The 56,740-nt window shown below is 57.4% G+C and carries 53 protein-coding genes, 1 tRNA gene and 3 pseudogenes (1 of these 57 running past the window's edge); 31 read left to right on the top strand and 26 right to left on the bottom strand.

The window, feature by feature from the left end; genetic code table 11:
* Window positions 1-90 precede the first annotated feature (90 nt).
* The 4 genes from ACTJK9_RS22265 to ACTJK9_RS22280 form a co-directional block, all read right to left on the bottom strand.
* Window positions 91-1,278: a pyridoxal phosphate-dependent aminotransferase gene (locus ACTJK9_RS22265; protein ID WP_085610400.1), complete on the bottom strand. Its 1,188-nt coding sequence runs from the start codon at window positions 1,276-1,278 to the stop codon at window positions 91-93.
* Window positions 1,279-1,319: 41 nt separating this feature from the next.
* A complete protein-coding gene (locus ACTJK9_RS22270) occupies window positions 1,320-2,945 on the bottom strand; it encodes a methyl-accepting chemotaxis protein (protein WP_064596901.1) in 1,626 nt (541 codons plus the stop codon).
* A gap of 222 nt (window positions 2,946-3,167) precedes the next feature.
* Window positions 3,168-4,307, bottom strand: coding sequence for a glycerate kinase (locus tag ACTJK9_RS22275; RefSeq protein WP_440816270.1), 1,140 nt, complete (start codon window positions 4,305-4,307; stop codon window positions 3,168-3,170).
* A 91-nt stretch (window positions 4,308-4,398) separates the two neighbouring features.
* The gene (locus ACTJK9_RS22280) at window positions 4,399-5,523 is read right to left on the bottom strand and encodes a sugar diacid recognition domain-containing protein (protein ID WP_039768706.1); all 1,125 of its coding nucleotides are present in this window, start codon (window positions 5,521-5,523) and stop codon (window positions 4,399-4,401) included.
* A 171-nt stretch (window positions 5,524-5,694) separates the two neighbouring features.
* Between ACTJK9_RS22280 and ACTJK9_RS22285 the strand changes: the two genes are divergently transcribed.
* The gene (locus ACTJK9_RS22285; protein WP_440816272.1) at window positions 5,695-7,005 is read left to right on the top strand and encodes an MFS transporter; all 1,311 of its coding nucleotides are present in this window, start codon (window positions 5,695-5,697) and stop codon (window positions 7,003-7,005) included.
* Window positions 7,006-7,114: 109 nt separating this feature from the next.
* On the opposite strand, the gene ACTJK9_RS22290 is transcribed toward ACTJK9_RS22285, so the two are convergent.
* The 3 genes from ACTJK9_RS22290 to ACTJK9_RS22300 all read right to left on the bottom strand — a co-directional run bounded on the left by ACTJK9_RS22290 (window position 7,115) and on the right by ACTJK9_RS22300 (window position 9,435).
* On the bottom strand, window positions 7,115-7,984 hold the full coding sequence (locus tag ACTJK9_RS22290; protein WP_440816274.1) for a hypothetical protein: 870 nt from the start codon (window positions 7,982-7,984) through the stop codon (window positions 7,115-7,117).
* Between the two features lie 171 nt (window positions 7,985-8,155).
* Entirely contained in the window at window positions 8,156-8,527 is a 372-nt protein-coding gene (locus ACTJK9_RS22295; RefSeq protein ID WP_440816276.1) for a DUF6124 family protein, read from the bottom strand.
* 545 nt (window positions 8,528-9,072) lie between these two features.
* The gene (locus ACTJK9_RS22300) at window positions 9,073-9,435 is read right to left on the bottom strand and encodes a hypothetical protein (RefSeq protein WP_085610406.1); all 363 of its coding nucleotides are present in this window, start codon (window positions 9,433-9,435) and stop codon (window positions 9,073-9,075) included.
* A gap of 97 nt (window positions 9,436-9,532) precedes the next feature.
* Between ACTJK9_RS22300 and ACTJK9_RS22305 the strand changes: the two genes are divergently transcribed.
* The 4 genes from ACTJK9_RS22305 to rarD all read left to right on the top strand — a co-directional run bounded on the left by ACTJK9_RS22305 (window position 9,533) and on the right by rarD (window position 14,789).
* Entirely contained in the window at window positions 9,533-10,432 is a 900-nt protein-coding gene (locus ACTJK9_RS22305; protein ID WP_440816280.1) for a LysR family transcriptional regulator, read from the top strand.
* Window positions 10,433-10,501: 69 nt separating this feature from the next.
* Window positions 10,502-11,515, top strand: a complete 1,014-nt coding sequence (locus tag ACTJK9_RS22310) for an aldo/keto reductase (protein ID WP_440816283.1) — start codon at window positions 10,502-10,504, stop codon at window positions 11,513-11,515.
* A gap of 106 nt (window positions 11,516-11,621) precedes the next feature.
* Window positions 11,622-13,739, top strand: a complete 2,118-nt coding sequence (locus ACTJK9_RS22315; RefSeq protein WP_440816285.1) for an acyltransferase family protein — start codon at window positions 11,622-11,624, stop codon at window positions 13,737-13,739.
* A gap of 168 nt (window positions 13,740-13,907) precedes the next feature.
* Window positions 13,908-14,789 (top strand): EamA family transporter RarD, encoded by an 882-nt coding sequence (rarD, locus tag ACTJK9_RS22320; RefSeq protein WP_440816288.1) that lies wholly within the window; start codon window positions 13,908-13,910, stop codon window positions 14,787-14,789.
* Window positions 14,790-14,852: 63 nt separating this feature from the next.
* On the opposite strand, the gene hppD is transcribed toward rarD, so the two are convergent.
* Together hppD and ACTJK9_RS22330 are read right to left on the bottom strand one after the other, a co-directional pair.
* Entirely contained in the window at window positions 14,853-15,929 is a 1,077-nt protein-coding gene (gene hppD / locus ACTJK9_RS22325; RefSeq protein WP_007958955.1) for a 4-hydroxyphenylpyruvate dioxygenase, read from the bottom strand.
* Window positions 15,930-16,175: 246 nt separating this feature from the next.
* On the bottom strand, window positions 16,176-17,123 hold the full coding sequence (locus ACTJK9_RS22330) for a DMT family transporter (protein WP_085610411.1): 948 nt from the start codon (window positions 17,121-17,123) through the stop codon (window positions 16,176-16,178).
* A gap of 77 nt (window positions 17,124-17,200) precedes the next feature.
* Between ACTJK9_RS22330 and ACTJK9_RS22335 the strand changes: the two genes are divergently transcribed.
* From ACTJK9_RS22335 to ACTJK9_RS22345, 3 genes are all read left to right on the top strand, one after another.
* A complete protein-coding gene (locus ACTJK9_RS22335; RefSeq protein WP_085610412.1) occupies window positions 17,201-18,073 on the top strand; it encodes a LysR family transcriptional regulator in 873 nt (290 codons plus the stop codon).
* A 106-nt stretch (window positions 18,074-18,179) separates the two neighbouring features.
* Window positions 18,180-19,715, top strand: a complete 1,536-nt coding sequence (locus ACTJK9_RS22340) for an EAL domain-containing protein (protein WP_440816292.1) — start codon at window positions 18,180-18,182, stop codon at window positions 19,713-19,715.
* Between the two features lie 234 nt (window positions 19,716-19,949).
* Window positions 19,950-20,315 carry a histone-like nucleoid-structuring protein, MvaT/MvaU family gene (locus ACTJK9_RS22345; protein WP_011334329.1) on the top strand — a complete coding sequence of 122 codons (366 nt, stop codon included), beginning with the start codon at window positions 19,950-19,952 and terminating at the stop codon, window positions 20,313-20,315.
* 206 nt (window positions 20,316-20,521) lie between these two features.
* On the opposite strand, the gene ACTJK9_RS22350 is transcribed toward ACTJK9_RS22345, so the two are convergent.
* On the bottom strand, window positions 20,522-21,040 hold the full coding sequence (locus ACTJK9_RS22350; RefSeq protein WP_039768724.1) for a DUF4946 domain-containing protein: 519 nt from the start codon (window positions 21,038-21,040) through the stop codon (window positions 20,522-20,524).
* Window positions 21,041-21,182: 142 nt separating this feature from the next.
* Between ACTJK9_RS22350 and gloA the strand changes: the two genes are divergently transcribed.
* Complete coding sequence (gloA, locus tag ACTJK9_RS22355) at window positions 21,183-21,704, top strand: lactoylglutathione lyase (protein ID WP_065260490.1); 522 nt, start codon at window positions 21,183-21,185, stop codon at window positions 21,702-21,704.
* A gap of 81 nt (window positions 21,705-21,785) precedes the next feature.
* Here gloA and ahpF read toward each other — a convergent pair whose 3' ends face one another.
* The 3 genes from ahpF to ACTJK9_RS22370 form a co-directional block, all read right to left on the bottom strand.
* Window positions 21,786-23,348, bottom strand: a complete 1,563-nt coding sequence (gene ahpF, locus ACTJK9_RS22360) for an alkyl hydroperoxide reductase subunit F (protein ID WP_007958943.1) — start codon at window positions 23,346-23,348, stop codon at window positions 21,786-21,788.
* Window positions 23,349-23,478: 130 nt separating this feature from the next.
* Window positions 23,479-24,042, bottom strand: a complete 564-nt coding sequence (ahpC, locus tag ACTJK9_RS22365) for an alkyl hydroperoxide reductase subunit C (RefSeq protein ID WP_007958941.1) — start codon at window positions 24,040-24,042, stop codon at window positions 23,479-23,481.
* Between the two features lie 136 nt (window positions 24,043-24,178).
* Window positions 24,179-25,117 carry a site-specific integrase gene (locus tag ACTJK9_RS22370; protein WP_085610415.1) on the bottom strand — a complete coding sequence of 313 codons (939 nt, stop codon included), beginning with the start codon at window positions 25,115-25,117 and terminating at the stop codon, window positions 24,179-24,181.
* Window positions 25,118-25,293: 176 nt separating this feature from the next.
* On the opposite strand from ACTJK9_RS22370, the gene ACTJK9_RS22375 reads away from it, so the two are divergent.
* Window positions 25,294-26,298, top strand: a complete 1,005-nt coding sequence (locus tag ACTJK9_RS22375) for a DNA-binding protein (protein WP_064596934.1) — start codon at window positions 25,294-25,296, stop codon at window positions 26,296-26,298.
* On the opposite strand, the gene gorA is transcribed toward ACTJK9_RS22375, so the two are convergent.
* Together gorA and galU are read right to left on the bottom strand one after the other, a co-directional pair.
* Window positions 26,295-27,653, bottom strand: a complete 1,359-nt coding sequence (gene gorA, locus ACTJK9_RS22380) for a glutathione-disulfide reductase (protein ID WP_085610417.1) — start codon at window positions 27,651-27,653, stop codon at window positions 26,295-26,297. The two genes, ACTJK9_RS22375 and gorA, sit on opposite strands and share 4 nt — an antisense overlap.
* A 129-nt stretch (window positions 27,654-27,782) precedes the next feature.
* Window positions 27,783-28,622: a UTP--glucose-1-phosphate uridylyltransferase GalU gene (galU, locus tag ACTJK9_RS22385; RefSeq protein ID WP_039768735.1), complete on the bottom strand. Its 840-nt coding sequence runs from the start codon at window positions 28,620-28,622 to the stop codon at window positions 27,783-27,785.
* A gap of 247 nt (window positions 28,623-28,869) precedes the next feature.
* Here galU and ACTJK9_RS22390 point away from each other — a divergent pair, with 247 nt between their 5' ends.
* Both ACTJK9_RS22390 and ACTJK9_RS22395 read left to right on the top strand, forming a co-directional pair.
* Entirely contained in the window at window positions 28,870-29,058 is a 189-nt protein-coding gene (locus ACTJK9_RS22390) for a hypothetical protein (protein ID WP_064596939.1), read from the top strand.
* A gap of 139 nt (window positions 29,059-29,197) precedes the next feature.
* Window positions 29,198-29,494 carry a hypothetical protein gene (locus ACTJK9_RS22395; RefSeq protein WP_064596941.1) on the top strand — a complete coding sequence of 99 codons (297 nt, stop codon included), beginning with the start codon at window positions 29,198-29,200 and terminating at the stop codon, window positions 29,492-29,494.
* A 2-nt stretch (window positions 29,495-29,496) separates the two neighbouring features.
* On the opposite strand, the gene ACTJK9_RS22400 is transcribed toward ACTJK9_RS22395, so the two are convergent.
* A complete protein-coding gene (locus ACTJK9_RS22400) occupies window positions 29,497-29,727 on the bottom strand; it encodes a hypothetical protein (RefSeq protein WP_011334337.1) in 231 nt (76 codons plus the stop codon).
* Window positions 29,728-29,799: 72 nt separating this feature from the next.
* Window positions 29,800-30,156 (bottom strand): hypothetical protein, encoded by a 357-nt coding sequence (locus ACTJK9_RS22405; RefSeq protein ID WP_085610682.1) that lies wholly within the window; start codon window positions 30,154-30,156, stop codon window positions 29,800-29,802.
* Window positions 30,157-30,366: 210 nt separating this feature from the next.
* Here ACTJK9_RS22405 and ACTJK9_RS22410 point away from each other — a divergent pair, with 210 nt between their 5' ends.
* From ACTJK9_RS22410 to ada, 5 genes are all read left to right on the top strand, one after another.
* Window positions 30,367-30,669 (top strand): DUF1883 domain-containing protein, encoded by a 303-nt coding sequence (locus ACTJK9_RS22410; protein ID WP_007958929.1) that lies wholly within the window; start codon window positions 30,367-30,369, stop codon window positions 30,667-30,669.
* A 34-nt stretch (window positions 30,670-30,703) separates the two neighbouring features.
* Complete coding sequence (locus ACTJK9_RS22415; protein ID WP_178076440.1) at window positions 30,704-30,874, top strand: hypothetical protein; 171 nt, start codon at window positions 30,704-30,706, stop codon at window positions 30,872-30,874.
* Between the two features lie 91 nt (window positions 30,875-30,965).
* Complete coding sequence (locus tag ACTJK9_RS22420) at window positions 30,966-31,679, top strand: 2OG-Fe(II) oxygenase (RefSeq protein ID WP_409348353.1); 714 nt, start codon at window positions 30,966-30,968, stop codon at window positions 31,677-31,679.
* Between the two features lie 5 nt (window positions 31,680-31,684).
* A complete protein-coding gene (alkB, locus tag ACTJK9_RS22425) occupies window positions 31,685-32,347 on the top strand; it encodes a DNA oxidative demethylase AlkB (RefSeq protein ID WP_440816301.1) in 663 nt (220 codons plus the stop codon).
* Between the two features lie 88 nt (window positions 32,348-32,435).
* Window positions 32,436-33,509 carry a bifunctional DNA-binding transcriptional regulator/O6-methylguanine-DNA methyltransferase Ada gene (gene ada, locus ACTJK9_RS22430; RefSeq protein ID WP_085610420.1) on the top strand — a complete coding sequence of 358 codons (1,074 nt, stop codon included), beginning with the start codon at window positions 32,436-32,438 and terminating at the stop codon, window positions 33,507-33,509.
* On the opposite strand, the gene acuI is transcribed toward ada, so the two are convergent.
* The gene (gene acuI, locus ACTJK9_RS22435; RefSeq protein ID WP_085610421.1) at window positions 33,510-34,493 is read right to left on the bottom strand and encodes an acrylyl-CoA reductase (NADPH); all 984 of its coding nucleotides are present in this window, start codon (window positions 34,491-34,493) and stop codon (window positions 33,510-33,512) included.
* Window positions 34,494-34,706: 213 nt separating this feature from the next.
* Between acuI and ACTJK9_RS22440 the strand changes: the two genes are divergently transcribed.
* The 9 genes from ACTJK9_RS22440 (at window position 34,707) to ACTJK9_RS22480 (ending at window position 42,361) form a co-directional block, all read left to right on the top strand.
* On the top strand, window positions 34,707-35,768 hold the full coding sequence (locus ACTJK9_RS22440; protein WP_440816303.1) for an NAD(P)H-dependent flavin oxidoreductase: 1,062 nt from the start codon (window positions 34,707-34,709) through the stop codon (window positions 35,766-35,768).
* Window positions 35,769-35,941: 173 nt separating this feature from the next.
* Window positions 35,942-36,697, top strand: a complete 756-nt coding sequence (gene modA / locus ACTJK9_RS22445) for a molybdate ABC transporter substrate-binding protein (RefSeq protein WP_440816306.1) — start codon at window positions 35,942-35,944, stop codon at window positions 36,695-36,697.
* Window positions 36,698-37,378: a molybdate ABC transporter permease subunit gene (gene modB, locus ACTJK9_RS22450; RefSeq protein ID WP_085646699.1), complete on the top strand. Its 681-nt coding sequence runs from the start codon at window positions 36,698-36,700 to the stop codon at window positions 37,376-37,378.
* A gap of 3 nt (window positions 37,379-37,381) precedes the next feature.
* Window positions 37,382-38,461, top strand: a complete 1,080-nt coding sequence (modC, locus tag ACTJK9_RS22455) for a molybdenum ABC transporter ATP-binding protein (RefSeq protein WP_440816310.1) — start codon at window positions 37,382-37,384, stop codon at window positions 38,459-38,461.
* Window positions 38,462-38,534: 73 nt separating this feature from the next.
* Window positions 38,535-39,572: a DNA topoisomerase IB gene (locus ACTJK9_RS22460; protein ID WP_440816313.1), complete on the top strand. Its 1,038-nt coding sequence runs from the start codon at window positions 38,535-38,537 to the stop codon at window positions 39,570-39,572.
* Between the two features lie 143 nt (window positions 39,573-39,715).
* The gene (locus ACTJK9_RS22465; RefSeq protein WP_085610427.1) at window positions 39,716-41,341 is read left to right on the top strand and encodes an ABC-F family ATP-binding cassette domain-containing protein; all 1,626 of its coding nucleotides are present in this window, start codon (window positions 39,716-39,718) and stop codon (window positions 41,339-41,341) included.
* A gap of 71 nt (window positions 41,342-41,412) precedes the next feature.
* Entirely contained in the window at window positions 41,413-41,643 is a 231-nt protein-coding gene (locus ACTJK9_RS22470) for a hypothetical protein (RefSeq protein WP_440816315.1), read from the top strand.
* Between the two features lie 120 nt (window positions 41,644-41,763).
* Window positions 41,764-41,994 carry a hypothetical protein gene (locus ACTJK9_RS22475; RefSeq protein ID WP_039768768.1) on the top strand — a complete coding sequence of 77 codons (231 nt, stop codon included), beginning with the start codon at window positions 41,764-41,766 and terminating at the stop codon, window positions 41,992-41,994.
* Between the two features lie 82 nt (window positions 41,995-42,076).
* Window positions 42,077-42,361, top strand: a complete 285-nt coding sequence (locus ACTJK9_RS22480; RefSeq protein WP_085610429.1) for a hypothetical protein — start codon at window positions 42,077-42,079, stop codon at window positions 42,359-42,361.
* A gap of 125 nt (window positions 42,362-42,486) precedes the next feature.
* Here ACTJK9_RS22480 and ACTJK9_RS22485 read toward each other — a convergent pair whose 3' ends face one another.
* The 3 genes and pseudogenes from ACTJK9_RS22485 to ACTJK9_RS22495 all read right to left on the bottom strand — a co-directional run bounded on the left by ACTJK9_RS22485 (window position 42,487) and on the right by ACTJK9_RS22495 (window position 44,426).
* Window positions 42,487-43,533 (bottom strand): acyltransferase family protein, encoded by a 1,047-nt coding sequence (locus tag ACTJK9_RS22485; RefSeq protein WP_440816318.1) that lies wholly within the window; start codon window positions 43,531-43,533, stop codon window positions 42,487-42,489.
* A gap of 67 nt (window positions 43,534-43,600) precedes the next feature.
* Window positions 43,601-44,002, bottom strand: coding sequence for a hypothetical protein (locus ACTJK9_RS22490; protein ID WP_085610431.1), 402 nt, complete (start codon window positions 44,000-44,002; stop codon window positions 43,601-43,603).
* Window positions 44,002-44,426: pseudogene (locus ACTJK9_RS22495) on the bottom strand (cell wall hydrolase). The gene ACTJK9_RS22490 and the pseudogene ACTJK9_RS22495 overlap by 1 nt, the downstream one beginning before the upstream one ends.
* A 215-nt stretch (window positions 44,427-44,641) precedes the next feature.
* On the opposite strand from ACTJK9_RS22495, the gene ACTJK9_RS22500 reads away from it, so the two are divergent.
* Window positions 44,642-45,592 carry an acyltransferase family protein gene (locus tag ACTJK9_RS22500; protein ID WP_158090082.1) on the top strand — a complete coding sequence of 317 codons (951 nt, stop codon included), beginning with the start codon at window positions 44,642-44,644 and terminating at the stop codon, window positions 45,590-45,592.
* Window positions 45,593-45,673: 81 nt separating this feature from the next.
* On the opposite strand, the gene ACTJK9_RS22505 is transcribed toward ACTJK9_RS22500, so the two are convergent.
* Complete coding sequence (locus ACTJK9_RS22505) at window positions 45,674-45,811, bottom strand: tail fiber assembly protein (protein ID WP_143492853.1); 138 nt, start codon at window positions 45,809-45,811, stop codon at window positions 45,674-45,676.
* Between the two features lie 663 nt (window positions 45,812-46,474).
* On the opposite strand from ACTJK9_RS22505, the pseudogene ACTJK9_RS22510 reads away from it, so the two are divergent.
* Window positions 46,475-46,567, top strand: a pseudogene (locus ACTJK9_RS22510) (tyrosine-type recombinase/integrase); the annotation flags it as partial.
* Between the two features lie 85 nt (window positions 46,568-46,652).
* On the opposite strand, the gene ACTJK9_RS22515 reads toward ACTJK9_RS22510, so the two are convergent.
* Window positions 46,653-46,739 (bottom strand) — tRNA-Leu (locus ACTJK9_RS22515).
* A 413-nt stretch (window positions 46,740-47,152) separates the two neighbouring features.
* The gene (locus tag ACTJK9_RS22520) at window positions 47,153-48,175 is read right to left on the bottom strand and encodes a DUF4238 domain-containing protein (RefSeq protein ID WP_440816323.1); all 1,023 of its coding nucleotides are present in this window, start codon (window positions 48,173-48,175) and stop codon (window positions 47,153-47,155) included.
* 1,028 nt (window positions 48,176-49,203) lie between these two features.
* On the opposite strand from ACTJK9_RS22520, the gene ACTJK9_RS22525 reads away from it, so the two are divergent.
* Window positions 49,204-52,176, top strand: coding sequence for a TrlF family AAA-like ATPase (locus ACTJK9_RS22525; protein ID WP_440816326.1), 2,973 nt, complete (start codon window positions 49,204-49,206; stop codon window positions 52,174-52,176).
* Window positions 52,177-52,267: 91 nt separating this feature from the next.
* On the opposite strand, the gene ACTJK9_RS22530 is transcribed toward ACTJK9_RS22525, so the two are convergent.
* Together ACTJK9_RS22530 and ACTJK9_RS22535 are read right to left on the bottom strand one after the other, a co-directional pair.
* The gene (locus tag ACTJK9_RS22530; protein ID WP_440816329.1) at window positions 52,268-53,290 is read right to left on the bottom strand and encodes a phage portal protein; all 1,023 of its coding nucleotides are present in this window, start codon (window positions 53,288-53,290) and stop codon (window positions 52,268-52,270) included.
* Window positions 53,290-55,046 (bottom strand): annotated as a pseudogene (locus ACTJK9_RS22535) (terminase ATPase subunit family protein). The gene ACTJK9_RS22530 and the pseudogene ACTJK9_RS22535 overlap by 1 nt, the downstream one beginning before the upstream one ends.
* 169 nt (window positions 55,047-55,215) lie before the next feature.
* On the opposite strand from ACTJK9_RS22535, the gene ACTJK9_RS22540 reads away from it, so the two are divergent.
* Complete coding sequence (locus ACTJK9_RS22540; RefSeq protein WP_440816332.1) at window positions 55,216-56,046, top strand: GPO family capsid scaffolding protein; 831 nt, start codon at window positions 55,216-55,218, stop codon at window positions 56,044-56,046.
* 42 nt (window positions 56,047-56,088) lie between these two features.
* Window positions 56,089-56,740 carry the 5' portion of a phage major capsid protein, P2 family gene (locus ACTJK9_RS22545; RefSeq protein WP_440816335.1) on the top strand. The gene runs 356 nt beyond the window's last position, so the window shows 652 of its 1,008 coding nt (coding positions 1-652); its start codon is at window positions 56,089-56,091; its stop codon lies off the right edge, out of view.

Consider the following 56,740-nt stretch of genomic DNA (forward strand, 5'->3'; position numbering starts at 1 on the left):
AAAATCTGTGTACGCCACAAAACCTGTGGGAGCGGCGGTGCGACGATTCGACTTGCCCGCGAAGGGGCCGGTACTGTCGGTGCAAAAAATTCAGGCACTGCGCACTTGCAGAAGCTGCGCAGCACAAAAGGCAATCCGCGAACACGCATCCGCCAGTTTCACTCTATCCACCACCAGCCCGATGCGAATATGCCCCGCCGCACTGGGCCCGAACGCTTCCCCTGCCAGCACCGAAACCCCATACCCCTCCAGCAGGCGCTCGGCAAAGTCCTGCGCGCCGAGCCCGGTCTGGCGCACGTCGACCATTACAAACATCCCGCCATCCGGCTTGATCGGGTACAACCCTGGACACCCACGCAACCGCTCGCACACCAGATCCCGACGCAAGCGGTATTCCTCGCGCATCTGCGTCACTTCCGGCAGATCTTTCTCCAGCGCTATCTGCGCCGCTTTCTGCACAAAATCCGGCAACCCGAACAACATGCTCAGCGACAGATTCACCAGATGCTCGGCCAACGGTTTGGGCCCGATCATCCAGCCGATCCGCCACCCCGTCATGGCATGGGATTTCGACAGGCTGTTGATGGTCGCGGTGCGCTCGGCCATGCCCGGCAGGCTCGCCGGGCTGACGTGCTCGCCTTCGTATAACAATTCGCTGTAGACCTCATCGCTGATCAGCCACAAGTCATGACGGATGCACAGCGCTGCCAGCTCTTGCCAGATCAGCAGCGACAGGCTCGCACCGGAAGGATTGTTGGGACTGTTGAGCAAAATGGCTCGTGTCCTGGGAGTGATCCGCGCCGCGACATCCGCCGGGTCGACGCGAAAACCATTCTCCGGACGAACCGGCACCGGCACCACGGTTGCGCCGCAGGCACCGAACACGCCTTCGTAGGTCACGTACATCGGTTCGGCGACGATCACTTCATCGCCCGGATCCAGCAGACATTGCGCCACCGAATACACCGCGCATTGCGCGCCGGGCAACACGATCACATGCTCGGCATCGACGTCCTGGCCGCTGTTGCGCCGATGGCGCTCGGCGATCTGCTTGCGCAGCTCCAGCCGGCCGCGCACGTCGGAATAATGGGTATCGCCCGCCAGCAGGCTGTCGATGGCGCCGTGGATGATCGGCAGCGGCGTATCGAAATCCGGATCACCCACGGACAGCAGCAACACATCAATCCCTTCGGCGCGCAGCTCCAGCGCTCGGTCGTGAATCCGCCAGGCCGCGGCTCCCTCCCCGGCGATTCGTTGGGTCAAGGCTGAATAGCGCATGTACGTCTCCTGATTGCGCGGTCTCCAGCCTTCACCCTAGGTCAAATCACAAAGCGCGCCACCATCGCGTTCAAATCCACCGCCAGGCGCGACAGTTCGTGGGTCGCGGCGCTGGTCTGGTTGGCGCCGGCGGCCGATTGGGTGGCCAGATCGCGGATGTTGACCAGATTGCGGTCGACCTCGCGGGACACCTGCGCCTGCTCTTCCGAGGCGCTCGCGATCACCAGGTTGCGCTCGTTGATCTGGTGAATCGATTGGGTGATCTGCTCCAGTGCAACACCGGCGGCGCGGGCCATTTCCAGGGTGGTCTGGGTGCGCTGGTTGCTTTGCTGCATCGACTCGACCGCTTCACCGGTTCCGTTCTGGATGCCGGCGACCATTTTTTCGATTTCCTGGGTCGATTGCGCAGTGCGATGGGCCAGGGCGCGAACTTCGTCCGCTACCACCGCGAATCCGCGCCCGGCTTCACCGGCACGGGCCGCTTCGATGGCGGCGTTGAGCGCCAGCAGGTTGGTCTGTTCGGCGATGGCGCGGATCACGTCCAGCACCTTGCCGATGTCGCGGCCCTGAGCGGCCAGGCCTTCGATCATTTGCGCGGTGTTCTGCACGTCGTGGGTCATGGTCTGGATCGCGTCGACGGTTTTCACCACCTGATCGCGACCTTCACGGGCGGCGTGGGTCGACTGGTTCGAAGCTTCGGAGGTCGATACTGCGTTGCGTGCCACCTCTTCCACCGCAGCGGTCATTTCGTTGACGGCGGTGGCGGCCTGTTCGATTTCGTCGTTCTGCTGTTGCAAGCCACGAGATGCTTCTTCGGTCACGGCGCTCAGTTCTTCGGCAGCAGCGCCCAGTTGCGTGGCGGAGCCGGCGATCTGTTCGATGGTTTTGCGCAGGTTGGTCTGCATCGCCGCCAGCGCTTCAAGCAGGCGCGCCGGTTCGTCCTTGCCGTCGATTTCGATGGCTTTGGTCAGGTTGCCGCCAGCGATGGTTTGCGCGGCAGCGACGGCGCGGTTCAGCGGGGTGACGATGCTGCGGGTCAGCAGCCAGGCCAGCAATACGGTCAACAACGCGGCAATTACAGACACGGCGATGATGCCGGTAATGGCACTGTTGTAATACTCACCCGCCTGAGTGGAAGCGGTCTTCGCGTCGGCGGCGTTGATTGCGATCAGCTTGTTGAGTTGTTCGCCCATCTTGTCGGTGCCGTCCTTGATCTTCGTGTTGATCAGGGCGCGCATCTCGTCGAGCTTGTCCTGGCGCGACAGCTCCATCATCTGGTTCTGCGCCTGCACGTAGTTGTCGAGAGTCGTCGAAAACTCCTGATATAACGCGCGTTCCTCCGGGCCGGCCGGCAGTACCGCGTAACTGGCCTGGGCAGCGCGCACCTTGTCCACCAGCACACCGATGCGGGTCTGGGCTTCCTGCAAACCGGCCGGTTCGCGGTTGACCAGAATGCGGAACGAGAGAATCCGCAGGCGCAACACGTTCTCCGTCACCACCGCGAGTTGGGTGACGCTTGGCAACTGCGTCGAGTCCATCTCCAGGGAAGCCTGACGGATGATCGACATGCGATTGACGGCGAACACGCCGAGCACGATCACCAACAAGGCAATGAAGGCAAAACCGAGGAAGGCACGGGGCGCGATATTCAGATTACGCAGGGACATAGAAGGACTCTCGGATAGTTGAAACTACGAGCGTCCATGCCGTTATCACGGGCCCGTGGGCGGGCTTCGTTCCGGCGTCACTGTTTTGGAAAATCTTGTGTGCGCCTGATTTCTGTATCGGCCAGGCTTGAGGAAGTTTGCGGGGAAAGATGAAATATTTTTCACGGCGCTGCGGGTGTTTCAGCGCTGAAACACCCGTCGTTTCAGATGATGACTGACAGGTCAGGTCGGGGATGCCAGGCGCCAGACGCGAGCGATGTCGGTGGCGCGTTCGCGCAATAGACGTGGAGCTTCAGCGCAGGCCTGTTCGAGGGTCATCGGGCCGCTGGTGACGGCGAATGCAGCGTCGATGCCGTGATCGTAGAGCGCTTGATAGCCCTCGCCCAACGTACCGGCAATGACGATCACCGGTACGCCGTGTTGTTTGGCGATCCGCGCGACGCCAAACGGAGTTTTGCCACGCAAGGTCTGGGCATCGAAGCGCCCTTCTCCGGTAATCACCAGATCCGCGCCCTTCACAGCGTCGGCCAGTCCGACCAGCTCGGCGACCACGTCGACACCGGCCTGGAACTGTGCACCGAGAAATGCCTTGGCGGCAAAGCCCAATCCACCCGCGGCACCGCTGCCCGGTTCATCGCGGACATCCTTGCTCAACGCCTGCGCGCAGAGTTCGGCGAAGTGACCGAGGGCCTGATCCAGTTGCTGCACTTGTGCGGGTGATGCGCCCTTCTGCGGGCCGAAAATCGCCGAGGCGCCGTGAGGGCCGCACAGCGGGTTGTTGACGTCGGCGGCAATATCGAAGCGCACTTGCGCCAGACGCGGGTCGAGTTCGCTGAGATCCAGTTTTGCAAGTTGCGCCAGCGCCAGACCGCCCGGTACCAACGATTGCCCTTGAGCATCCAGCAGCTTCACGCCCAGCGCCTGCATCGCGCCGGCGCCGCCGTCGTTGGTGGCGCTGCCGCCGATGGCCAGAATGACGCGTTGTGCGCCAGCATCCAGTGCCGCACGGATCAGTTCACCGGTGCCGAACGTGCTGCTGATGCACGCGTCACGCTGCCCCGGCGGCACCAGTTGCAATCCGCTGGCTTCGGCCATTTCGATGATTGCGGTGTGGTTGTGCGGCAGCCAGCCCCATGCGGCTTCGACCGCTGCGCCCAACGGGCCACGCACTCGGGTGCGGCGCAGTTCGCCTTCACACGCGGCGAGAATCGACTCCACCGTGCCTTCGCCACCGTCGGCCATCGGGCACTTGACCAGCGTCGCCTGTGGCCAGACCTGCGCCAGGCCCAGCGCAATGGCCTCTGCAACGCCTTGGGCACTCAGGCTGTCCTTGAACGAATCGGGGGCGATGACGATTTTCATGCGATTTCTCCAGTTCCAATGCCCCTCATGCTGCCAGTCGCCTTGCCGGTTGACGCCTGTCCGCTGCACAAGTCGTGCAGGCGTTTATTGTTCATTTCGACAAATCGTCGGTCTGCGGCAGCAATTGCACACCCAGATACAACGCCAGCATCCCGTCGAGCTTCAACGGATCGACCCCGCTCAACTCGGCAATCCGCTCCATCCGGTAACGCAGGCTGTTGCGGTGGATACCCAAGGCATCGGCGCAAGCCTGGCTCTGCCCGTCGTGATCGCACCAACTGCGCAGGGTCGCGAGCAACTGGCCGTTGCTGTCCTTGGCGATCACTTTGCGCAACGGTTTGAGCAGTTCATCCAGCGCATCGTCGTTGCGATGGCGCCAGAGCATCACCGGCAAGCGGTAGCGATTGAGAGTCAGGAGCCGTGAACGCGGCAGCACTTCGCGACCATAGGCGAGCAGATCGCCGACCCGCCGATAGCAACGGCGCAACCCGGCCAGCCCATCGGCCTGCCCGCCAACCGCTATACGCAGAATGTTCCAGCCCAGACCATCGAGTTTTTCCAGCAGGCGATCATGCTCGACGTTCTGACTCGCCGGCCGGCACCACAACAGTGACGACTTGGCCGAACTCACGCACCAACTGTCGGGATAGCGCGACATCAGCCAGGCACTCAGCGCCTCGACGGTTTGCCCCGGTCCGTGTTCCAGGCCCAACTCGAACAGATAAGGCACTCGTGTCAGTTGCGGTTTGAGCCCGAGTTGCTGGGCCTCGTCGACCAGCCTTGGCGAATCCCCCGCTTCACTCAACAGCAGCGCGAGCAAGTCATCGCAACGCTGCCGCCGCCATTGCTGCTCGGATTGCTGGTTGCGCTGGCCGACCAGCATTTCAGCGGTCATGCGCACCAGTTCGGCGTAAGTGCGCAACTGCTCCGGCTCGCCGGTGATGCCGAGCACCCCGATCAACCGCTGATCGAGCAGCAGCGGCAGATTGATCCCCGGCTGCACACCTTTCAAATGCACCGCCGTCTGCGCGTCAATCTCCACCACTCGCCCGTTGGCCAGCACTAGTTGCGCGCCTTCGTGGCGGGTGTTGATCCGCTCCGGCTCGCCACTGCCGAGGATCAGCCCCTGGCTGTCCATGACGTTGACGTTGTACGGCAAAATGGCCATGGCCCGGTCGACGATGTCCTGGGCGAGGTCGTGATCGAGTTCGAACATAGGGGCTGGAATCCTTGAAAACAGGCGAGGACGGTTGTTCACCCGCACAGGGTCTGACGGCAAACCCTGTGCTCAGGCACAAAGACAATCCGGCCAAAGGTGGCCGAGACTCTCAGGGCGATCAACGTTACCCTTTGCATCGCAAAAAATCATAATAAAGAGAGAGCCGCCATGTCGCAGAGCGCCGCTGCCGCCCAGACCATCGTTGACGATAAAAATGCCGTCTACAAACGCATCACCCTGCGTTTGATCCCCTTCATCTTCATCTGCTACCTGTTCAACTACCTCGACCGGGTCAACGTTGGATTTGCCAAACTGCAGATGCTCGACGCGCTGAAATTCAGCGAAACCGTGTACGGCCTCGGTGCCGGTATCTTCTTCATCGGCTACGTGCTGTGCGGCGTACCAAGCAACCTGGCGCTGACCAAATTCGGCCCACGGCGCTGGATTGCGCTGATGATGATCACCTGGGGCACGCTGTCAACCTGCCTGCTTTTCGTCACCACGCCGACCGAGTTCTACACCCTGCGCCTGTTCACTGGCGCCGCTGAAGCCGGGTTCTTCCCTGGCGTTGTGCTCTACCTCTCACAGTGGTTCCCGACGTTCCGCCGTGGCCGGATCATGGCGCTGTTCATGTCGGCGATCCCGGTGTCGGGTCTGCTGGGCAGCCCGTTTTCCGGCTGGATCCTCAATCACTTCGCCGCCGGCCAAGGTGGCCTCGCCGGCTGGCAGTGGATGTTCCTGTTGCAAGGCATTCCGACTGTAGTCCTCGGCGCACTCGCCTACTTCCTGTTGAGCGATAACTTCGCCGCGGCCAAATGGCTGACCCCTTACGAGCGTTCGGTGCTGGAAGCGGATCAGGCCGAAGACTTGGCGAACAAGCCGAAAACCACTTCCGATTCGCTGATTGCGGTGTTCAAGAACCCGGCGATCTGGGCCTTCGGCCTGATCTACTTCTGCATCCAGAGCGGCGTGTACGCAATCAACTTCTGGCTGCCGTCGATCATCAAGAACCTCGGCTTCAGCGACAACCTGGTGATTGGCTGGTTGAGTGCGATTCCTTATTTGCTGGCCGCAGTGTTCATGCTGGTTGTCGGGCGTTCGGCGGACTTGCGCAAAGAACGTCGCTGGCATTTGGTGGTGCCGATGCTGATGGGCGCTGTCGGCCTGCTGATCGCGGTGAACTTCGCGGCGAATCCGGCGATTGCGATTCTCGGTCTGACCATTGCGACCATGGGCGCGCTGACCGGTCTGCCGATGTTCTGGCCGGTACCGACTGCCATGCTGAGCGCGGGCGCTGCAGCGGGTGGGTTGGCGTTGATCAACTCGATGGGGCAGATGGCCGGGTTCTTGAGCCCTTACCTTGTGGGTTGGGTCAAGGACAGCACCGGGTCGACGGATGCGGCGTTGTATCTGTTGGCAGGGGTGATTGTTGGCGGGAGTTTGCTGGCGTTGCGGATGACGCGGACGTTGCGGGCCTGATTATTGGCAGACACACAAAAACGGCCCACTTCGGGCCGTTTTCGATTTCGGGTGTTCTGTTCCGCGCTCTTGGGGAATACAGTCAAGAACTCCCCGAATCCCCGCGGCCCTAGAATGTGAAATTATCTACAACAATGGCGTTGTTGCGCGGAGTAATAATGTCACATCGGGATATATCTCTAGCATTAAAAACCATTGGATGTGCTATTGGGGAGTCATACGGCCCTGTCACTTGAAGAGGTAGTGTTTGAATCATATTTTGCAAACGGTCATAGAAGACGACCGATCCGCCTGAAAACAAAACTCGCGAGTAATAGAAGGCGATTGTGTTCGTCGGGACTGATAAATCACATCTGAAAACGCCCGTTGCACCTCCGTTTGTCAGTAACACAGCCGCCCTCCCATCGATCTTGCCTGGAAGCAAAGGAACTTCATTGGCAGGCGCGGCATATACCCCCACGCCATGAGCCCCGGAAGTTACAGCTATCTTGAGTCCAGGCGTCGTAAGCAACTGTGGATAGATGGCAATGGGTACATTGTTAAAATCCTCATTTCTTACGGGTACGACGGGCGCAACAGTCAGAGTCCAGATGTCTGTCGCCGGCAAACTGGCATTTTCCCGCAGTTCAAAGCGATGAGGCCCTTGAGACAGGTTCATCAACTGCTGGAGAAGCGCACCGCTTTGATTGAACACTCCACTGGACACCATCACGCCGTTATCCGTAATCACAAATGGAACACCCGCCGGCCCGCTTCCGCCGAACTCTACTCCAGAAGAGGGGGTACTGGTGCCAGGCGGGATCGGGGATCCGCCGGGATACGTCGTGCAGTAAGTAAAGAACGGATTCTGGAATGGAACTCCCGCGGGCCCGCTTCCGCTGAACCCGACTTCAGTGGTGGGGGGAATGGTGCCAGGTGGGATCGGGAGTCCGTCGGAATACGGCGTGGAGTCCGTTGAGAACGGATTTTGGGCACTCATGGGGGCGCTCCTTCATTGGTCGGGTTCAGTCAGCGTGGGCTATGCCATCAAACGTCAATTGCCGAGCGCCCCGCTACTGTCAACTTTGACAGTAGCGACAAGCGGTCATGATTGATTCACCCTTTTTTCTACATAGAAAAACGGCCCGCAGGCCGTTTCTTTTTCAACGCATCAGACAGCCGAACCCGCCGCCACCTCCAGATTATCCAGCACCCGATTTACCGCCAGTTCCGCCAGCATGATCAGCTGCCCGATGCCCAGCAGCACATGCCGCTGCGGCGCGTCGAGCATCCCGGCGAAATCGCTGGCCATGGTTTTGGCGGAGGTCAGGGTTTCGCAGGCGTCGGCCAACAGTTCTTCGCTTGGGATGCCGGGGGCGATGAGGTAGCGGGTGTTAGGTTTGAGCAGCGGCTTTCTGGGGTGGAACGGATTGAGGTAGTGATCGAGCGCGCGTTCGGCGGCTTCGTGAAATTTCTTGGAGTCGAGGGTTTCGTAAGGCGAGGTGGTGTCGGTTTCGGGTGGGTTGGGTGTTGGTTTGATCATCGTGAAACTCCTAAGGCACTTATATAGAGCCACCACTCTCGCTACCAAACGATGGTGGTGGCCAGACGCAGGTTGGTAGACCGGGCCTTAGGAGAAACGGCGCACCCGAAGGTGCCCTGCGAATGACCACCATAAAACAGAGACAAAAGACTCTACAAAATGGAGCACTCTGCACTTAAAGACCCGGGCTACCAAACCCGATCGCTGTTCTTTTCAGCGACGGGACAACGATAAAACCCGGCCCTTGAGCGCACAAGCCGGCGGATTCTGGCGCAGTCGTAGGCAACGGCGCAAGGTTGTGTAGCCTGGGTGCGTGTCTGGAAGTGTCTTTTAAACGCATGGCTTAAACACTGCGGTGTACTTGAGAACCTACCCCCTCACCCCAGCCCTCTCCCCCAAGGGGGCGAGGGGGAAAGGGAGCCGATTTGTATGTTTTATCAAAATCGGAGTTCGACTCGGTATTTCACGTCGGCGTAACTTGTGAGAACACCTCCGTCGGCTCCCTCTCCCTCCGGGAGAGGGCTGGGGTGAGGGAGCCCTTGATTCTAAGCCCCCGATTTCGCATCCAACTCCAAAACCACCCCACCCGGCATCTGCACAAAAATCTGCCAGATCCCATCCTCCGGCACCTGCGCCACCTGATACGGCAACCCACTGCCCTGCACCCGCTTCAAAACCACCGCTGCGTCTTCATCGGTGCGAAACGCGATGTGGCTCAAAGCAGCGTCCTCAAACGAAGGCTGCTCAATCACATGCACCAACGCGTCCCCCTCCTGATACAACCACCGCCCCGGAAACGGAAACGGCGGCCGGCGCCCCGGCGTCAATCCCAACAACCCACCAAAAGCGTCCTGCAGCGCCTGCCCGTCACCAGTGTTGAAAGCAAGATGATCAAATGTCCACGTCATGTCTGTCTCCTGCGCTTATTCAGGACTCCAGTATCCGTGCTTGCCAATCCAGGAAAAATCCCGCAAAACGCCAAGGATCTTCAACGGATTTTTACTAATGAGCTCAATCCTCGATCTGGAAATCTTCGTCCGCACCGCCGACTCCGGCAGCATCTCCGCCGCCGCCCGGGCGTTGGAGCTGACGCCGGCCGCCGCCAGCATTGCGCTGAAACGTCTGGAAACCCGCCTCGGCATTCGCCTGTTCGCCCGCTCGACCCGCAGCATGCGCCTGACCGAGGAAGGTCGGCGTTATCTGGAAAGCGTACGTCTGGCGCTGGCCACCCTGGCCGAGGGCGAACAGGCGCTCAAGCAGCAGACCGAAGGCTTGAGCGGCGTGCTGCAACTGGCGGCGCCGTCGGACTTCGGGCGCAATGTGTTGCTGCCGTGGCTGGACGATTTCAAGCGCGAGCACCCGCACATTCAACTGCAATTGCTACTCAACGACCGGCATGCGGATCTGTTTCGCGAGACGGTGGATGTGGCGCTGCGCTTTGGCGTGCCGAGTGATTCGACGATGGTAGCGTTGCCGATTCTGCAGGAGCATCGCCGCGTGGCCTGCGCCAGCCCTGCATATCTGGAGCGTCACGGCACGCCGCAAAATCCCACCGAGTTGAGCGAGCACAGCGCCCTGCTCTATCTGCGCAATGGCCGGCCCTACAACACTTGGCGTTTCCATCGCGAGGACGAAACGGTCGAGGTCGAAGTACGCGGTGACTACCTCAGCGACGACGGCGAAGTCGCCCGCCGCTGGGCGCTCGCCGGGCATGGGATCGCCTACAAGGCCTGGCTCGACGTCGCCGAAGACGTGCGCGCCGGGCGGCTGCTGACACTGTTCGATGACTGGCATGGCGAGAGCGTGCCGTTCAATCTGTTGTGCCCACATCGCGTGCAAGTCTCGGAACGGGTCAAGGTGTTGCAGGCGTTTTTGCGCCAGCGCTGCGAGGCACTGCGTCGATAAATTCACTTTGCCGCGCCGGGCGCTTCTGGTATTTGATGGAAGCTTTCCCACCGACAAAAGGATTTCGGCATGAGCTATCGCACACTGGGTCACTCGGGGTTGCAGGTGTCCACCCTCACCCTTGGCACGATGATGTTCGGCGAGCAGACCAGCGCAGAGGATTCGCTGCGCATCATCGACAAGGCCTGGGATCAGGGCATCAATTTCATCGACACCGCCGATGTTTACACCAATGGCCGCTCGGAAGAGATCGTCGGCGAGGCCATTGCCCGTCATCGGCATGAATGGGTGCTGGCGACAAAGGTCGGTTTCGGCCCGGTGGACGGCGTGCCGAACCGCAGCGGTCTGAGCCGCAAGCACATTTTCAATGGTCTGGAGGCCAGCCTGACCCGGCTCGGCACCGACTACCTCGACATCTATTACCTGCATCGCGAGGACCACAACACCCCGCTGGAAGTGACGATCTCGGCCATAGGCGATCTGATTCGCCAGGGCAAGATCCGTTATTGGGGCCTGTCGAACTATCGCGGTTGGCGGATTGCCGAGGTGATTCGCGTGGCAGAAAAACTCGGCGTTGATCGCCCGATCATCAGCCAGCCGCTGTACAACATCGTCAACCGCCAGGCCGAAACCGAGCAGATTACCGCCGCCCAGAGCTACGGCCTCGGCGTAGTGCCTTACAGCCCGCTGGCCCGTGGCGTGCTCAGCGGCAAGTACGCACCGGACGTGACCCCGGATGCCAACAGCCGTGCCGGACGCCAGGACAAGCGGATTCTGGAAACCGAATGGCGGGTGGAATCGTTGCGCATTGCCCAGCAGATTCAGCAATACACCCAGGAGCGTGGGGTCGGGATTGTTGAATTTGCGATTGCCTGGGTGCTGAACAACGGCGCGGTGACATCGGCGATCGTCGGGCCGCGCACTGAGGAGCAGTGGGATGCGTACACCAAGGCGCAGTCGGTGAAGATTACAGCCGAGGATGAGGCGTTTATCGACTCGCTGGTGACGCCGGGGCATGCGTCTACGCCGGGGTTTAATGATGTGAGCCATTTTGTTTCAGGCCGCAAACCCCATCAGGCGTAGGATTTCCCCTGAACCTTGAACAGCCGATACAATCGGCTGTTTTTTTTAATCAAGCGCGATCAAACGGAAGCTGATTGATCGTTCGGAATTTGCCAGGGATCAGCACATGTCCAATCGCTCCGCCGAGCTCTTCAGAAAGCCACTGCGCGGGCTGCTGTTCAAATTAACGGGCGATAAAGATCCGCGCCCCCTCACTTGCGCTATAGAGCCCGCAACTTTCGGCCATCGCCGCCCTTTCCTCGCGTACCGGGCCGACATTGACGGACTTCGCGCCATCGCTGTTCTACTGGTGTTGATCTTCCACGGCGGAATGGCGCTTTTCCCGTCCGGTTTCATCGGCGTCGATATCTTCTTCGTGATTTCGGGTTATTTGACCACCGCTATCATCATGAAGTCGCTGCACAACGGTACGTTCACTTTCTCGGGATTCTACACGCGCCGGATCTGGCGACTGCAACCGGCCGTTATTGCATTATTGATCGTCACATTGATGCTCACGACGCTGCTGTACTTGCCCGATGATTACGTCGATTTTTTAAAAAGCGAAAAGTACACCTCGTTAATCATCTCCAACCAGTACTTTTCCAAAGTGACCACGGGTTACGCCACACCGGATGCAGCAAGCCTGCCGCTGTTGCACACCTGGTCTCTGGCCATCGAATGGCAGTGGTATCTGATACTCCCCCTGGGCATCTGGCTGCTCAACCGCTATCTGCCGAACGTTATTTTCAAAGCGGCGGTGCTCGGCCTGACCGTGGCAGCAATGGTGCTCGCGCTGTACCTGTCTTACGCCACTCCTGAGAAAAACTACTACTTCTTCGCTGCGCGGATTTTCGAATTGATGATCGGCTCTTGTGCGGTCATCTTCAGTACGGGCAAGTTCCGGCTCAATCGCCTGAGCGCCTCTGTGGTCTGTGCACTTTCGCTGGTCACGATCATCTATTGCGCCACCCGGGACGATATCTTGCCGGGATTCCCGCAATACCATGCCATTGCCGTGTGTCTTGCCACTGCAGCGTTGCTGTATCAGGGGATTGGTGATGCAAGCATTTTCGCCAAGCTGCTCGCGTTTAGACCCTTGGTGTTTATCGGCACGCTCTCGTACTCCTTGTATCTATGGCACTGGCCGATCCTGGCGGTGATGAATTACATGGGAATCGCGCTAACCCCGTCGATGACAATCATTTACTTCGTTTGCACTTTCGTCACGGCCTGGCTCTCGTATGTGCTGATCGAAAATAAGTTCCGCAAGGCACGATTTGGTTTTGCCAAAACGCTCGTGGTACTGATGATTCTGCCCGCTATCGGCCTGTCGCTGCTGCACTCGGCCAGTGTCAGGCACGAGGGCTGGCCGGGCCGCTTCAATCAGGGCTACAGCAACATGCTCAACGATTTGAAAGCATCCGTGCCAGTTGCTCGGGAAGGATGTCTTGGTGTCAGCGATGGTGCCGATCCTGGCTGTATATCGGGCGCCGATCACGCGGCGCCACAAATATTTCTGATGGGCGATTCGTTTTCGAATCACTACTGGGGCTTTGTTGAAACGCTGGCCAGGGATGCCAATCTTGCTGTACTCGCACAGGCTTACCCGGCGTGCCTGGCCTTGCCCGGGATCTACCAGTACGACGCGAAAAAATACAAGAACGCGTTGTTTCAAAAATGCCACGACGCCGCTCAACGCTATTACGAGATGATTGCGAACAAGCACTTCAAGTATGTGATTGTGGGCCAGTTCTGGGAGGCTTATCTGAACGGTGACATCGTCACTAAACGCGATGATCCTCACAGCCTGGAACTGTCTCGACAACGCTTTGGCGTAGCAATCCGGCAAGCTCTGGATATTATCGTCGCATCAGGCGCTATCCCGGTGTTTCTGGAGAACACGCTGCCCATGCCATCTGGGATCAACGCGTGCCTGCTGCGCCAGGTCAAATTGCGTGGGTTGATGGGCAGTGTCGAGCAAGGCAATCTCTGCGCTACTACGCCATGGTCCGGCAGCAAAGAACCAGCGCTGGAAACACTCTTTAATGACCTGAAGACTGAGTACCCCGGATTGATCGTTATTGACCCGAAAACCGTGCAATGCACAGGTGATGCGTGCATGAACACGGTCGACGGTTTTCCGGTCTATCGTGACATAGGGCACATCACCGATTACGCCTCTTTTAAGTTTGGCGAGATGTACCTCATGAACTTCGGCAATCCCTTGCAAGTTGCGCAGTGATGATTCGTGCCTCCGGACGGGCTCCGCAGCAAGGCTGAACGCTTCGCGAGCAGGCGAAGGTCTACAGGCTGTTTGATGTGTGGCAAATATTGAGCATCTGCCCAATATTCAGCACAAAAACCACGTATCCTTCGCTCCCCGTTTGACCATCACCCCCGCGAGGACAGTTTGTCTAAAGGTATCGCTCTCTCGGTAACAGCCTCGACGCTGTTTGCCGTCATGTATTACTACACCTCGCTGCTCACCCCGTTGAGCGGCGTGGAAATCTTCGGTTGGCGGATGCTGCTGACCGTGCCCTGCATGACCGTGTTCATGCTGGTTTCCGGCGAATGGCGGCGAGTGCTGGAACTGCTGCGCCGGGTTCCTGCGCTGCCCAAATTGATCGCAGGCCTGTTCCTCTCGTCCGCGTTGTTGGGTGTGCAGTTGTGGCTGTTCATGTGGGCGCCGCTCAATGGCTACAGCCTCGATGTGTCGCTGGGCTACTTCCTGTTGCCGCTGGCCATGGTGCTGACCGGGCGCATCGCTTATGGCGAAAGCCTGTCGTATTTGCAAAAGGTCGCGGTGTTCTTTGCCAGCCTCGGCGTGTTGAACGAGTTGTATCAGGTTGGCGGGTTTTCCTGGGCGACGCTGGTCGTGGTCGTCGGTTACCCGCTGTATTTTGTGCTGCGCAAATACCTGAAGTCGGACAACCTCGGCGGCTTGTGGCTCGACATGACCCTGATGCTGCCGGTGGCGTACTGGTTTGTGCGCGGCGGTGAACAGGGTTTCGGCGTGTTCGATCAGTACCCGGCGCTGACGTGGCTGATTCCGCTGCTCGGTCTGATCAGTGCGTCGGCGCTGGTGGTGTACATCATTGCCAGCCGCTTGATGCCGTTCAGTCTGTTTGGTTTGTTGAGCTACGTTGAGCCGGTGTTGCTGCTCGGAGTGGCGCTGCTGCTCGGCGAGAGCATCAAGCCCGGTGAATGGCTGACCTACATCCCGATCTGGCTCGCGGTGGTGGTGCTGGTGTTTGAAGGGTTCAAGCACCTGATGCGCCAACGGCGCCCATAAGACGCGCAATAAAAAGCCCGGCCTGCATTTCTGCAGGCCGGGCTTTTTTACATCTGATGCGGATTACTCGGTGGCAAGCACGCCACGACGCACCTGGTCACGCTCGATCGATTCGAACAGTGCCTTGAAGTTGCCCTCACCAAAACCATCGTCGCCCTTGCGCTGGATGAATTCGAAGAACACCGGGCCCATCAGGGTTTCCGAGAAGATCTGCAGCAGCAGACGCTTGTCTTCCTTGTCCGACGCGCCGTCGAGCAGGATGCCGCGCGATTGCAGCTGATCGACAGGCTCGCCGTGGTTCGGCAGACGACCTTCGAGCATTTCGTAGTAGGTGTCCGGCGGCGCGGTCATGAAGCGCATGCCGATCTTCTTCAACTGATCCCAGGTCTTGACCAGGTCATCAGTGAGGAACGCCACGTGCTGGATGCCTTCGCCGTTGAACTGCATCAGGAACTCTTCGATCTGCCCGGCCCCCTTCGACGACTCTTCGTTGAGCGGGATGCGGATCATGCCGTCCGGCGCGGTCATCGCTTTCGAGGTCAGGCCGGTGTATTCGCCCTTGATGTCGAAGTAGCGGATTTCGCGGAAGTTGAACAGCTTCTCGTAGAAGTTCGCCCAGTAGGCCATGCGACCGCGATACACGTTGTGAGTCAGGTGATCGATGATCTTCAGGCCGGCACCGACCGGGTTGCGGTCAACGCCTTCAAGGAATACGAAGTCGATGTCATAGATCGAGCTGCCTTCGCCGAAACGGTCGATCAGGTACAGCGGCGCGCCGCCAATGCCTTTGATCGCCGGCAGGTTCAGCTCCATCGGGCCGGTTTCGATGTGGATCGGCTGGGCGCCGAGTTCCAGTGCGCGGTTGTAAGCCTTCTGCGAATCCTTGACCCGGAACGCCATGCCGCAAACCGACGGGCCGTGCTCGGCCGCGAAGTACGAAGCAACGCTGTGGGGTTCGTTGTTGAGGATCAGGTTGATCGCGCCCTGGCGATACAGGTGCACGTTCTTGGAGCGGTGGGTCGCGACCTTGGTGAAGCCCATGATCTCGAAGATCGGCTCCAGGGTGCCAGGGGTCGGCGATGCGAACTCGATGAACTCGAAGCCCATCAGGCCCATTGGGTTTTCGTATAAATCTGCCATGGTTGGCGCCTCATCATTCTTATCAATTAACCAGAGTTATTTGTCAGTAATGCTGAGACCGGTGGGTGGCGCACAGGAGATGCCACGCACACTGCGGGCGAGGAAGTCACCGTAGATCAGTTGAAACCCGAATATCTTCATTGTCGACCCAAGGCTCTTGCGGGCGAGGCTTCTGCTGCCAGAAGACGATTATTATTGTATGCGTAACCCGATTCTACACAGCGTAAATAGGGTTGTCTGCCCTCTCTATAAAATCCGCTTTTTTCGGCCCGGTGCAAGGGGTTTGTTGCACAGCCAGATGCCCGCCAGAATCAGCGCGCCGCCCAGGCACATGGACAGCGTCAGCTGTTCACCCAACAGGATTGCACCGGCGAGCACGGCGGTCAGCGGATTGAGCGCAATGAACACGCCGGTGCGCGTGGCGCCGATTTTACGGATGCCATCGTAGTAACCGATGTAGGCCAGCGCCGAACCGAGTACGCCCAGATAGGCCAGGCTCAGCCATTGGCGTGTGCCAAGAGCGGCCAGCGCTGCAACGTCAACTTCGCCCCGGCTCAGGGCGAGCATCCACAACATCAGAGTGCCCAGCATTATCGAAAGGGTCACGGTCTGCACCGGACCGATGCTCTGGTTGAGACTGCGGGAGAACAGCGAATAAACGCCCCAGCTCAAAACGCAGCCGAGAATCAGCAGATCGCCAATCCACGCGTCCGGCGTTGCGCTCAACAACTGCGGGGTGCGACTGACGATCACCACTCCTGCCCCGCCGATACAGATCGCGATGCCGATGACCTTCAGCCGGCTCAGCCGCTCCTTGAACAGCAGCCACGATGCCAGACCGATCACCGCCGGATTCAGAGCCACGATCAACGAAGCCCGGGAAGCGTTGATGTATTGCAACCCGTAAAAGAAGCACAGGTTGTAGAAGAAGATCCCGAAGAACCCCAGCAGCATCAGTTGCAGCCATTGCCGGGGCGTGGGCCGCACCATCGCAATCCGCGCCAGCCGCAGGAACCCGAGCAACGCCACGCTGGCCAGCAGAAACCGAAGGCTGGCGGCAAACACCGGGCTCAGGCTGCCGGCCAGAAATCGCCCGGCAACCCACGTTCCGCCCCAGATCATGGTGACCAGGGCCAGGTTCAGGTAGACGGGCATGTCCGAAGTGGCCGGACGATCAGGTTCATGACAACTCATAACGCTCCCAACGATGAGAGTGACGGATGACGTATCATTCGATTAATTTCTCATCATCGTAAAATGAGTCTTTACTCATGACCCTGACCCAACTCGAAATCTTCTCGCTGGTGGCCGAGCTGCGCGGTTTCACCCTCGCCGCCCATCGTCTGGGAATTTCCCAATCAGCGGTGTCCCACGCCTTGAAATCGCTGGAACAGGAACTGGGCGTCGAACTGCTGCGCCGTCACCAGTCCCAAGTGGAACTGAGCGATATCGGCGAGCAACTGCTGTTGCGGGCCCGGGCGATGCTCGGGCTTGCCAACACCTTGCGTCAGGAGGCGGCGGATGCGCGTGGCATGAAACGCGGAACGTTGCGCATCGGCTCGTTCGGGCCGACGTCCTCGGTCAAGTTGTTGCCGCGGATTCTTCAGCAGTATCGCGAGGCGCATCCCGGGATCGAAGTGCACATCGATGAAGGCCCCGATCGGCAGATCATTCAGTGGCTGGAAGAGCGGCGGATCGATATTGGTTTTGTGGTGCTGCCCGAGGAACGCTTCGACACGTTCGCCTTGATTGAAGATCAGATGGTTGCCCTGCTCCCGCTCGGTCACCCGTTGGCGGCGCACGAATCAGTGACGCTGAAAGACTTATGCAACGATCCGTTCGTGCTGACCGAGGCCGGCTCATCGGAACTGGTTTCACGCCTGTTCAATGCCGCCCGGTTGAGCCCGAACATCCGCTTCCGCTGCTCGCAGCTGCTCAGCACCCTCGACACCGTTGGCCGGGGCGATGCGATGACCGTGGTGGCGGAAGGCTCGTTGCCTTTCGATCCCGACCCGCGCTATGTCAAGCGACCGCTGTCTCCCGCCGTCACCCGGCAAGTCGGTCTGGCGGTGCTGGATCAGCGCCAGGCATCGCCCGCCACGCTGGCATTCATTCAGCTGGCAACTCGGCTGGATTATCGTTGAGCGGCGCAGCTGTCATTGGCCATCTATCATGGGCTCAGACCTTGGGCTTTGCGCGCACGCTTCGCCTGCAATCAAGAGCCCCACTCCATCGCGACAGGATGCGCCCATGCCACTGACCGTCAGGCCTCGCCGCAAGCGCAGCACCCGGATTATCGTGACATTACTGTGTGGCCTGCTGCCGATCGTACTCGGCAGCGTCATTCTCTATATGCAGGCTGAACGCGCCCTCCAGCAGAGCTCACAACACACCGCCGATGAAGCCTTGCGCCAGTTCGAACTGATGCTCGACAACACTGCCCAGGCCGCCCGCGAACTGTTGCCTTTGGCCGGCCAGACTTGCGAAACCGTCAAACTGGCCTTGCGCGAACAAGTCACCCGTCGCCCGTTCGTGCGCTCGACCAATCTGGTGTGGGACGACAATCTCTATTGCAGTTCGCTGTTCGGCGACTTCAAGGAAGCCGTGAATCCGGGCGATTACGCCGAAGGCAAGCTGTGGCTCATGAACGGCAACCCGGTGACACCCAATACCGCGCTGCTGGTGTATCGCCTGAGCGAAGGGCGCGGTGGCGCGCTGACCACGCTGGACGGCTACCACCTGAGCAACATCCTGCGCCTGATCGGCCGGCACACGTTGTTGTTGCTGCAAGTCGGCAACAACTGGCTCTCCGCCGACGGCAAAGTGCATCAAGGCGCCCTGCCGGCGTTGCCGGTGGCGCAAAGTACCTTGCACTCGTCGCACTATGCATTTTCGGTCAGCGCCGCGTTTCCGGAAGGCGAAACCTGGCGCTACATGAAAGATGAATACCCGCCGCTGTTCAGTCTGCTGATGTTTTTCGGCGCGGTATCGGGAGCGATCGGCTACATCGTTCAAAAACGCTCCACGTCGCCCAGTCATGAAATGCAGCGAGCGCTGGAGGCAGGAGAATTCATTCCCTACTTTCAACCGGTGGTGCACGGCGACAGCAAACGGTGGTCGGGCACGGAAGTGCTGATGCGCTGGAATCATCCCAAGGAAGGACTGGTGCGTCCGGACCTGTTCATACCCTTTGCCGAACACTCCGGGCTGATCGTGCCAATGACCCGCGCCTTGATGCAGCAGACCGCTTTCATTCTGGGGCCGCTGTCACCGACCTTCGAAGCCCCTTTCCACATCGGCATCAACATCACCGCCAGCCACTGCCACGATCTGGAACTGGTAGAGGATTGCCGTGAATTTTTGTCAGCGTTCCAGCCTGGCAGCATCAGCCTGGTCCTGGAGCTGACCGAACGCGAGCTGATCGAACCGTCCGACATCACCCAACGACTGTTCGCAGAGTTGCGTGCGATGGGGGTGAAGATCGCGATTGACGACTTTGGCACCGGCCATTCAAGCCTTGGCTACTTGAGAACCTTCAATGTCGACTTCCTCAAGATCGACCAGACATTCGTGGCCATGATCGATAAAGATGCCCTTTCCCGGCACATTCTGGACACCATCATCGAGCTCTCCACCAAGCTGGATCTGGGCATCGTGGCCGAAGGAGTGGAAACGCAAGCCCAATGTGATTATCTGGCCGCCCACCATGTCAACTTTCTGCAGGGCTACCTTTTCGGCAAGCCCATGCCAGCGGCCGACTTCATCGAAGCATTAACTCATCATTAACTTGTCTGAATAAATCCTGCCACGCCGACAGCCCGCACCAAATTGATACAAAACAACGTTGTTGTTACATGAAGAAAAAGTCAGGATTTACTCTTGCCACATTAACTACTACAATTTTTCTTACCTGTTGCAAGATGGGCAGGTGAGCCATTATCACCGAGTCGCTTCAAGGCTCTTGGCTTATAGCTTTGTTTGCGGTTGGTATCAGCCAAACACACTATTGGAGTAAAGATATTGTCCAGACTCGCTGAATTTCGTGCAGCTGAAAAGGCCCTTCAGGAACAGCTCAAGCAGCTGGAATCGCTGAAGAACGATGCCGGGCTCAAGAAAGAAATCGAATTCGAAGAAAAGCTCCAGGGGCTGATGAAAACCTACGGCAAAGGCCTGAAAGACATCATCGCCATTCTCGATCCGAACCCGGCGAAATCCGGTCTGCAATCGACCGCCGCACCTAAAACCCGCCGAGCTCGCGTGGTCAAGGTCTATCAGAACCCGCACACCGGCGAGCTGATCGAGACCAAGGGTGGCAACCACCGTGGCCTGAAAGCCTGGAAGGAACAATACGGTGCAGCCACCGTTGATTCCTGGTTGCGCGGTTAATCTCTCGCAAACATGAAAGCCCTGCATATGCAGGGCTTTTTTTGGACAATATTTAACAAATGAAACGATTTTTCTGGCGGGGAAGTTGATTCTCAAACCGCTCCGGTACTGAAACTATGCTTCGGAATGTTGCCCCCAGTACCCAAGATTAACTTTATGTTTAATCAATTCAGGTATCTAACACCACGCTGGCCACGAACAGACGACTAAAATTTCAAGCTGTTTCGCGCAGCCACTATGTCGTCGCCGCTGGCCTTATAAACCTCCGCCTGCCCGGCATACGAAAGTACGTACGCTTTATCCGCCTCGACCGCTGCAACCAATGTTTGCGACAAAACATGACGGCCGTTTTCAGTCACCGTACAAGTGGTCTCAAGCGCTGTGAGCGAACCCAGCGTACTCGGATGAACCCTGTTGCAGACACTCTGATAACCGCTCTGGAAAAAGTCTTTTTGCACCGACTTGCGCATCTCCAGCAACACGCCCTGCAAGTTGACCTGATGACCACTTTCCACGCGGGTCATCGTCAACTCCATCACCATCACCTGATTGCCATCGGCGTCAGTCTTCACTGCCCGCTGACGGGAGACTTCAGGGGAGGTTTCGGGCAGCGCCTCGACCTCCCAGCCGGCGGGCCAGGTGATGCTCGGCGCCTCGGCAAAGGCCGGCAGAGCAAGCAGGGAAAAACCCAGGAAAACGAACAGCGATTTGAAAGGTCGGATCATTACCAGAGGCACTCGCGGATTGAGCCGTAAAGTCTGAGGCCCGCCCGCTCGCAGGGCAAGCCCGCGCTTTCGGTTTGGCGATGCTGCCTGGCATGCGTATCATTGCGCCCATTCACTCGCCCCAATTTGTTACGGAGGGCTCATGAGCCTGCAAGAACTGAACACCTTCCCCGGCGTCACCGCCACCCCGGACAGCGCAACCCGCAACTTCGTGTTCAACCACACCATGCTGCGCGTCAAAGACATCACCAAGTCGCTGGATTTCTACACCCGCGTACTGGGTTTCTCGCTGGTAGAGAAGCGTGATTTCCCGGAAGCGGAATTCAGCCTGTACTTCCTCGCCCTGGTCGACAAATCGCAGATCCCGGCCGACGCCGCTGCCCGCACCGAGTGGATGAAGTCGATTCCCGGCATTCTGGAATTGACCCACAACCATGGCACCGAGAACGACGCAGACTTCGCCTACCACAACGGCAACACCGACCCGCGCGGTTTCGGTCACATCTGCATTTCGGTACCGGACATCGTTGCAGCTTGCGCACGTTTTGAAGAGCTCGGCTGCGATTTCCAGAAGCGCCTGACCGATGGCCGCATGAAGAGCCTGGCGTTCATCAAGGATCCGGACGGCTACTGGGTCGAGATCATCCAGCCGGCACCGCTGTAACGCTGACACCGGGTAGAAAGCACCCCACAAAGAAAAAACCCCATCATCGCTGATGGGGTTTTTCTGTTTCAGGCCCGGGATTTACGCCGGAGCCGAAGTGCGGATCAAGTGATCGAAAGCACTGAGGGAAGCCTTGGCGCCCTCGCCCACCGCAATCACGATCTGCTTGTACGGCACGGTGGTCACGTCACCGGCGGCGAAAATGCCGGGGATCGAGGTTTCACCGCGATTGTCGACGATGATCTCGCCGCGCGGAGACAACTCGATGGTGCCTTTGAGCCAGTCGGTGTTGGGCAGCAGACCGATCTGCACGAAGATCCCTTCCAGCTCGACCGTGCGCAACTCGTCAGTATTGCGATCCTTGTAGCGCAGGCCGTTGACCTTCTGCCCGTCGCCAGTGACTTCAGTGGTCAATGCACTGGTGATCACGGTGACGTTCGGCAAGCTGTGCAGCTTGCGTTGCAATACGGCGTCGGCGCGCAGCTGTACGTCGAACTCCAGCAAGGTGACGTGAGACACGATACCGGCCAGGTCAATGGCCGCTTCGACGCCGGAGTTACCGCCGCCAATCACCGCCACACGCTTGCCTTTGAACAGCGGACCGTCACAGTGCGGGCAGTACGCCACGCCTTTGTTGCGGTATTCCTGCTCGCCCGGCACGTTCATTTCACGCCACCGCGCACCGGTCGCCAGAATCACGCTCTTGGCCTTGAGGGTCGCGCCGCTGGCGAAGTGAACTTCATGCAGCTCGCCATTCTTGCCCGGGATCAGCTTGTCGGCGCGTTGCAGGTTCATGATGTCGACGTCGTATTGCTTGACGTGTTCTTCCAGCGCGGTCGCCAGTTTCGGGCCTTCGGTTTCCTGCACGGAAATGAAGTTCTCAATGGCCATGGTGTCCAGCACCTGACCGCCGAAGCGCTCGGCTGCAACACCGGTGCGAATGCCTTTACGCGCGGCGTAGATCGCCGCCGAAGCACCGGCCGGGCCACCGCCGACCACCAGCACATCAAAGGCTTGCTTGGCGCTGATTTTCTCGGCCTGACGCTCGATGGCGCCGGTGTCGAGTTTGGCGAGGATTTCTTCCAGGCCCATGCGGCCCTGGCCGAAGTTTTCGCCGTTCAGGTAGATGCTCGGCACAGCCATGATCTTGCGATCATTGACTTCATCCTGGAACAGCGCGCCGTCGATGGCGACGTGGCGGATGTTCGGGTTCAGCACGGCCATCAGGTTCAGCGCCTGAACGACGTCCGGGCAGTTCTGGCAGGACAGCGAGAAGTAAGTCTCGAAGTTGAACTCGCCCTTGAGCGAGCGGATCTGTTCGATCACTTCGACACTGGCCTTCGAAGGGTGGCCGCCGACTTGCAGCAGGGCCAGCACCAGCGAAGTGAATTCATGGCCCATCGGGATGCCGGCGAAACGCAGGCTGATGTCAGCACCGGGGCGGTTGATCGAGAACGACGGTTTGCGTGCATCGTCGCCGCTGTCGATCAAGGTAATCTGGTGCGAAAGACTGGCAACATCTTTCAGCAGGTCGAGCATTTCACGGGATTTCGCACCGTCGTCGAGTGATGCAACGATCTCGATCGGCTGGGTGACCCGTTCCAGGTACGATTTCAACTGGGCTTTAAGATTGGCGTCCAACATACGGGCGATCTCCTGACTTTATTTGAGGCGAAAAAAAGCCCGAGCGAATCTCGCCCGGGCTTTTCTATTGGGCGGTGAAGCTTACTTAAGTAGGTGCGGAGTCCCGCCCTGCATTGCGCTTGTCACAGACTTAGATCTTGCCGACCAGGTCCAGGGACGGAGCCAGAGTGGCCTCGCCTTCTTTCCACTTGGCTGGGCAAACTTCGCCTGGGTGAGCAGCAACGTACTGAGCAGCCTTGATTTTGCGCAGCAGCTCGGAAGCGTCACGGCCAACGCCGCCATCGTTCAGTTCAACGATTTTGATCTGGCCTTCAGGGTTGATCACGAAGGTGCCACGATCCGCCAGGCCAGCTTCTTCGATCAGCACGTCGAAGTTGCGGGAGATGACCTGAGTCGGGTCGCCGATCATGGTGTACTGGATTTTGCCGATGGCTGGCGAAGTGTTGTGCCAGGCAGCGTGAGCAAAGTGGGTGTCGGTCGAAACGCTGTAGATCTCTACGCCCAGTTTCTGGAAGGCGGCATAGTTGTCAGCCAGGTCTTCGAGCTCGGTTGGGCAAACGAAAGTGAAGTCGGCCGGGTAGAAGAACACTACGGACCATTTGCCTTTCAGGTCAGCGTCCGAGACTTGTACGAAGTCGCCGTTTTTGAACGCGGTAGCTTTGAACGGTTTTACTTGGCTGTTGATGATAGGCATTGATGACTCTCCGTCAGGGTTGTGAATTCGATGGGTGAATCCTACCCAGTCACTCGACGGATGGCTCATTGGCAAACCTGATGCTGCTGATTTGTTTTCGCTATTAGCTGAGGATATTAATAGAAGAAAACGATATCTACGGCGACAGCGGCTTATCCGTAATCCGGGCCATCCCGTGAAAGGGGCTCGCTTCAACATAGCGCATGGCGGACTTCATATCCTTCCATCCCACGTAACTCATCAACGATTTGAGGTCCCAGCCGCTTTGATGGGCCCACGTTGCGAAGCCGCGACGCAGGGAATGGCTGGTGTAGCGCTCGGCAGAGATCCCGGCGCGCTCCAGGGCCTGACGCAGCAACGGAATCACGCTGTTGGCGTGCAAGCCCTCTTCGCTCAGATTGCCCCAGCGATCGACGCCGCGAAACACCGGGCCCCGCACCAGCGCCGCTTCGGTGATCCATTCGATATAAGCCTGCACTGGGCACAGCTTCAACAGCGCCGGGGCCTGATAGGTCTGCCCGAGGTTTTCCCGATCGCCCTTGCTACGCGGCAGGTACAGGGTGATGCCGCTGCCGGCGTGCGCCTGCACGTGCTCGATCTGCACCCGACACAGCTCATCGCTGCGAAAGCCACGCCAGAAGCCCAGCAGGATCAAAGCGCGGTCGCGGCAGGCTCGTAGCAGCAGCGGCCGGTCCTGTTTTTCCCGGGCGTCTTTCATTTCCTGCTCTAGCCAGGTGACGGTCTGCTCAAGATCTCGCAGCTGGAGTGGCTCGGCCTGTTTTTCCTGCGCGGGATGCAGGGCGCGAATGCCCTTGAACACTTTGCGTACCACCGGCGACTTGGTGGGATCGGCGAAGCCCTGACTGTTGTGCCACTGCGCCAGCGCCGACAGGCGCAACTTCAGCGTGTTGACCGACAGCACGCCCGCATGCGCCACCAGATACCGCGCGATGCTGTCCGCTGTCGCCGGCAGAAAACCTCCCCACGCAGATTCGAAGTGTTCGATGGCCGCGCGATAACTGCGGCGAGTGTTGTCACGGGTGGCGGCTTGCAGATAGCGATCGATATCGCTCATGGGCTGATTTTCTCGTGGCGTACTGAGGGTTCGTGCGAAACCGATTTTATGGGTTTCACATGGGGTAATACCAGTATATCCCGTCCGTTTATCAGCGCTTATTTCACTTTATTTTCAACATGGTACACTGCGTACTTTGGTGGCATGTACCACAGTACGAAATGGTAGGAGCAAATATGGCCCGTGGCGGCGTTAATAAAGCAGTGGTACAGATCGCGCGCGCAGCGATCCTCGCCCGTGGCGAACACCCCAGCATCGACGCAGTACGCATCGAACTTGGCAATACGGGTTCAAAAACCACGATTCATCGCTATCTGAAAGAGCTGGATGACGGCAGCGAACCGGCCGATCCTTCGGCAGAACCCATCGATGACGAGCTGCTGGCACTCGTTACGCGCCTTGCCCAACGCCTGAAAGAACAGGCGCAGGAACCGATTGACCAGGCGCGCGAGCAGTACGAGCAACAGCGTCAGGCACTGGAGGACGAGCTGAATCAGCTTCGTCAGGATCATGTGCAACTGGAGAAGAAGCACGACATTCAGGCTGCCGCGCTGGCCAAGGAATCCGAAGCGCTGAGCGATACCCGCTCGATGTTGCAGACCGAGCAGACCCGCAACGCCGGGCTGAATCAGGCACTGTCAGACTTTGAATTGCGCCTGCAGGACAAGGACGAGCAGATCCGCTCCCTGGAAGAGAAGCACCTGCATGCCCGCGATGCGCTTGAGCACTACCGCAACGCCATCAAGGAACAGCGCGAGCAGGAGCAAAGCCGTCACGAAACTCAGGTTCAGCAGTTGCAGATGGAGTTGCGCCAGGCGCAGCAAAGCGCACTGGTACGTCAGGACGAGATCACTCAGTTGCACCGCGACAACGAACGTCTGCTGACCGAGAATCGCGGCACCGTGCGCGAATTGAGCCTGATGCAGGATCAACTCAAACAAAGCAATCAGCGCCAGGATCAACTGCTGGAGCAAGCGTCTCGCGTCGACAGCGAACGCACCCTCCTCCAGGAACGTTTGCGTGTGGCACTGCTGGAAAGCCAGACGCTCAAGCAGAACGTCGACGAGCAGTCGCAGCTCAATCAGTCACTGGAAAAGGAATTGGCCACGGCACAAGCCAGCCTGCGCCTGGCCACCACCGTTGCGGCAGCACCAGACGCAGTAGAACCGAAAAAGACTTAAGCGCCGACCGGCGTACGCATGGTGACAAACTCTTCGGCCGCCGTCGGGTGCACCCCGATGGTGTCGTCGAAGTCACGCTTGGTGGCGCCAGCCTTCAATGCGATTGCCAAACCCTGCACAATCTCGCCGGCATCCGGCCCTACCATGTGACAGCCCAGCACCTTGTCAGATTTGCCATCGACCACCAGCTTCATCAGCGTGCGCTCCTGGCAATCCGTCAGAGTCAGCTTCATCGGCCGGAAGCGGCTTTCGTAAACCACGACTTCGTGCCCCGCTTCCCGGGCCTCTTCTTCGGTCAGGCCGACGGTGCCGATATTCGGCAGGCTGAACACCGCCGTCGGGATCATCTTGTAATCCACCGGACGGTATTGCTCAGGCTTGAACAGGCGTCGCGCCACTGCCATGCCTTCGGCCAGCGCCACCGGCGTCAACTGCACGCGACCGATGACATCACCCAGTGCCAGAATTGACGGCTCGGTGGTCTGGTATTGCTCATCGACCTTGATGAAGCCCTTGTCGTCGAGCTGCACATCAGTGTTTTCCAGCCCCAGATTGTCCAGCATCGGACGCCGACCGGTGGCGTAGAACACACAATCCGCTTCCAGTACGCGACCATCCTTGAGAGTCGCTTTCAGGCTGCCATCCGACTGCTTGTCGATGCGCGCAATATCGGCATTGAATTGCAGATCCATACCGCGCTTGATCAGTTCTTCCTTCAAATGGTTACGCACCGAACCGTCGAAACCGCGCAAGAACAGATCCCCGCGATACAGCAACGTCGTGTTGGCGCCCAGCCCATGGAAAATCCCAGCAAATTCGACGGCGATGTAACCGCCACCGACCACCAGCACACGCTTGGGCAGTTCTTTGAGGAAGAACGCCTGGTTCGAGCTGATCGCATGCTCATGCCCCGGTATCTCCGGGATCTGCGGCCAGCCACCAGTGGCGATCAGAATATTCTTCGCAGTGTATCGCTCACCGTTGACCTCGACTTCGTGCGGACCAACGATTTTCGCGTGCGCTTCATGCAGGGTCACGCCACTGTTGACCAGCAGATTGCGATAAATGCCGTTCAGGCGATTGATCTCGCGATCCTTGTTGGCAATCAGCGTGGCCCAATCGAAATTCGCCTCGCCCAGGCTCCAGCCAAAACCCGAGGACTGTTCGAAGTCTTCGGCGAAATGCGCGCCATACACCAACAGTTTTTTCGGTACGCAACCGACGTTGACGCAGGTGCCGCCCAGATAACGGCTCTCGGCCACCGCCACTTTCGCACCGAACCCGGCAGCAAAACGCGCAGCCCGCACACCGCCGGAACCGGCGCCAATCACATAAAGGTCAAAATCGTAGGCCATTTCTATCTCCTCGGCAGGCGATCAGCATACCCGCCGTCGTCCATTGGGCAAGCACTCCTGCCGATATAGGGGCGGAAAATGAAAAAGCCACCCGAAGGTGGCTTTTTCGTACAGGCAGATCAGGCTTTATCAGTAAGCCTTGCCAGTCTTGTAGAAGTTCTCGAAGCAGAAGTTGGTTGCTTCGATGTAGCCTTCTGCACCACCGCAGTCGAAACGCTTGCCCTTGAACTTGTAGGCCATCACACAGCCGTTCTGGGCTTGTTTCATCAGAGCGTCGGTGATCTGGATTTCACCGCCCTTGCCTGGTTCGGTCTGTTCGATCAGGTCGAAGATGTCCGGAGTCAGGATGTAACGACCGATGATCGCCAGGTTCGACGGCGCGTCTTCCGGCTTTGGCTTCTCGACCATGCTGTGTACGCGGTAGATGTCGTCGCGGATCATTTCGCCAGCGATCACGCCGTACTTGCTGGTTTCCTGCGGATCGACTTCCTGAATGGCAATGATCGAGCAGCGGAACTGCTTGTACAGCTTGACCATCTGGGTCAATACGCCGTCACCGTCGAGGTTGACGCACAGGTCGTCCGCCAGTACCACGGCGAACGGTTCGTCGCCGATCAATGGGCGACCGGTCAGGATCGCGTGACCCAGGCCTTTCATTTCGGTCTGGCGGGTGTAGGAGAACGAGCACTCGTCCAGCAGCTTGCGGATACCGACCAGGTATTTTTCCTTGTCAGTGCCCTTGATCTGGTTTTCCAGCTCGTAGCTGATGTCGAAGTGGTCTTCCAGGGCGCGCTTGCCACGGCCGGTCACGATGGAAATTTCGTTCAGGCCAGCATCCAGAGCTTCTTCGACGCCGTACTGGATCAGTGGCTTGTTTACCACCGGCAGCATTTCTTTGGGCATGGCCTTCGTCGCTGGGAGGAAGCGAGTACCGTAACCGGCTGCTGGGAACAAGCATTTCTTGATCATATAAGTCCTTGAAAGGGCTGTGTGTACGAGTTTCGGCGCAGTCTAATCAGGCGGCGTGCACCTTACAATGCCCCGCACTGGCTAACCGATGTCAACATAGAGAAATAATCTGGCGGATAGTTCAATCCGCTCACAGAGGCTGCGCATTCAGCTTAGCCCAAAGATCTCGGAACGCCGCATCGACCTGCGCCCGCTCGCCCATTTACCGTTATCATGGCGCCTTTGAACCAGCCAACGAGGCCGCTAGATGTCCGCAGCAAAAATCATCAACGGGTACACCGTCGCCAAGGCGAAAGATGGCCAGTGGCATATCACTGCCGCCAACGGCGAAGACGTGTCCGGCCCGTTGCCCACAGAGGCGATGGCGATTGAAGTCGCCGCGGTGCTCGATTACACGCCCGCAGCTCCGAAACGTCGCGGCAAGGAACAAGACTGATCGGTAATGATGAAGGCCGGCCCTGCCATTGTGCAGGGCTTTTTTTGACTGCGCGAAAAGAAGTGGCCAATCGCTATAACCTTTTCCTGCCGGCGCTGTCATAGCGTCTAGCCCCCTCCTCCTCGAAGATGACATTGCCATGACCAACCGTTCCCTCATCAGTTTCCTGCCGCTGATTGCACTCGCCGCCCTGACCGGCTGTGCCACTTCGCAGACCACTTACCTGAACAATGGCGAACAAGGGTTGAGCATCGATTGCTCCGGCGAGGCCAATTCCTGGGCCACCTGCTATGAAAAGGCTGACGCGTCCTGCGCCGGCACCGGTTATCGCATCGTCGGGACTGACGGCACACCGGCGCCCAAGGAAGACGACAAGACGCTGGGCGTCGACGTCGGCAACTACAAAAACCGCAGCGTGGTAGTGGTCTGCAAGTAGACTTACATGTGAATTTCGGCGAACTTGATCCCCAGCCCGCGCACGACCTCGATCAGGTCGTCGAGCCGATTGAATGATTCGACTTCGTCGTTATCGTCGACCAGGAAGTAACTGCGCCCGGCGCTTTTCTTGAAAAACACGATCCACTCCCCCGGATTCGCCGGGTTCTGGATCACATGGGTAGCCGCAATAAGCCCTTCCTTGTGTCGCTCCCGCACCTGCTCTCTCTTCATTCACCGCTCCGGAAATGAAAATGCCGCCACAGCAACGCTGTGACGGCATCAATGTTGACTGATGACAGTCTATCAGCCGGAAATGCAGGCGGTGGCGGCTTTGCGCACATCCCCTGGACGCAGCGGCACATTGGACATCCGCTCATGCAGCTTGATGCTACTGCCACCGGAACGATCCTCGATATCGAACACCGCTGCCGGGCCCGACCCCAGCTTGCCCGGCACAATGACCCGAACCTCGTCCTTGTGCCGCTCTACCTGCAAGGCACCCCGGCTGTCGGCCAGCTTCTCTGACAGGCACTCAGCATATTCATGGGGCTTCTTGCCGGAAATGACGTTCATGGTCGGCAGTGTTTCATTGATTTCCGAAACGCTTGCGCAACCACCCATTGCCAATGCCAACGGCAGAATCACCACACCCCACTTCATACAAAACCTCCAATAAAGACCCTCCGACAGCATGAATGCCGTTTTTCTCCGAGGCTCACTGCATTTAACCCACATCGAATCGTGAATTCTGTTTTTAATTGTCAAAGCGCTGCCCGACGGCCGGATAATAACCTGTCCGGGCTGATAAACTGCGCCGATCGACAATGCTATCGTTTTGATTTTGTAGAAAAAGCCCTTCTGGAGGCGCCCATGAAATTCATTCACCAGCGCGAGCACCTCAACGAAGACGACATCGTCGTCATTCAATGCTCGCAAACCTGCAACATCCGCTTGATGAACGACGCCAACTTCCGAAGCTTCAAAAATGGCGGGCGCCACACCTATCACGGCGGCGCCTTTGACACGTTTCCAGCCCGCATCACCGCACCCAGCACCGGTTTCTGGAACATCACCATCGACACCGTCAACCGCCGCGCGATCAGCGTGACCCGCAAGCCAACCCTGACGCACTCGATCAAGATCATTCGCCGCTCGAGCTCCAAACTCAGCTGAGCGGTTCCGCCAACGCAGACAGGTAAGCATCAACGTGGCCCAAACAACCAAATACGTGATCAAGTACAAACTCAACGGTGAACGCCGCTTCGAGTTCGCCCAGCTGGAAAACGGCACGACGGAAGAAGCCAAGGCCGCACTGGATGCCCTGCACGGCCAGAGCGCTGATGAGATCAGCGACATCAGCGTCAGCAAGGCCCTGTAAGACCCGGGTGACAATTCGACCGCAAGCGGCGGAGTGTTGCGGCCGGGTGGACGACCCAGACTGATACCTGAATGCAAGCCAAGGAATCAGCATGTCACCCTCACCCGCCTCCCCGCTCGATGAGCTCGACTGGATCGCCCTGGAGCAGCAACTGGATCAGGACGGTTACGCCGTCATCCGCACGCTGCTGCGCCCGGAGACCTGCGATCGATTGAGTGCGCTTTACCCACAAAGCGAACCGTTCCGGTCCCAGGTGATCATGGCCCGCCATGGTTTCGGACGCGGGGAATACAAATACCTGCGCTATCCGCTTCCATCCGTGGTGGAACGCCTGCGCAGCGCGCTTTACTCGCGACTCGTGCCTCTGGCCAACCGCTGGCATGAACGAATGGGGCTGCTGGAGCGTTTTCCAGCGCAACACAGCGAATTTCTCGAGCGCTGCCACGCCGCCGGTCAACTGCGGCCTACCCCGCTCTTGCTGCAATACGGCCCGCAGGACTACAACTGTCTGCATCAGGATCTGTACGGCGAACATGCGTTTCCGCTGCAAGTGGCGATTCTTCTGTCAGAACCTGGCGAAGATTTCACCGGTGGCGAGTTCGTCATGACCGAACAACGTCCGAGAATGCAGTCGCGCCCGCTGGTGATGGACCTGAGAAAAGGCGACGCGCTGATCTTTGCTGTCAATCAGCGGCCAGTCAGAGGCGTGCGCGGTGATTATCGGGTGACCATGCGCCACGGCGTCAGCCGACTGCACAGCGGAAAACGGCATACTCTGGGCATCATCTTCCACGACGCGACCTGACGATCATGCAAACCACCTTCGATCTGTTCGCCGACACAGAATCCGAGCAGCCCCGGCGCGCCGAACAGATCGGCGAGCAATCCTGGGTGCTGCGCGGTTTTGCTCTGCCGCGAATCGAGCAGTTGTTGCCGGCCCTGGAATCGATCATAGCCTGCGCTCCGTTGCGCCACATGATGACGCCCGGGGGCTTCAGCATGTCGGTGGCCACCAGCAGTTGCGGTGCACTGGGCTGGATCACTGATCGCAGCGGTTACCGCTATTCATCCGAAGATCCAGTGAGCCATCGACCCTGGCCGGCGATGCCCGAGGTGTTTCGTGAACTGGCCCAGGCGGCGGCGAAAGGCGTCGGATTTGCCGACTTCAAGCCGGATTCCTGCCTGATCAATCGTTATATTCCGGGCGCGAAGATGTCGTTGCATCAGGACAAAGACGAAAACGCCTACGAAGCGCCGATCGTTTCGCTGTCATTGGGCCTGCCCGCGACGTTCCTGTTCGGCGGTTTCACGCGTGGTGACAGGAGCCAGAAAATCTCGCTACTGCACGGCGATATGGTGATCTGGGGCGGCGTCGACCGGCTGCGCTTTCACGGCATCCTGCCAATCAAGCCTGGCCGACACCCGCGCCTGGGCGAACAACGCTTCAACCTCACGTTTCGCGTCGCCGGATAATCCTGCAAAGTTTGACCGCAAGGGTCGGAGTGTTCCGGCCGGTGGCACTGGTTAACCTGAAATTCAACAGGTCAACGGACTCTCCATCATGAAAACGCTTACCACCTCGCTGATCACTGAAGACGATCCACGCTGGGCCGCTGTCGTGGCGCGCGACCCTCGGGCGGACGGCCAGTTTGTCTATGCCGTGAAAACCACCGGCATCTATTGCCGCCCCAGCAGCCTGGCTCGCTTGCCGAAACCGCAGAACGTCGAGTTTTTCGACACCGCCAAGGACGCCGAGGCAGCGGGCTATCGTCCCAGCAAACGGGCGAGCAAGGATCAGACCGAAGTCGCCGCGCAACATGCTGCGACCGTCGCGGCAGCCTGTCGCCAAATCGAAGCGTCAGAAAATCTGCCGGCGCTCAATGATCTCGCCGAGACCGCTGGCCTGAGCGCCTTTCATTTTCATCGCGTGTTCAAAGCAGCGACGGGCCTGACGCCCAAAGGCTATGCAGCCGCGCATCGCTCGCGCCGGGTTCGTCAGCGTCTGGCAGACGGCGGCTCGGTGACCGAAGCGCTGTATGACGCCGGCTTCAATTCCAACAGCCGTTTTTACGAGTCGGCCGATCAGTTACTGGGTATGAAACCCGGCGACTTCCGGGCCGCCGGCCAGAACAACGACATCCGCTTCGCCGTCGGCCAGTGCTCGCTCGGCGCCATTCTGGTGGCACAGAGCGAGCGCGGGATCTGCGCGATTCTGCTGGGCGACGATCCACACCAATTGGTGTGCGACCTGCAGGACCAGTTTCGCCGGGGCAACCTGATTGGCGCCGATGCCGAGTTCGAACAACTGATCGCCCACGTCGTAGGCTTCATCGAAGCGCCTGCCATCGGACTGGATTTGCCGCTGGATGTGCGCGGCACAGCATTTCAGGAGCGGGTGTGGCAGGCGCTGCGCGAAATACCGGTCGGCAGCACCGCCAGCTACGCGGACATCGCCTTGCGTATCGGCTCACCAAAAGCCGTGCGCGCAGTGGCCCAGGCTTGCGGCGCCAACAGTCTGGCGGTAGCGATCCCCTGTCATCGCGTTGTGCGCAGTGACGGCAATCTGTCGGGCTACCGCTGGGGCGTGGAGCGCAAGCGCGAATTGCTCGAGCGTGAAGGCAAACCCCGACTGTAATCAGCGATTCACATCAACTACAACTCGCCCCCGGAGTTGCCCCGCCAGCAACTTCGGTGCCGCGTCGATAGCTTCGCCGAGGCCGATTTCATGACTGATCAGTGGCAACAGGGCAAAATCCAGATCCTTCGCCAGACGATCCCAAGCCTCGATGCGCCGCGCCTTGGGCTGAGTCACGCTGTTGATCCCGGCCAGCGTCACGCCACGCAGAATGAACGGCGCCACGGACGCCGGAAAATCCATGCCCTGAGCCAGACCGCACGCAGCCACTGTACCTTCGGCCCGAGTGCTGGCACAGGCATTGGCGAGCGTGTGGCTGCCGACCGAATCGATGACGCCCGCCCAACGCTCCTTGGCCAGCGGCTTGCCGGGTTCGGACAGGGTGGCGCGATCAATGATTTCGCTGGCACCCAGTTGTGTCAGGTATTCGTGTTCCGACACCCGACCGGTCGAAGCGACCACGCGGTAGCCAAGCTTGCTCAACAACGCAATGGCAAAACTGCCGACGCCGCCATTGGCGCCGGTCACCAGCACTTCGCCCTGTTGCGCTGTCACGCCGTTACGTTCCAGCGCCATGATACACAGCATCGCCGTATAGCCCGCTGTGCCGATGGCCATGGCTTGCGCAGCGGTGAATGCCTTCGGCAGCGGAATCAGCCAGTCACCGTTCAGTCGCGCCTTCTGCGCCAGGCCACCCCAGTGGCTTTCGCCGACGCCCCAGCCATTGAGCAGCACCGCGTCGCCAACCTTGTAGTCCGGGTGTGAGCTGACTTCGACGGTGCCCGCCAGATCGATCCCCGGCACCATCGGAAACTTGCGCACCACCGGGCTGCTGCCGGTGATCGCCAGGCCGTCCTTGAAGTTCAGCGTGCTGTAAGCGACATCCACTGTCACATCGCCCTCCGGCAACTGCTCGTCGCTGATTTCCTGCAGGTTGGCGCGATAACCGCTGTCGTCTTTATCGATCAGAATGCCTTTGAACATGACTGCCTCTTATCGGTGAAATTAAGGATGTCGAGGCATTGGAATAGCACATTGCAACATTTTGCCCCACTCGACTTTTAGCCAATCGGGCGTGAACACCGAGCCAGCGCCCGCTGCTCAAGCTACAAATCTGTGCTGGTCATGGGGGTGGCTTTGCGTTAAAAAACCGGCTGCTACCGTCCCTGCCTGTTTTGTCGTCGGAGAAGCTATTCCATGAGCCAATGGCCTGATACCCGCATTCTTGACCTGTTCGGCATCGAACTGCCGATCATCCAGGGCCCCATGGCCGGAGCCACTAATTCATCCATGGTCAACGCAACTTGCAACGCCGGTGGCCTCGGTTCGATGCCGGCGGCGATGCTGACCATCGAGCAACTGCGCGAAGAACTGAAGACCATTCGCCAAGGCACGAGCAAGCCATTCAACGTCAATTTTTTCTGCCATCAAGCTCCGGGCGCGGATGAGCAAAAAGCCCGTGAATGGAAAAACCTGCTGGAACCCTACTATCGCGAACTGGGTGTCGATTTCGATGCGCCGACGCCGGTGTCAAACCGTGCGCCCTTCGATGCGACCGCCTGTGAAGTGCTGGAAGAATTTCGCCCTGAAGTGGTGAGCTTTCACTTTGGCCTGCCGGAAAAATCCTTGCTGGATCGGGTCAAGGCCACTGGTGCGAAAATCATCTCGTCGGCAACCACCGTCGACGAAGCGATCTGGCTCGAGCAGAACGGTTGCGACGCGATCATCGCCATGGGTTACGAGGCCGGCGGCCATCGCGGGATGTTCCTCAGCGCTGACCTGAGCAGTCAGGTCGGTACGTTTGCCCTGGTGCCGCAAGTGGTCGACGCGGTGAGCGTCCCGGTGATTGCGGCCGGTGCGATTGCCGATGCGCGCGGCGTCGCGGCGGCGTTCATGCTCGGCGCTTCGGCGGTTCAAGTCGGGACGGCGTATCTGTTTACCCCGGAAGCGAAAATCAGTGCGTCGCATCACAAGGCCTTACGCACCGCCAAGGAAAGCGAGACGGCGGTGACCAATCTGTTTACCGGACGCCCGGCGCGGGGGATTCTCAATCGGGTGATGCGCGAACTGGGCCCGATGTCGGACAAGGCCCCCGCTTTTCCGCTGGCTGGCGGTGCCTTGATGCCGCTGCGTGCAAAGGGCGAAGCAGATTTCAGCAACCTCTGGGCCGGCCAGGCCTTCACACTCGGCAAAGACCTCGGCAGCGCTGAATTGACCCGGCAACTGGCTGAGGGCGCACTGGCAAGACTGACGCGGTGATGAACCCGAACGGGTGAGGAGCGTGGCGCCCTCGCCCGGTTTAAAAGCAGTGCTTCCTGTTTGGCGGCATTTCGCTATATATTTCGCTATATAGCGTTTCACCTCTTCGCATCGGCGCAGTCTACCTTCCAATAACAACTGCCCACTGCACTTGCCACCCACGGAGCCGTTTCATGATCAATCGTGCCTCACGTTTTGCCCCTGCCCTGCTCGCGGTATTCGCCATCGGCGCTGCTCAGGCCGATGAAGTGCAAGTCGCGGTCGCGGCCAATTTCACCGCGCCGATTCAGGCGATTGCCGCTGACTTTGAAAAAGACACCGGGCACAAACTGGTCGCAGCCTATGGCGCCACCGGCCAGTTCTACACCCAGATCAAAAACGGCGCGCCGTTCGAAGTTTTCCTGTCGGCCGATGACACCACCCCGGAAAAACTCGAAAAAGAAGGCGACACCGTCAAGGGGTCGCGCTTCACCTATGCCATCGGCACCCTGGCGCTGTGGTCGGCCAAGGAAGGTGACGTCGACGCCAACGGCGATGTCCTGAAGAAAAACCAATACCAGCACCTGTCCATCGCCAACCCGAAAGCAGCGCCTTACGGTCTGGCCGCCACTCAGGTGCTGGAAAAACTGAAACTGACGAACGCCACCAAAGCCAAGATCGTTGAAGGCCAGAACATCACCCAGGCCTACCAGTTCGTGTCCACCGGCAACGCCGAGCTGGGCTTTGTCGCCCTGTCGCAGATCTACAAGGACGGCAAGGTCAGCAGCGGCTCCGCGTGGATCGTTCCGGCGAACATGCACGACCCGATCAAGCAAGACGCCGTGATCCTCAACAAAGGCAAGGACAATGCCGCTGCCAAGGCGCTGGTTGATTACCTCAAAGGCCCGAAAGCCGCTGCGGTCATCAAGTCCTACGGTTACCAGCTGTAAATGTCGCTGACGAGTGCCGATTTCGCGGCGATCTGGCTGACCCTGAAACTGGCGTCCCTGACCACCGCGATCCTGCTGGTCGTCGGTACGCCGATTGCCCTGTGGTTGTCGCGCAGCCGTTCCTGGCTGCGCGGTCCCATCGGCGCGATTGTCGCGCTGCCGCTGGTGCTGCCACCGACGGTCATCGGGTTTTATCTGCTGCTGGCCCTTGGCCCCAATGGCTTCATCGGGCATTTCACTCAGTGGCTGGGGCTTGGCACCTTGACCTTCAGCTTCACCGGCCTTGTCATCGGTTCGGTGCTCTATTCCATGCCATTCGTGGTGCAGCCGTTGCAAAACGCCTTCTCCGCAATCGGTATTCGTCCTCTGGAAGTGGCGGCGACCTTGCGCGCCAATCCCTGGGACACTTTTTTCAGCGTGATTCTGCCCCTGGCTCGCCCCGGCTTCATCACCGCGGCAATCCTCGGCTTCGCCCACACCGTCGGCGAATTCGGCGTAGTGCTGATGATCGGCGGGAATATTCCCGACAAGACCCGGGTGGTTTCCGTACAAATCTACGACCACGTCGAAGCCATGGAGTACGCACAGGCGCACTGGCTGGCCGGGGCGATGCTGGTGTTTTCGTTTCTGGTGTTGCTGGCGCTGTATTCCAGCCGCAAGACCCGCACGGGCTGGAGCTGATCGATGATTGATGCACGCCTGAAACTGGCCTGGTCGGGCTTCAGTCTCGACGTTGATCTGCAGCTGCCCGGTCGCGGCGTGACGGCGCTGTTCGGGCAGTCCGGCTCGGGCAAGACCACTTGCCTGCGCTGCATTGCCGGGCTTGAACGCGCGCCGCAAGCCTTTATTCGCGTCAATGACGAGGTCTGGCAGGACACCGAGAAAGGCATTTTCGTGCCGCCGCACAAACGCGCGCTCGGCTATGTGTTTCAGGAGGCCAGCCTGTTTGCGCACCTGTCGGTGCTGGCCAATCTGCAATTCGGCCTCAAGCGCATTCCCAAGGCGCAGCGCCGGGTCGACATGACCCAAGCCACCGAATTGCTGGGCATCGGCCATTTGCTGGATCGTCACCCTCAGCATCTGTCCGGCGGTGAGCGTCAGCGTGTCGGCATCGCCAGGACGCTGCTGACCAGCCCTAAGTTGCTGCTGATGGATGAGCCTTTGGCGGCCCTCGACAGTCAGCGCAAAAGCGAAATCCTGCCCTACCTGCAACGCCTGCACGACGAACTGGAAATCCCGGTGCTGTATGTCAGCCACGCGCAGGACGAAGTGGCCAGGCTCGCCGATCATCTGGTGCTGCTCAGCGACGGCAAAGCGCTGGCCAGCGGTCCGATTGGCGAAACCCTGGCGCGGCTCGATCTGCCGCTGGCCATGGACAATGACGCCGGGGTGATCATCGAAGGCCAGGTCAGCGGCTACGATGCCGACTATCAATTGCTCACCCTGCAACTGCCGGACTCGCCACTGAGCATTCGCGTGACCCACGCGCCGATGACGACGGGCCAAAGTCTTCGCTGCAAGGTACACGCGCGAGACATCAGCCTGACTCTGCAAAACAGTGAGTTCAGCAGCATCCTCAATCGACTGCCGGTTACGGTCGTCAGCGAGCAGCCGGCCGACAACGCCGCCCACGTGCTCATCCGCCTCGATGCCGGCGGGACACCGTTGCTGGCGCGCATCACTCGCTATTCACGGGATCAGTTTGGCGTGCATCCGGGCCAGTCATTGTGGGCCCAAATCAAGGCCGTCGCGGTGCTGGCGTAAACCCGCGGGCACGTCCGTCATGGCGTGCGGTCAATGGTTTTAACAGCCTGATTGCCGCGAAGGAAAATCCGCCATGCCCGATACTGCGCTCACCGAGGTATTGCCTTCGGATCTGCATTACGTCGATGACACCCAGCCGGGTATTAGCCGAAGAAAACTGCGCGGAAAATTCGCCCATTTCAATCCCGAAGGCCAGCGCATCACCGACCCTGACGAGATCAAGCGCATCAACTCGCTGGCCGTTCCGCCGGCCTACACCAACGTGTGGATCTGCGCCGACCCGTGCGGCCATCTGCAAGCCACCGGTCGCGATGCCCGTGGACGCAAGCAATATCGCTATCACGCTCGCTGGCGCGAAGTGCGCGACGCGGACAAGTATTCGCGCCTGCGCGAATTCGGGCTGGCGCTGCCCAAGTTACGCAAACAGCTGGAAGCGCTGCTGGCATCGCCCGGGTTCAGCCGCGACAAAGTCATGGCCACGGTCATCACGTTGCTCGACGCCACCCTGATTCGCGTCGGCAATACGCAATACGCGCGGGACAATCGCTCTTACGGCCTGACCACCCTGCGCAGCCGGCATGTCGAGGTCAACGGCAGCGCGATCCTGTTCCAGTTTCGCGGCAAGAGCGGCATCGAGCATCAGATCACAGTGAAGGACCGGCGATTGGCGCGGATCATCAAGCGCTGCCTGGAAATACCAGGGCAGAACCTGTTTCAGTATCTGGATGAAAACGGCGAGCGACACACCGTCAGCTCTTCCGACGTCAATACCTACCTGCAAACCCTGACCGGCGCGGATTTCACCGCCAAGGATTACCGGACCTGGGCCGGCAGCGCATTGGCGTTGGCGGTCCTGCGAGAGCTGCAATGGGAGTCCGAGAGCGAGGCCAAGCGGCATGTGGTCGAGATGGTGAAAGGTGTCGCCCGCCAACTGGGCAACACGCCGGCGGTCTGTCGCAAATGCTACATCCACCCGGCGGTGGTCGAGCACTTCATGCTCGGCGCCTTGGCCGAATTGCCGAAGCCGCGCGTCCGCAAGGGGCTGCGCAAGGAAGAAGTCGCGCTGGCCCTGTTTCTCGAACGCATGGTAGAGAAGGCAACAGCGCCTTGAAGCCTTCGCCCATCTCGAATAGGCTACGCCCTCCTACCTCCTCAGGACGACCGCAGAAGTGAACAACTAAGCCTTCAAAAATGTAATCGCGACACGCCGCTCAAGGCGCCTGTCAGTGCTCACAACATTTTTTGGAGGTGCCGATGACTCACGTCTCGCGTACGCCTGCTCTCGTCTCCCTGAACCAGCTGGGTTTTCAGTTCGCCAATGGCGAGACGATTTTCACTGCACTCAACCTGAAATTCGATCACACCCCGACCGCCATCGTCGGGCGCAATGGCGTTGGCAAAAGCGTACTGGCGCGCCTGATCGTCGGACAGTGGCAACCCACCACCGGTAGCGTGACGCGTTCCGTAACGACGACCTACGTGGCGCAAACCTTTATTGGCGCACCCGGCGAAACGGTCGCCGAGACCACCGGCAGCGCCGCCATTCTTGAGGCGCTCGAGCGCATGAAGAATGGCGGCGGATCGGCCGAGGATTTCGATCTCATAGGTGAACAATGGGACCTGGCAGAGCGCCTGCGGCGGATGCTCGATGACGCCGGGCTGACCGAGGTTGCCCTCTCCGACGAGACCGGCAAACTCAGTGGCGGCCAGCAAGCACGAGTCGCGCTGATTGGCGCGTTTATCAGCCAGGCTGAATTGCTGATCCTCGATGAGCCGACGAACCATCTGGATGCATCGGGACGGCAATGGCTGATGAACTCGCTTGAGCGCTGGCACACCGGGTTGATCGTCGTCAGCCATGATCGGCAATTGCTCGACCGGATGCAGCGTATCGTTGAGTTGAGCGCGTCGGGGGCTATCGAATTCGGTGGCAATTACTCGGCATTCCGCGAGCACCAGCGAATCTATCAAGCGGCGGCGCAGGCACGTCTCGATCAGGCCAGAAGCGAGCGTCAGCGCGAGCGGATTCGACTTCGCCGCGAGCACGACACGATACAACGCCATGCTGCCAACTCCCGACGCAATGCCGAAACCGCCAATATTGCCAGTTTCGAATACGTCGCGATCAAGGGCGCCGCACGGGAAATCATGGGGCATGTCCGTCAGGGACATCAGGCCCGCAAGTCCGAGCTCGATGCCCAGGTACGCGAGGCTTATGCCAAGGTACAGCCCGAGGACAGCGTGCTGATCAACCTGCCCGGGAGCGCCGTGCCCAACAACCGTCAGATCTGCACGCTGAGTGAAGCCCGATTGCCGTGGCTGCCGGGCGATGCACTGAATCTCACGATCCATGGCCCGATGCGGATCGCTGTCAGCGGTCCCAACGGCTGCGGCAAATCAACCTTGCTGAAGGTGCTCGCCGGGGAACTCGCACCCATCAACGGAACCGCCACAACACACGTGCCCTTAGCATTCCTGGATCAGCAGTTGGCCCAACTGGACGATCAGCGCTCCATCACCGAACAGCTGATGATGCAGGGAACTGCGCTGACCGAGGGCACTCTGCGCAGCTATCTCGCTCACTTGCAACTGGATGCAAGCCGCGCCACGAGCCCCTGCGCGTCATTGAGCGGTGGCGAACGCCTGAAAGCGGCGTTGGCACTGGCCTTGTGGCGATCGGATCCTGCGCAGCTGTTGTTGCTGGATGAGCCGACCAATCACCTGGATCTGCCTTCCGTGGAAGCATTCGAGCGGGCATTGCAGACATTTCCGGGCGCCATTGTCGCCGTTTCCCACGATCAGGATTTCCTTGAGGCGTTGAATCCGACCCACCACCTGCGCTGGCGGCAGTCAGGCTGGCAACTGCAACCGACGAACTGACTTGCCTATTTTTTGCACGATTGGTCAGGGCTTCTATAGTTGATCTGGTAGGAATCAGCTGCGGTGACGCCATGGAAGACATATTTGTCGTGAAGCGCTGCAACAAGATTGTCATCCACGGCCGGCGCGCCGGAGAAACGCTCCATGAGCCCGCCGAAGCCTTGGGCTGGTATCGCATCTGCGACACGCGAACCGGTGGTTTCATCGGCGATGGTTACGACCGGGAAGAAGACACCCGCAAGGAATGTCATCGGCTCAACACCGCCAGCTCGCAAGTGACCGCTCCCGAGTCGTCGGGCTGATAGCTGTCATTTACGGGTCTATACTCAAACCAGCTGAAGGAGCAGCGCCCCAACGGCAGAGAGCTCGCGCTTGGCGAGCTTTTTGCTGCTACCGAGCGGATTAATGAACGGAGGTGCTCCATGTCCGAAAAAGAGTCCATCACCACTCTGCTGACCTTGCTCGAGGCTCGGGAGGCGCGTCTCGCGGCAGCTTGCAAAGAGATCGCCGACTGGGTCGATCATCAAGGCGGACACCCGACCGCTCTGCGCATCCGCGACCGGCTGAACGATATCGACAAGGACACTCCCCTCATTCGCAGTACCTTGTCGTCGCTCAAACCCATTGATCGGCCACTACCACGCTTCAGATAGCTCGTCGATTCGCCTGGGGCATGAGAGAACGCCCTTGGTCGTGAGAGGTCAAAACCTTTACACGTCACCAAGGAGACGTCCCATGGTCATTCATTTCAAAGTCGACGGGCATCTGGCCTGTGGGCACAAGGGCAACAACCTCTCCTCCAGCAGCGAACTCAATCGAGTGAAGTGCCGTAGTTGCCGCAATACCGATGCGTACAAGGATGCGCGCAAAAATCAGCGCAATGAGGCGCGGCGCGCGGCTCGCCAATCCTGGGCCGCACACACGGCGTCCGACTGGCGTTCCGAGTGGATCGAGCGGTTGACGGCTATGGCCGGGCTTCAGCGTTTGCCTAGAGGATTTAGCGGGCAGGCGTTTGTTTGAGCACGAAAAAGGGCTTGCATGAGGTATGTCATGCAAGCCCTTGATATTCATGGTGCCCGAAGCCGGAATCGAACCGGCCAGCGGCATCAGCGTTCGTACTGGGCAACCTATCCAGTAGATCAGCGCTAACGGCTGCTTTCCAACACCTTTCCTGATGCTATTTCCGATCGGATTGGCACTAGGAAAATTTTTTGTAGCGGCCTTTCTAAAAACCTATAACTCAGCCAAGAGACTAACAAAGTTAACGAAAGAAAAAAAACAAAGTTAACCGCGTAACTACTTACTGGGGGCACCCACTCAAGAAAAGGCAAAAGAACGAAGTAATGAATCAGATACAGCGAGTATGAAACCTTTCCGACCCACCTTAAAGGGCGACACGAAAGTATTGCTGACAAATAATATCTATCCGAAACAGCAATAATAAACAGAAACAAGAACTGCACCATAACGATATAGCTTCGCCACGAATCAACTTCAAGCCCAAGAAAAATCTTAGAAAACTTAGGAAACATGACCGGAACACTAATCAGAAGCAAAACTCCAACAACTGACTTTAACCTTGTTGAATTAGAAACTGGCTTACTGTTTGCAAAAATAGCAATGACCACACCAAATACAAAATAGTGGCACCTATTGAAAAAGTCATAACCATAGCTAAGGCCGCCAGCTACCAGCAGGCAGGTGATTGCTAAAAGAGAAGCTGCGATTACAGCACTCCCAGCTTTTGATGCTGCGAACCATATAGCAACGAAAGCTATGTAGAAAATAAATTCGATCTGAATCGTCCAAAGCACACCGTAGCCACGATCAATTAATGTGATTTGACCTAAGTACGCACTAAACGAGTCAATGTCTGACATTGCTATTTTTCCGGGAAATCCGGACCAAGACAAAAAAGAAGGAAGCGCGGCAATTATTATAAATAGTGGATAAACTCTTGCAACGCGCTTAAACGCATATTCCAACAGATTAGATCTAGTGAATTCCTGACCAAGATGAAGCTTGGCAATTAGAAATCCTGTGAGCATAAAGAACAGCATTACCCCAGCCTGCCCTCCACCCTCTCCTAAAACCCCTCCTAGCACGCCAGTCAAGTTACTATAATGACTAACGACCACTAAGAGGGCAGCGAAGCCTCTAAACCCATCAAGATTATTAATATGCTGCTGCATCAAATTCACGCCAAAACAATTTTTCTCATTCTATCTGCAAAACCATCGAACACGAAGCTTTGGATAATTATTCAAAATGTGCAGGCGCCAGCGCTCTGATATAGGCCTGACAGGCCTGCAGGGCAATCAGCCCGCGATCGCCTTCGCCGGTGGTGGCGACAATTCGTTGAGCATGCGCTGGGTCAAGTTGGGCGCGTACGGCTGCATGATCCACGCCGCCGGTGACGACGGTTGCAGACACTGAACAGCCACCGGCTGAACCCGCATCGATGAGGACTGACAGCCGCTTGTCCTGCTCGGCCTGCTGCGCGGTGGTGGCGGCCATGGTCAGCTGATTGAGGGTTTCGGCGTGCAACCGGGCCTGCTCGGCCAACTGTTTGCCGTAGCGCCAGTCCCGGGACAGCCAAGCGCTGCCGGCGCCGATCAGCACCAGCACCACCGCGCATACGGTTTTCCACGGCGCCACCATCACGGAACGTCCTTGAAGAAGACGTGCCCGCCCAGCTTGAGGGTCTGTCGCGCCTTCACGGCCCAAGCCGGCGGCGTCTTCATGGCGAGCGCGTAGTAGTGCGTGGCACCGTTGGTGGGGTCCTGCACTTTCCCGTCGATCACCTGGTCGGCGGCAATCCGCGCCTGGGCCAATTCGCGGAAAGGGATCTGTCGCGCACCGCTAAGGAACAGAAAGTTCGGATCGTTCTTGTTCCAGCAGCTGAACCGGTACGGCTTCTGGCACACACCGGCGTAGCCCTCCCCCCACCACGAATTGTTTTTCCATCGAATACCCGATTACGGATCGTCCAAGCCACAGCCACCTGCCCGGCCGTTGATTCACCACGGGCTTCCCCCCACGGCGTGCGCGCGAGGACGTCTCGATCTTTTTCAGTTACAGGCATCATTTTCTCCAAGCGAAAAAAAGCCGCCGGACTGACGGCTGCTAAGCGCAAAAACACGCGATTTTTCATTCGAAATTAATTAATGTAGCGGGCCACACATTTCCCATATACAATTTCGCGCTTTATTAAACATACAATCTTATCTAAACGTATCCATGCGCTCGCCGAGTAAATACCCAAGAGAAGCTTACGGATCAACCTGGCATAAAATGACCATGAGTAGAACGGACTCGCCCACTTCGGAATACTTCCCTAACTTTGATATCCTACGATTACTTTTGGCACTAGAAGTGGTTGTAGCGCATCTATACTTATATTCAACTCCAAACACCGCTTGGACTGGCGTACTGATTATGGCGGTACCTGCTTTTCTTGCCATCAGTGGCGTTGTTGTGCTGAAAAGCTACAGCGATAGAGTATCGCTTAAGGATTTTGCAAAAAGGCGAGCACTAAGAATACTTCCAGCGCTAATAGCATCTTTGCTACTGACATTTGTCTTATTTGATTCGCAGGTCGCTTTAAACTCTATAACCACTTGGCTTTCAGGTGGGATTTATATTCCAGAAAAGGGCTACACGAACCAAGCTCTTTGGTCTCTCGCCTGGGAAGAGCTTGCGTATCTAACATTAGCAGGGCTATGGGCAATTGGTGCATACCAGAAGCCTAGATTTATTTGGCTAACGCTTGTTGCATCTGCTTTAACCGTACTGATATTGTCATCTACTGGATTTGGTTCGTTCCCCGTAACGCTCACCCTGCTAGCGCAGGCTTTTTTTGTAGGAAATCTGGCGTTTATATACAGAAAAAAACTACATATTGCTGGACGATTTGCGCCTTGGGCGTTCCTTGCGCTTACTCTTTTAATACCGCCCTTCCCATTGCGCCATTTACTTCATGCAGTGGCTGTGGTTTGGGTGGGGATCGCAGGTTTAAGAATTATCGCCTTTCGCATTCCAGACATAAGTTACGGTGTCTACATCTATCACGTACCGATATTATTATTTATTACTGAAAAATGCCGAATCACGGACATCCAAAGCGTAAGCTGGATATTAATGACTGTTCTTCTACCAACTTGCATAGCAAGCTGGTATCTCATTGAAAGACCTTTTATTCGCTACAAACGCAACAAAAAAGCTATTAGAACCGTCAATCCAGGTGCTTGAGATTTTGATGGTTAACTTAGCCTGTGACCGAATCCGCCAAGAGCGGATTCGGTCATGGTTGTTGCGTTGAGTCAGTCCGGCTTACACCCGGGCGATAGTGGTCTCGCCGTTGTAGGGTTCTGGCTGCTCCGGCCACGCTGGCGCTGATGGCCAGATCGGCTGACCGGTCACGCGGCCGAGAAAAACCCGGTACTTTTTCCATTCGGCCAACATCGCCACGCGAAGGGCTTTCTTCGACCTCCTCCGGCAAGGCGCAATCGCCGTCGATGGCGCCGTTGATTGCATCGACCCGACCTTGCAGTGCAGTTACCTGGGCAGTTGCCAGCCGGGTTCGCGCATAGAGGTCCGCCGTCATTTCTCGAAGCAGCCCCTGCTCAGCGATTGCATCGATTAGTGACTGCGGAATTCATCGACAAGGCTTTCGCCTTCGGCCAGATCGGCCTCGGTAAAGTCGTCGCCTACAGCCCGCCAGCCGTAGCTCGTGATTGCATATGGCATCATCGGTCCACCCCATAGCCAGAAATATCGATTGAAAGCGAACCACCTGAACCCGAATTGAAGTACCAGAGGTTCCCGGAGTCATCCAACGTCGTGCCACAGGACATTTTCCCGCCTGGTTCTGACCCGATCGTGGTTACGTTGAAATTGCCGGGGGGCGAGGCTTGCCACAGGGGTGCCGTTGTTGTTCATGTTCAAGCGAACGGTTTCCGTCACGTTGATCGGCACGATTGCCGAAGTGACGATAGTGGTCGGGGTAGTAGCCGTTCCGTTTGAAAGAACCCGGTATGGTGCTGCGATCAGGTTGTCTCGGTAGTTGAGAATTCCGTCGCTGCCCATGGCGAAGCCCAAACGCCGCCGTTTTTACCAGACCGGAATGCGCCGATGAATCGCCGCGACCAACTTGGGCATACTACTGTCGTGATGAGCGAGCAGTACATTCGGAATCGCAAGGGCAAAAGGGTCATGCCCACGAAGTTAATTGCGGACCACTGTCAAAATTGCGGACCGGAAACAAACAAGGGTTTGCATCAGCTTTCGCTCGCAAACCCTTGATTTTAGATGGTGCCCGAAGCCGGAATCGAACCGGCACGCCCTTACGAGCGGGGGATTTTAAGTCCCATGCGTCTACCAGTTTCGCCATTCGGGCGGCAGCGCGGTGTAGCTTTACTCTGATGACGATTCACAGTCCTGACAGGAACTGCACGTCGCCGGCAGAGGGGGAAATATATACATCACTTCCCGGTGAAGCAAGTTTGCAGTTGCCGTTTCAAAGACTAAATCTTTCCGTGCAATGCAAATAAAAAAGCTCCGTAAATCATGGATCTACGGAGCTTGTTTATAGTGGAGGCCGAGGTCGGAATCGAACCGGCGTAGGCGGATTTGCAATCCACGCTATAAAGCTAAGTAGATCAACAGGTTAGCACGAAAAGCGTTCCGCAAGCTACTGATTTTCAATGCCCTACACACTCCAGCTGTAAAGGGTATGTACTGGGGTTGCGGAACGTTTTTTAGCTCGATCCCACCTCAGGATGCAATCGGTCGATGCGGCAAGATGGAGATTTACCTCACAAGCTTCGCTTCGGCTTCCGACTGCTCACGGTTCCAATCACCCCAGGCGCTCCGCTCCGCCATGAACTGCTTGGCACATGCTTTCCTAGGACGAATCAAGTGCACGTCACTTGGTTCTGTAGAAAATACATATCGGTCGGCATGCTCAATAATTATCCGTCGCATGAACTGAGCGGTGTCATGATCCAATGTGGTGCCACGAATCATCGGACGATTACCAACGCACGTGTAAAGGAGATGTTTGGGACTCAACGGGAGAAGGATATCTCCATTTTGAACCTTCCAACCGCCCTTGAAATCGTACTGCTCGTGCCCATGATAATTGAGCCTAACAAGTGGATTGTCACTAGTCGGCCAGCTCAAGCCAGGAGGTGCCTTTAGAATTGTCCAATCTTTCATCGGTATTTTTTTGATAGTGTCAGTGAGCAAGCGCCGAGCGTTCCAGACCCACAATCGCCGTCCAACGATTGTATGGGCCTGCAACAACCCACTTCCATCGGGCTGACGGTCGATAGCTAGATTGAACGGGAAATTCTCTGCTGCCGTATTATCCGCAGGCCCGAGAGAACGGCCCTCTGAAACTGCGAGCTCTAAATCAGCAACTGATCGCTCTAACGTATCGTTCAAAAGCGATTCCAGCGATTCAGACTGCCGTGCAACAAACTCTCTGTATCGTGCAGGTGTCCTCACATCCTGAGCCATTGCAAAACGGATAAGTGTCCGCCAATGGTCTGGTAGAAGCCTTTGCTCAGAAATCACACGACTAATCACTTCTTCAGCGGGTGCCTCAAACTCTCTGTCAAGCCATCGTTCAAACTCATCCGTCTGCTCACCGGCTATAACGTAGTTATAAAGGTGCTCCTGATAGGCTATCCCCTTCAGGGAGTGGGTCTTCCAAAGCGGAATCTTCTCATTGGGAACCAGTAGGCGATACGTAGAAATTACTCCGTTTTTGGCCCACTGCTTCAGGTAAAGCTTAGGTACATAGTGATTGTCCTTATGGATCTGATGCATCGTTTAGTCCCTTACAGATTCCCCAAGTCATTAGCAGACCTCTTAGCACAAAATATTTATCGTAGGCTAGGCGATACAAACCCAGTTCACTCCTGGTTTCTCCCGATGATGGATTGGATCAGCTGATTCTGTAGACCTTGAATCACAAGGCCTTCAGCGCCACCGAAAAATCTTCGTACTACTTTCGTAAAACCCTTCTACTGTCTCACCACGCGGCACGCCGAAATTCCTCGTTGGCGCGCGTGCCTGTCGCTCCAATCCCCAGCACTCCTACAAGCATTCCTTCACGAGCACGAAGCACCTGGGCGAGAGTGTGTCTGCGTCATCTGCATGTGTACGAGCAAGACGAAGCGCTGCACCGCCGCACAGGCGATGTCGGATTTTCGGGAAAGACATCGGAAAAAGGTAATTTTGGTAAGGCGAACGTTTGACCCGGCTGAAAGCCTTGATTTCACTGGTCTGCAAAGGATTGGCACAAGGTAATTTTCAAGTAATGAATAGGTAAGATAATTACCTTTCAAGGAAGTAATTTTCTTTTTTCTGCACATCATATAAATCAATCACTTACGACAACATTACCCCTTTTATTACTTCAAGTTACCTTCTGATGTAATCCAGCAAAGCCAATGAATGCGGGGCTTTCAACGACCTACTCACGCCCGGATTACCACATTACTTTTTTCCGAATGCGTTCCTGAAAATCACCCCGAAGCGCTGACCCACACCTGGCGACCGACTGCTGCGGCACATCAAGTGATCCCCCCCCCCCGCAGGGATTTGCAGGTTTTTTACTCAAGATAATTACCGGGGCAACTCCCAGCCATAGCCGCGTTCAGCACCATGCAGGGCTGCGGAAAAAAAGACCCATTTAGCCCGGAGGCGCGGTGGGGGGACGACGGCGCGCGCCAAGTAGCCCTTCTCGGGCAGCGAGGTATTTCTCAGATACATGGCAATAAACCCTGTATTGGTCTATGCATACATCAGTCTCAGATCAGATACGTAAATTCTTTTGCTACAGGGATGTCAAAATGACAGATGAGCCACTGCCGCCGCTGAATTCGGGATCCCGCTGGCTTCGATGGGAGCCGCATGTCCATGCACCAGGGACACTATTCAGTGATCAGTTCAGGGGGAATTGGGAGGATTACTTATCTGCGCTTGAATCAGCGTCCCCAACAATAAATGCGATTGCCGTAACCGATTATTACTTGCTCGACACTTACCGCGCGGTGTGCAAATACAAATCAGATGGTAGGTTACCAGCTTGCGATCTTATCTTCCCAAATGTGGAACTAAGGCTGGATATCGGCACAGCGAAGTCGTGGGTAAATGCCCACCTTCTAATTAGCCCGGAGCAGCCAAACCACATTGAAGAAATAGAAAGGTTCCTTTCTGGACTGACCTTTGGAGCTTTTGAAGACGAATTTAGGTGCACGCCCTCAGACCTTATTCGACTAGGACGTAAGGCCGACGAATCCATTGAAAATGATCACGCAGCTCTAAAGCATGGAGCAGAGCGATTTAAAGTTTCTTTCAAACAACTAAGAATGAAATATGAGGTGAATGAATGGGCACAAAACAACATCCTAATCGCGGTGGCAGCCAAGCAAAACGACGGTACATCGGCGCTTCGAGAAGGGGCTGATGAAGTTCTAAGGATGGAATTAGAAGGGTTTGCACACATAATTTTCGCCTCCAACCCGAATCAAAGAGAATACTGGCTTGGCCGGAAGAACCACTCGCCCGAAGAAATCAAAAAAAGATACAAAGGTTTGAAGCCTTGTTTGCATGGATGTGATGCGCATAGTGTTCCTAAAACTGCGCGACCAGATGACGACCGCTTTAGTTGGATAAAGGGAGCCGCAACCTTTGATACATTACGTCAAGCGTGCATCGATCCAGAAGGACGCGCATTCGTAGGCGAAGCACCTCCGCCCTCAGCAATGACATCTGAGACCCTCTCACGAATTTCAATCAACGGTGCTCCCTGGCTAAAAACTCCAAACATCGAACTAAATCCAGGATTGGTTGCAATAATCGGTGCTAGAGGTTCAGGAAAAACTGCATTAGCTGACATGATAGCTGCCGCCTGCGACGCACATGCTGGCCATGTCACCAACCAGTCATTTTTATTAAGAGCACAAGAGCATCTTGAAGGCGCATCTGCAACCGTTACATGGCAAAACGGGGATATAGAAAACCGTGATTTATCTGGGGCTGCACAATTTGATTACGCGCCCTATCAGAGAGCACGATATTTATCTCAGCAATTCGTAGAGAAGCTCTGCTCAGCAGACGGCATGACAGACGGGCTGCTGTCTGAGGTGGAAAGGGTAATCTTCGACGCCCATACTGTTACTGCACGGGAAGGAGCGGTGAATTTTTCAGACCTACGTGAGATACGATCTGCCCGACATAGACAAGCAAGAAAGCATGCAGAGGAATCGCTTTCAACCCTTTCCGAGCGAATCAACGTCGAACTTGAAAAACGTACATTGGTAGCATCATATAAAGCTCAAGCGCAAGAAAAAGAACAATTAATAAATCGACTAAACGAAGACCGTTCAAAACTAGTTGCCAAAGGTTCAGAGTCCCGAGTGGCGCGACTAGAAGAACTAACAAAAGCAGCCGAGACAGTTAACAGTTACATTCGATACTACATCAATCAAGAAAACCAATTACTATTGATGCAAGACGAAGTAGCAAACGTTCGAACTGTTATCGCACCTGAAGACTTACGAGAGATCAAAGAACGGCACGCGGCAAGTAAAATAGGAGAGGCCGAGTGGGAGACCTTTTTCAGAGACTTCAAAGGTGATGTCGACGAAGTACTACAAAAAATGCTTGAAAGTGCACAAAGAAACAAGAATTTGTGGACAGGCACCACCCCCCCTCCAAACGACGATCCGGAATTGGAGTTCATTGCTAACGATGCGGATTTAAAAAAACTTCCACTTGCAGTCCTGCGCGCAGAAATTGAAAGGATCGGACAAAAAGTCAGCATTGACAAAGAAACATCGTCGCGTTTCACCGAAGCCTCAAAAAAAATAACTGCTGAAACTGAGCTTCTCCGAGCAACCAAGGAAAAACTAGAGGATTATGAAGGTGCAGCGTCACGGTTGGAAGGATTGCTAAAAGATAGAGATGCGGCATACGAACGAGTTTTCGCATCAATCCTTTCAGAGCAGCAGGTTCTAGCTGAACTGTATGCCCCCATTCGGTCAAAACTAGAAGCTGCATCGGGCACGTTAAAAAAATTATCATTTTCTATAACACGCACGGTGGATATTGATGCTTGGGCTGTCGAAGGGGAAGCACTTCTAAACCTAACAAAAAAAGGTCCCTTTCGAGGTAAAGGAGCGCTCAAAGAAATAGCCGGAGCATTCTTACGAGAACCGTGGTTAGAGGGTACTCAAGGCGAAGTCATGGAGGCTATGCGAGCCTTCAAGGACGCTTATCAAAAGGATTTGTTAGCACACTCCCCCGTGGTTTCTACTGATCCTGCAGAATACAGACGCTGGGCAAAAAAGCTCGCTCAATGGCTGTATGGAACTGATCATATCAACATCCAATACGCAGTCAATTATGACAATATTGACATCAAAAAACTTTCACCTGGGACTAGGGGCATAGTTTTACTGCTATTATACTTATCCCTTGACGATGGCGACACCACCCCTTTGATCATTGATCAACCAGAAGAAAACTTAGATCCCAAATCAATCAACGATGACTTGGTTCCGTTATTTTTGGGGGCAAAAACCACACGCCAAGTAATTATTGTTACCCATAACGCCAACCTTGTAATAAACACGGACGCTGACCAGATTATAATTGCAAGTTCTGGCACTCACATATCGGATGGACTCCCTCCAATTACCTACGTATCTGGTGGACTCGAAGATAAAAGTATACGAGGACTTGTGTGCGAGATTCTTGAGGGTGGAGAAATCGCTTTTAAGGAGAGAGCGCGTAGACTGCGAGTTCGTTTGTCACGTTGAAACAAGCTGACCATAGCAGATTCCCTCAATTGAGAACGGAAACGTGACGAGCTGAGATTGAGGTCTCAGCTCGTCCATTCCTTTAATTTTTTCATGCTCCTCCTCTGATTTCGTATATTTTAAACTGCATGACTTCTTCACCAACCCACTCATTCAGTTTCACCATCCTAGTCTGAATTGGCTCCAATTCGTTGGCTACGTAGATCTGCGCGGCCTCCCTAATTGATCCAAATCCACCCGCGTTCTGCGGAACGATGCCCATCAATTGCGGAGGAATGCGCAGACTGGCCAACACGTCATCCCGCGTCTGATTCTTGATCGAGTTGAATTCATCCTTCGCCGTCACCTCGCTGACCGGGATCAATTGAATTCCGTCCTTCTTACCGGTCGGCGAGTAAACGAACAAATTCCGAAAATTGCCTGGCCCCTTCGATTCCTTAAGTGCTTTGCGCAACGCATCAATGTCCGCTTCAGTCTGCGCCGCATCAGTCATGTACAAGATGAACCCCGCATGACTGCCGTTCTCGTAATACTTACGCCGGAACAGGGTCGCGGACTCGTTCAACAGTGCTGACTGCAACGTGCTGATCCACTCCGGCAGACCATAAATCTCCTGATGCAGATTCGCCTCACGTAGATGAAAAATACTGTCCGGATCAAACGCATGTTCATCCTTCCGCCCCTGCACCTGATAAAACTGCCCATCCGGGCCCGCACGCATGTACTTCGCCAACGACGTTTCCAATTTGCGTACTCCGCCCAACCGCGAACGCCGTCCCTCAAGGTACCCATTGCCCAGGCACAAGAAGTCCAGCGCGAACTGCTCAAACGAGGCCCGGGACAACAGCGGATGCGGAATAAACGTCTTGCTCAACAGATTGCGTTTGAACATCAACCCAGAATGCAGATGCACGCTCGCCCCTACAGACCGAGCGAGACCGTCCAGCGACAACGGCGGCTCATACCACCGCCCGTTGAACCAGCACTCCAGGTAATCGAACACCTCCCGACCACCCAGCACCGGCGTCGGCTCGCCGAAGGAAAACACCTGCGTTCCGGCGCCGGCGGCGGGAGTAGTCGCGGGCAATGTCTGGTTGGCCAATTGTTCGGTCATCAGTAAATCTCCATACGCCCAGTGTTGGCAGTGGTCTGCCCCTCAAGCGGTTCGTGGTGCAATGCGTGAAAGAGCGCCCAGGCCAGGTCGGCGTGGCCGGTGTTGTCGTTGCGGCCGGCGGTGTAGGTGTATTGGCGTCCGCCGGCAGTGACGGTCTTGCGGATCGCCATCAGCGACTGAGCCATGTCGGTCCAGCCGGCGTCGAATTCGAGCCGGCCCTTGTGGATCACGTCGTAGGCCTTGAGCACCAGGCGGGTTTTGACTTCGGGTGAATAGCTGAAGGTGGTCACCGCCGGGAAGAACTGGCGCACCAGCTGGGCCACGCCGCTGCCCAGGCCGGTCACGTCGATCCCGATGTAGGTCACCCAGTAGCGGTCGCAGACGCTTTTGATGAACGCGGCCTGCGCGGCGAAGTCCATTCCCCGGAACTGGTGACGCTCAAGGATGCGGAACTTGCCACCGAGCACCAGCGGCGGCGCGACTACCACCAAGCCCGAACAGTCGCCCGTCTCGGCCGGGTCGTAGCCAATCCACACCTGACGGTCGCCGAACGGGCGCATGGCGAAGGGCTTGTAGTCCTCGGCCCATTCGACCCAGCTGTCCACCATGCACGACTGCAACAGGGTCAGCGGGAAGATGCTCGCGCCGTCATCGACGAACTCGCACATCAGCAGGTTGGCGAACGCCTCGGGGCTGTATTCGCGGCGCAGTTCCTCGATGTCGAACAGGTCGCAACCGCCCCGCTCCGCGTCCAGAATCGTGACGATCTGCCGCCACAACCGGTCCTCACAGAACCGCCCCTGCTGAAGCGCCCCATGAGAGACGTCCACTTTCGTATGCTGCGCAGCGGGCTTGCCCTTGTTGAAGCGCTCGCCCGTCCAGAAGGTGTACGCCTCGTGGGCCATGCTCGACGGCGTCGAGAAGTAGGTCTTTCGCCACTTCTTGTGCATCGCCATGCCCGAGGCGACCTTGTTCAGTTCCTCGAACTTGAACGTCCAGAAAAATTCGTCGAAGTAGAAATTGCCGTGGTAGCCCTGGGCTGTGCGGGCATTGGTGCCGAGGAAAAACAGCTCGGCGCCATTGGGTAAAACGATGGGATCGCCCGTCAGCTCGACGCCGATAACCTCGCGACAGAAAGCTTGGATGTAGCCCCGAAACAGGTAGGCCTGATTCTTTGAGGCCGACAGGAAAATCTGGTTGCGCCCGGTGTCCAAGCATCGATAAACGCCTCGCGGGCGAAGTAGTAAGTGGCGCCGATCTGCCGACTTTTGAGGATGACGCGGGTGCGCTGGTTGCCAGCCCGATACCAATCCTTCTGATAGTCAAAACAGCCATCGATGAACGCCTCGCGCAGCAGCTCGATCTGGTCTTCGTCAATTTCGTTTTTGACGGCCTTTTTCTTCGGCTCGGCGTTGCGTTTGGCCAGGTTCGGGTTGAGGTCGGTTTCGGTACCGCCACCCTGAAAACGCTGGATCCGCGCCTGCCGCTCCAGCTGCCGGTGCAGCAGATCAATCTCCTTGAAATCGCCGCCGCTTTTCCCATCCTTCAGGATCAGTTGCACCAACCGCGCTTCCAGCGCCCCGCCGATGCGCTCGACGTTGTCGGCCCGGTCCCACTCGTCGCGGGCCTTCCAGCTGTGTAGCGTTTTTTCCTTTTCGCCCGTAGCCTCGGCAATCTCGCAGATGCGCCAACCCATCCAGTACAGGAACTTGGATTGGCGGCGGGGATCGATGGGCAACAGAGCGGTCGTAGTCATGGCCGCGATGCTGCCGCCCACGCCCGCGACTCAATAGCGCCGCCCCTTGTAGCCCCCTTCCCTACAGTCCCGCCTCGTTGCCGCAACTCGCGCGCGTCACGACCATGCCCCTCATCGCAACGCACTGCTCACCCAAAAGCAGGCGCCCTTCGCAATGAGGATTCCCGGCATGAAGAAATTCCGCAGCAACTGGTTCCGCGTCGCCGTCGAGGGCGCTACCTCAGACAAGCGGACCATCAAACGCAGCTGGCTGGAACAGGCTGCGAAGAACTTCAACCCGTCCACCTATGGCGCCCGCATCTGGCTGGAGCATTTCCGTAGCCTGCTGCCCGACGGCCCATTCAGAGCCTACGGCGATGTGCTGGCCGTGAAGACCGAAGAGGTGGACGTGAACGGCCAGAAGAAACTGGCGCTGTTCGCCCAGGTCGAGCCGACTGCCGACCTGATCGCCATGAACAAGGCGAAACAGAAGATCTACACGTCCATCGAAATCGACGACAGCTTCGCCGACACCGGCGAGGCCTACATCGTCGGTCTGGCCGTCACCGACTCCCCGGCTAGCCTGGGCACCGATGTCCTGGCGTTCTCAGCCCAGAAACCTGACGTCAGTCCGTTCAAGGATCGCCACTACTCCGCGACCTCGATGTTCACCGAGGCGCTCGAAACTGAACTCACGTTCGAAGAGATCGAGGAGAAGCCAAGCATTGGCGCCCAGCTGTTCAGCAAGGTGCAAAAGCTGCTCAAGGGCAAGCAAGCCAAGGACGACAGCGAGTTTTCGCAGATCAGTGATGCAGTCGAAGCCGTGGCCGATCACGTCAAAGACCTGCCCGACCAACTCGCCGCCGAGAAGAAATTCTCTGCCGGCTTGAAAAGCCAGCTCGATCAACTGAGCAAGGACTTCACCGAGCTGAAAACCAAACTCGCCAACACCCAAGACCACAACCAAAAGACGCGTCCACCGATAACCGGCGGCGATCACTCGGTCGTGACCGACTGTTAACAGTCCCCCCACTGCCGCCCCGAATATCCAAGGACGACCACTATGCGTAACGATACCCGAGTGCTGTTCAACGCTTACCTGCACCAGCTTGCTCAACTGCACGGCGTAAGCGATGTCACCACTAAATTCACCGCAGCACCGAGCGTTGCTCAGACGCTGGAAACCAGAATTCAGGAATCCAGCTCGTTCCTCAGCTCGATCAACATTTACGGCGTGTCTGAGCAGTCCGGCGAAAAGATCGGCATCGGTATCGACGGCACCATTGCCAGCACCACCGACACCACCGTGAAGGATCGCGAACCGCGTGACCCGAGCAGCCTGGACAACCGTGGGTACACCTGCACCCAGACGAACTTTGACACCGGCCTTCGTTACCAGAAGCTGGACCAGTGGGCAAAATTTAAAGACTTCCAGGCACGCATCCGCGACGCAATCATCAAGGCTCAGGCACTCAACCGGATCATGATCGGCTGGAACGGCACCAGTCGCGCCGCCACCTCGAACCCTACAACCAACCCGCTGTTGCAGGACGTGAACGTCGGTTGGCTGCAAAAGATGCGCGTAGAGAACGAAGCGCGCGTCATGGCCGAGGTCGCGGCCGGAAGCGGCAAGATCGAAATCGGCGCCGGCAAAGACTTCGAAAACATCGACGCGCTAGTCATCAGCATGGTCAACGAATTCATCGACCCGTGGT

Source organism: Pseudomonas sp. 22082, from assembly GCF_052046055.1.
GTDB lineage: Bacteria > Pseudomonadota > Gammaproteobacteria > Pseudomonadales > Pseudomonadaceae > Aquipseudomonas > Aquipseudomonas pharyngis.

Coding starts and splice junctions, on each gene's coding strand:
- ahpC (WP_007958941.1), bottom strand. CDS start 24,042: ATGCCTATCATCAACAGCCAAGTAAAACCGTTCAAAGCTACCGCGTTC.
- modB (WP_085646699.1), top strand. CDS start 36,698: ATGTCGCTGACGAGTGCCGATTTCGCGGCGATCTGGCTGACCCTGAAA.
- ACTJK9_RS22470 (WP_440816315.1), top strand. CDS start 41,413: ATGGAAGACATATTTGTCGTGAAGCGCTGCAACAAGATTGTCATCCAC.
- hppD (WP_007958955.1), bottom strand. CDS start 15,929: ATGGCAGATTTATACGAAAACCCAATGGGCCTGATGGGCTTCGAGTTC.
- ACTJK9_RS22395 (WP_064596941.1), top strand. CDS start 29,198: ATGACCAACCGTTCCCTCATCAGTTTCCTGCCGCTGATTGCACTCGCC.
- alkB (WP_440816301.1), top strand. CDS start 31,685: ATGCAAACCACCTTCGATCTGTTCGCCGACACAGAATCCGAGCAGCCC.
- modC (WP_440816310.1), top strand. CDS start 37,382: ATGATTGATGCACGCCTGAAACTGGCCTGGTCGGGCTTCAGTCTCGAC.
- ACTJK9_RS22315 (WP_440816285.1), top strand. CDS start 11,622: ATGTCCAATCGCTCCGCCGAGCTCTTCAGAAAGCCACTGCGCGGGCTG.
- ACTJK9_RS22305 (WP_440816280.1), top strand. CDS start 9,533: ATGAGCTCAATCCTCGATCTGGAAATCTTCGTCCGCACCGCCGACTCC.
- ACTJK9_RS22420 (WP_409348353.1), top strand. CDS start 30,966: ATGTCACCCTCACCCGCCTCCCCGCTCGATGAGCTCGACTGGATCGCC.
- ACTJK9_RS22480 (WP_085610429.1), top strand. CDS start 42,077: ATGGTCATTCATTTCAAAGTCGACGGGCATCTGGCCTGTGGGCACAAG.
- acuI (WP_085610421.1), bottom strand. CDS start 34,493: ATGTTCAAAGGCATTCTGATCGATAAAGACGACAGCGGTTATCGCGCC.
- ACTJK9_RS22485 (WP_440816318.1), bottom strand. CDS start 43,533: ATGCAGCAGCATATTAATAATCTTGATGGGTTTAGAGGCTTCGCTGCC.
- ahpF (WP_007958943.1), bottom strand. CDS start 23,348: ATGTTGGACGCCAATCTTAAAGCCCAGTTGAAATCGTACCTGGAACGG.
- ACTJK9_RS22375 (WP_064596934.1), top strand. CDS start 25,294: ATGGCCCGTGGCGGCGTTAATAAAGCAGTGGTACAGATCGCGCGCGCA.
- ACTJK9_RS22530 (WP_440816329.1), bottom strand. CDS start 53,290: ATGACCGAACAATTGGCCAACCAGACATTGCCCGCGACTACTCCCGCC.
- ACTJK9_RS22265 (WP_085610400.1), bottom strand. CDS start 1,278: ATGCGCTATTCAGCCTTGACCCAACGAATCGCCGGGGAGGGAGCCGCG.
- ACTJK9_RS22500 (WP_158090082.1), top strand. CDS start 44,642: ATGAGTAGAACGGACTCGCCCACTTCGGAATACTTCCCTAACTTTGAT.
- gloA (WP_065260490.1), top strand. CDS start 21,183: ATGAGCCTGCAAGAACTGAACACCTTCCCCGGCGTCACCGCCACCCCG.
- gorA (WP_085610417.1), bottom strand. CDS start 27,653: ATGGCCTACGATTTTGACCTTTATGTGATTGGCGCCGGTTCCGGCGGT.
- ACTJK9_RS22475 (WP_039768768.1), top strand. CDS start 41,764: ATGTCCGAAAAAGAGTCCATCACCACTCTGCTGACCTTGCTCGAGGCT.
- galU (WP_039768735.1), bottom strand. CDS start 28,622: ATGATCAAGAAATGCTTGTTCCCAGCAGCCGGTTACGGTACTCGCTTC.
- ada (WP_085610420.1), top strand. CDS start 32,436: ATGAAAACGCTTACCACCTCGCTGATCACTGAAGACGATCCACGCTGG.
- ACTJK9_RS22285 (WP_440816272.1), top strand. CDS start 5,695: ATGTCGCAGAGCGCCGCTGCCGCCCAGACCATCGTTGACGATAAAAAT.
- ACTJK9_RS22290 (WP_440816274.1), bottom strand. CDS start 7,984: ATGAGTGCCCAAAATCCGTTCTCAACGGACTCCACGCCGTATTCCGAC.
- ACTJK9_RS22460 (WP_440816313.1), top strand. CDS start 38,535: ATGCCCGATACTGCGCTCACCGAGGTATTGCCTTCGGATCTGCATTAC.
- ACTJK9_RS22275 (WP_440816270.1), bottom strand. CDS start 4,307: ATGAAAATCGTCATCGCCCCCGATTCGTTCAAGGACAGCCTGAGTGCC.
- ACTJK9_RS22440 (WP_440816303.1), top strand. CDS start 34,707: ATGAGCCAATGGCCTGATACCCGCATTCTTGACCTGTTCGGCATCGAA.
- ACTJK9_RS22540 (WP_440816332.1), top strand. CDS start 55,216: ATGAAGAAATTCCGCAGCAACTGGTTCCGCGTCGCCGTCGAGGGCGCT.
- ACTJK9_RS22490 (WP_085610431.1), bottom strand. CDS start 44,002: ATGGTGGCGCCGTGGAAAACCGTATGCGCGGTGGTGCTGGTGCTGATC.
- ACTJK9_RS22370 (WP_085610415.1), bottom strand. CDS start 25,117: ATGAGCGATATCGATCGCTATCTGCAAGCCGCCACCCGTGACAACACT.
- ACTJK9_RS22295 (WP_440816276.1), bottom strand. CDS start 8,527: ATGATCAAACCAACACCCAACCCACCCGAAACCGACACCACCTCGCCT.
- ACTJK9_RS22300 (WP_085610406.1), bottom strand. CDS start 9,435: ATGACGTGGACATTTGATCATCTTGCTTTCAACACTGGTGACGGGCAG.
- ACTJK9_RS22310 (WP_440816283.1), top strand. CDS start 10,502: ATGAGCTATCGCACACTGGGTCACTCGGGGTTGCAGGTGTCCACCCTC.
- ACTJK9_RS22465 (WP_085610427.1), top strand. CDS start 39,716: ATGACTCACGTCTCGCGTACGCCTGCTCTCGTCTCCCTGAACCAGCTG.
- ACTJK9_RS22330 (WP_085610411.1), bottom strand. CDS start 17,123: ATGAGTTGTCATGAACCTGATCGTCCGGCCACTTCGGACATGCCCGTC.
- ACTJK9_RS22335 (WP_085610412.1), top strand. CDS start 17,201: ATGACCCTGACCCAACTCGAAATCTTCTCGCTGGTGGCCGAGCTGCGC.
- ACTJK9_RS22520 (WP_440816323.1), bottom strand. CDS start 48,175: ATGCATCAGATCCATAAGGACAATCACTATGTACCTAAGCTTTACCTG.
- ACTJK9_RS22410 (WP_007958929.1), top strand. CDS start 30,367: ATGAAATTCATTCACCAGCGCGAGCACCTCAACGAAGACGACATCGTC.
- ACTJK9_RS22400 (WP_011334337.1), bottom strand. CDS start 29,727: ATGAAGAGAGAGCAGGTGCGGGAGCGACACAAGGAAGGGCTTATTGCG.
- modA (WP_440816306.1), top strand. CDS start 35,942: ATGATCAATCGTGCCTCACGTTTTGCCCCTGCCCTGCTCGCGGTATTC.
- ACTJK9_RS22390 (WP_064596939.1), top strand. CDS start 28,870: ATGTCCGCAGCAAAAATCATCAACGGGTACACCGTCGCCAAGGCGAAA.
- ACTJK9_RS22405 (WP_085610682.1), bottom strand. CDS start 30,156: ATGAAGTGGGGTGTGGTGATTCTGCCGTTGGCATTGGCAATGGGTGGT.
- ACTJK9_RS22340 (WP_440816292.1), top strand. CDS start 18,180: ATGCCACTGACCGTCAGGCCTCGCCGCAAGCGCAGCACCCGGATTATC.
- ACTJK9_RS22280 (WP_039768706.1), bottom strand. CDS start 5,523: ATGTTCGAACTCGATCACGACCTCGCCCAGGACATCGTCGACCGGGCC.
- ACTJK9_RS22525 (WP_440816326.1), top strand. CDS start 49,204: ATGACAGATGAGCCACTGCCGCCGCTGAATTCGGGATCCCGCTGGCTT.
- ACTJK9_RS22270 (WP_064596901.1), bottom strand. CDS start 2,945: ATGTCCCTGCGTAATCTGAATATCGCGCCCCGTGCCTTCCTCGGTTTT.
- ACTJK9_RS22350 (WP_039768724.1), bottom strand. CDS start 21,040: ATGATCCGACCTTTCAAATCGCTGTTCGTTTTCCTGGGTTTTTCCCTG.